This window comes from Veillonella magna DSM 19857, from assembly GCF_000428745.1.
Taxonomy (GTDB): domain Bacteria; phylum Bacillota; class Negativicutes; order Veillonellales; family Veillonellaceae; genus Veillonella_A; species Veillonella_A magna.
In genome coordinates this window covers 1-56,757 of sequence record NZ_AUAN01000011.1, presented here as the reverse complement: position 1 = coordinate 56,757, position 56,757 = coordinate 1, and the positions used below count along the sequence as shown (strand labels likewise).

General features: G+C 44.6%; 48 protein-coding genes and 2 pseudogenes. 5 read left to right on the top strand and 45 right to left on the bottom strand.

The genetic code is table 11. From position 1 onward, the window contains the following. Positions 1-11: 11 nt before the first annotated feature. Positions 12-314 (top strand): annotated as a pseudogene (locus tag G344_RS0105270) (helix-turn-helix domain-containing protein); the annotation flags it as partial. 305 nt (positions 315-619) lie between these two features. Here G344_RS0105270 and G344_RS0105265 read toward each other — a convergent pair. After that, positions 620-1,582 (bottom strand): NAD(P)/FAD-dependent oxidoreductase, encoded by a 963-nt coding sequence (locus G344_RS0105265; protein WP_028255293.1) that lies wholly within the window; start codon positions 1,580-1,582, stop codon positions 620-622. 59 nt (positions 1,583-1,641) lie between these two features. After that, positions 1,642-2,397 (bottom strand): NADPH-dependent oxidoreductase, encoded by a 756-nt coding sequence (locus tag G344_RS0105260; RefSeq protein ID WP_028255292.1) that lies wholly within the window; start codon positions 2,395-2,397, stop codon positions 1,642-1,644. Positions 2,398-2,659: 262 nt separating this feature from the next. On the opposite strand from G344_RS0105260, the gene G344_RS0105255 reads away from it, so the two are divergent. Continuing rightward, positions 2,660-3,400, top strand: a complete 741-nt coding sequence (locus tag G344_RS0105255) for an SIMPL domain-containing protein (RefSeq protein WP_028255291.1) — start codon at positions 2,660-2,662, stop codon at positions 3,398-3,400. 133 nt (positions 3,401-3,533) lie between these two features. On the opposite strand, the gene G344_RS0105250 is transcribed toward G344_RS0105255, so the two are convergent. The 3 genes from G344_RS0105250 to G344_RS0105240 form a co-directional block, all read right to left on the bottom strand. Then, entirely contained in the window at positions 3,534-4,283 is a 750-nt protein-coding gene (locus G344_RS0105250; RefSeq protein WP_028255290.1) for a class I SAM-dependent methyltransferase, read from the bottom strand. A 227-nt stretch (positions 4,284-4,510) separates the two neighbouring features. Further along, entirely contained in the window at positions 4,511-5,005 is a 495-nt protein-coding gene (lnu(C), locus tag G344_RS0105245; RefSeq protein ID WP_002837187.1) for a lincosamide nucleotidyltransferase Lnu(C), read from the bottom strand. 23 nt (positions 5,006-5,028) lie between these two features. After that, the gene (locus tag G344_RS0105240; RefSeq protein ID WP_002837184.1) at positions 5,029-6,066 is read right to left on the bottom strand and encodes an IS1595-like element ISSag10 family transposase; all 1,038 of its coding nucleotides are present in this window, start codon (positions 6,064-6,066) and stop codon (positions 5,029-5,031) included. A gap of 230 nt (positions 6,067-6,296) precedes the next feature. Between G344_RS0105240 and sstT the strand changes: the two genes are divergently transcribed. Beyond that, entirely contained in the window at positions 6,297-7,547 is a 1,251-nt protein-coding gene (gene sstT, locus G344_RS0105235; RefSeq protein ID WP_028255289.1) for a serine/threonine transporter SstT, read from the top strand. 147 nt (positions 7,548-7,694) lie between these two features. Here the strand turns inward: sstT and G344_RS0105230 are convergent, their stop codons facing one another. Both G344_RS0105230 and G344_RS0105225 read right to left on the bottom strand, forming a co-directional pair. Continuing rightward, positions 7,695-8,879, bottom strand: coding sequence for a cation diffusion facilitator family transporter (locus G344_RS0105230; protein ID WP_028255288.1), 1,185 nt, complete (start codon positions 8,877-8,879; stop codon positions 7,695-7,697). A 243-nt stretch (positions 8,880-9,122) separates the two neighbouring features. Further along, complete coding sequence (locus tag G344_RS0105225) at positions 9,123-10,640, bottom strand: dihydrolipoyl dehydrogenase family protein (RefSeq protein WP_028255287.1); 1,518 nt, start codon at positions 10,638-10,640, stop codon at positions 9,123-9,125. 297 nt (positions 10,641-10,937) lie between these two features. On the opposite strand from G344_RS0105225, the gene G344_RS11465 reads away from it, so the two are divergent. After that, a complete protein-coding gene (locus G344_RS11465) occupies positions 10,938-12,104 on the top strand; it encodes a CdaR family transcriptional regulator (RefSeq protein WP_028255286.1) in 1,167 nt (388 codons plus the stop codon). Positions 12,105-12,203: 99 nt separating this feature from the next. Here G344_RS11465 and hutH read toward each other — a convergent pair whose 3' ends face one another. The 6 genes from hutH to G344_RS0105190 form a co-directional block, all read right to left on the bottom strand. Continuing rightward, positions 12,204-13,757: a histidine ammonia-lyase gene (gene hutH, locus G344_RS0105215; RefSeq protein WP_205088132.1), complete on the bottom strand. Its 1,554-nt coding sequence runs from the start codon at positions 13,755-13,757 to the stop codon at positions 12,204-12,206. An 18-nt stretch (positions 13,758-13,775) separates the two neighbouring features. Then, complete coding sequence (locus G344_RS0105210; RefSeq protein WP_028255284.1) at positions 13,776-15,080, bottom strand: Na+/H+ antiporter family protein; 1,305 nt, start codon at positions 15,078-15,080, stop codon at positions 13,776-13,778. Positions 15,081-15,364: 284 nt separating this feature from the next. After that, on the bottom strand, positions 15,365-18,397 hold the full coding sequence (locus G344_RS0105205) for an AAA family ATPase (RefSeq protein ID WP_028255283.1): 3,033 nt from the start codon (positions 18,395-18,397) through the stop codon (positions 15,365-15,367). 299 nt (positions 18,398-18,696) lie between these two features. Beyond that, the gene (gene hutI, locus G344_RS0105200; protein ID WP_028255282.1) at positions 18,697-19,941 is read right to left on the bottom strand and encodes an imidazolonepropionase; all 1,245 of its coding nucleotides are present in this window, start codon (positions 19,939-19,941) and stop codon (positions 18,697-18,699) included. Between the two features lie 84 nt (positions 19,942-20,025). Further along, positions 20,026-22,074: a urocanate hydratase gene (locus G344_RS0105195; RefSeq protein ID WP_028255281.1), complete on the bottom strand. Its 2,049-nt coding sequence runs from the start codon at positions 22,072-22,074 to the stop codon at positions 20,026-20,028. Between the two features lie 457 nt (positions 22,075-22,531). Then, positions 22,532-24,823, bottom strand: coding sequence for a bifunctional dihydroorotate dehydrogenase B NAD binding subunit/NADPH-dependent glutamate synthase (locus tag G344_RS0105190; RefSeq protein ID WP_028255280.1), 2,292 nt, complete (start codon positions 24,821-24,823; stop codon positions 22,532-22,534). A 320-nt stretch (positions 24,824-25,143) separates the two neighbouring features. On the opposite strand from G344_RS0105190, the gene G344_RS0105185 reads away from it, so the two are divergent. Continuing rightward, complete coding sequence (locus G344_RS0105185; RefSeq protein ID WP_038155006.1) at positions 25,144-26,298, top strand: iron-containing alcohol dehydrogenase; 1,155 nt, start codon at positions 25,144-25,146, stop codon at positions 26,296-26,298. A 146-nt stretch (positions 26,299-26,444) separates the two neighbouring features. Here G344_RS0105185 and G344_RS0105180 read toward each other — a convergent pair whose 3' ends face one another. From G344_RS0105180 to G344_RS11455, 32 genes and pseudogenes are all read right to left on the bottom strand, one after another. After that, on the bottom strand, positions 26,445-27,650 hold the full coding sequence (locus G344_RS0105180) for an NAD(P)-dependent malic enzyme (RefSeq protein WP_028255278.1): 1,206 nt from the start codon (positions 27,648-27,650) through the stop codon (positions 26,445-26,447). A gap of 19 nt (positions 27,651-27,669) precedes the next feature. Continuing rightward, positions 27,670-28,452 carry an adenosylmethionine decarboxylase gene (gene speD, locus G344_RS0105175; RefSeq protein WP_028255277.1) on the bottom strand — a complete coding sequence of 261 codons (783 nt, stop codon included), beginning with the start codon at positions 28,450-28,452 and terminating at the stop codon, positions 27,670-27,672. Between the two features lie 209 nt (positions 28,453-28,661). Beyond that, complete coding sequence (locus tag G344_RS0105170; RefSeq protein ID WP_028255276.1) at positions 28,662-29,156, bottom strand: YfcE family phosphodiesterase; 495 nt, start codon at positions 29,154-29,156, stop codon at positions 28,662-28,664. Positions 29,157-29,160: 4 nt separating this feature from the next. After that, complete coding sequence (locus tag G344_RS12130; protein WP_244869497.1) at positions 29,161-29,778, bottom strand: XTP/dITP diphosphatase; 618 nt, start codon at positions 29,776-29,778, stop codon at positions 29,161-29,163. A 30-nt stretch (positions 29,779-29,808) separates the two neighbouring features. Further along, positions 29,809-30,498 (bottom strand): annotated as a pseudogene (rph, locus tag G344_RS12125) (ribonuclease PH); the annotation flags it as partial. A gap of 49 nt (positions 30,499-30,547) precedes the next feature. Next, positions 30,548-31,894: a histone deacetylase family protein gene (locus G344_RS0105160; RefSeq protein ID WP_083963072.1), complete on the bottom strand. Its 1,347-nt coding sequence runs from the start codon at positions 31,892-31,894 to the stop codon at positions 30,548-30,550. A gap of 43 nt (positions 31,895-31,937) precedes the next feature. After that, positions 31,938-33,611, bottom strand: coding sequence for a hydantoinase/oxoprolinase family protein (locus G344_RS0105155; RefSeq protein ID WP_028255273.1), 1,674 nt, complete (start codon positions 33,609-33,611; stop codon positions 31,938-31,940). 59 nt (positions 33,612-33,670) lie between these two features. Next, positions 33,671-34,321, bottom strand: a complete 651-nt coding sequence (locus G344_RS0105150; protein WP_028255272.1) for a coenzyme F420-0:L-glutamate ligase — start codon at positions 34,319-34,321, stop codon at positions 33,671-33,673. Positions 34,322-34,334: 13 nt separating this feature from the next. After that, a complete protein-coding gene (locus G344_RS0105145) occupies positions 34,335-34,874 on the bottom strand; it encodes a hypothetical protein (protein WP_028255271.1) in 540 nt (179 codons plus the stop codon). A 12-nt stretch (positions 34,875-34,886) separates the two neighbouring features. Then, a complete protein-coding gene (murI, locus tag G344_RS0105140; protein WP_051245771.1) occupies positions 34,887-35,705 on the bottom strand; it encodes a glutamate racemase in 819 nt (272 codons plus the stop codon). Next, positions 35,683-36,123 (bottom strand): acyl-CoA thioesterase, encoded by a 441-nt coding sequence (locus G344_RS0105135; RefSeq protein ID WP_028255269.1) that lies wholly within the window; start codon positions 36,121-36,123, stop codon positions 35,683-35,685. Before G344_RS0105135 ends, murI begins: the two co-directional genes overlap by 23 nt. 162 nt (positions 36,124-36,285) lie before the next feature. Further along, entirely contained in the window at positions 36,286-36,633 is a 348-nt protein-coding gene (locus tag G344_RS0105130) for a YkvA family protein (protein ID WP_028255268.1), read from the bottom strand. A 38-nt stretch (positions 36,634-36,671) separates the two neighbouring features. Then, complete coding sequence (locus G344_RS11460; protein WP_051245768.1) at positions 36,672-37,490, bottom strand: hypothetical protein; 819 nt, start codon at positions 37,488-37,490, stop codon at positions 36,672-36,674. Positions 37,491-37,598: 108 nt separating this feature from the next. Continuing rightward, complete coding sequence (locus G344_RS0105120) at positions 37,599-38,366, bottom strand: SDR family NAD(P)-dependent oxidoreductase (RefSeq protein WP_028255267.1); 768 nt, start codon at positions 38,364-38,366, stop codon at positions 37,599-37,601. Between the two features lie 14 nt (positions 38,367-38,380). Then, complete coding sequence (locus G344_RS0105115) at positions 38,381-39,163, bottom strand: TSUP family transporter (RefSeq protein ID WP_051245766.1); 783 nt, start codon at positions 39,161-39,163, stop codon at positions 38,381-38,383. A 94-nt stretch (positions 39,164-39,257) separates the two neighbouring features. Next, a complete protein-coding gene (locus G344_RS0105110) occupies positions 39,258-39,554 on the bottom strand; it encodes a YerC/YecD family TrpR-related protein (RefSeq protein ID WP_028255265.1) in 297 nt (98 codons plus the stop codon). Between the two features lie 155 nt (positions 39,555-39,709). Beyond that, positions 39,710-40,579 carry a UTP--glucose-1-phosphate uridylyltransferase GalU gene (gene galU / locus G344_RS0105105; protein ID WP_028255264.1) on the bottom strand — a complete coding sequence of 290 codons (870 nt, stop codon included), beginning with the start codon at positions 40,577-40,579 and terminating at the stop codon, positions 39,710-39,712. A 102-nt stretch (positions 40,580-40,681) separates the two neighbouring features. After that, on the bottom strand, positions 40,682-42,232 hold the full coding sequence (locus G344_RS0105100) for an LptA/OstA family protein (protein ID WP_051245764.1): 1,551 nt from the start codon (positions 42,230-42,232) through the stop codon (positions 40,682-40,684). A gap of 18 nt (positions 42,233-42,250) precedes the next feature. Then, the gene (locus G344_RS0105095) at positions 42,251-43,435 is read right to left on the bottom strand and encodes a hypothetical protein (RefSeq protein WP_028255262.1); all 1,185 of its coding nucleotides are present in this window, start codon (positions 43,433-43,435) and stop codon (positions 42,251-42,253) included. Between the two features lie 77 nt (positions 43,436-43,512). Beyond that, positions 43,513-43,956 carry a hypothetical protein gene (locus G344_RS0105090; RefSeq protein ID WP_028255261.1) on the bottom strand — a complete coding sequence of 148 codons (444 nt, stop codon included), beginning with the start codon at positions 43,954-43,956 and terminating at the stop codon, positions 43,513-43,515. Positions 43,957-44,069: 113 nt separating this feature from the next. Then, entirely contained in the window at positions 44,070-45,080 is a 1,011-nt protein-coding gene (hypE, locus tag G344_RS0105085) for a hydrogenase expression/formation protein HypE (protein ID WP_028255260.1), read from the bottom strand. Positions 45,081-45,082: 2 nt separating this feature from the next. Beyond that, positions 45,083-46,201 (bottom strand): hydrogenase formation protein HypD, encoded by a 1,119-nt coding sequence (gene hypD / locus G344_RS0105080; RefSeq protein WP_028255259.1) that lies wholly within the window; start codon positions 46,199-46,201, stop codon positions 45,083-45,085. Next, positions 46,161-46,412 carry a HypC/HybG/HupF family hydrogenase formation chaperone gene (locus tag G344_RS0105075; protein ID WP_028255258.1) on the bottom strand — a complete coding sequence of 84 codons (252 nt, stop codon included), beginning with the start codon at positions 46,410-46,412 and terminating at the stop codon, positions 46,161-46,163. Before G344_RS0105075 ends, hypD begins: the two co-directional genes overlap by 41 nt. A gap of 4 nt (positions 46,413-46,416) precedes the next feature. Further along, positions 46,417-48,930 (bottom strand): carbamoyltransferase HypF, encoded by a 2,514-nt coding sequence (locus G344_RS0105070; protein ID WP_028255257.1) that lies wholly within the window; start codon positions 48,928-48,930, stop codon positions 46,417-46,419. Positions 48,931-48,986: 56 nt separating this feature from the next. Further along, positions 48,987-50,384: a thioether cross-link-forming SCIFF peptide maturase gene (gene scfB / locus G344_RS0105065; RefSeq protein WP_028255256.1), complete on the bottom strand. Its 1,398-nt coding sequence runs from the start codon at positions 50,382-50,384 to the stop codon at positions 48,987-48,989. Positions 50,385-50,555: 171 nt separating this feature from the next. Beyond that, a complete protein-coding gene (gene scfA / locus G344_RS11705; RefSeq protein WP_205088158.1) occupies positions 50,556-50,699 on the bottom strand; it encodes a six-cysteine ranthipeptide SCIFF in 144 nt (47 codons plus the stop codon). A gap of 151 nt (positions 50,700-50,850) precedes the next feature. Then, on the bottom strand, positions 50,851-51,849 hold the full coding sequence (locus tag G344_RS0105055; RefSeq protein WP_038155002.1) for a metal ABC transporter solute-binding protein, Zn/Mn family: 999 nt from the start codon (positions 51,847-51,849) through the stop codon (positions 50,851-50,853). 215 nt (positions 51,850-52,064) lie between these two features. Further along, entirely contained in the window at positions 52,065-52,508 is a 444-nt protein-coding gene (locus G344_RS0105050; protein ID WP_028255254.1) for a HutP family protein, read from the bottom strand. Between the two features lie 117 nt (positions 52,509-52,625). After that, positions 52,626-53,600: an ABC transporter substrate-binding protein gene (locus G344_RS0105045; RefSeq protein WP_028255253.1), complete on the bottom strand. Its 975-nt coding sequence runs from the start codon at positions 53,598-53,600 to the stop codon at positions 52,626-52,628. Continuing rightward, a complete protein-coding gene (locus G344_RS10735) occupies positions 53,597-54,334 on the bottom strand; it encodes an ABC transporter ATP-binding protein (RefSeq protein WP_051245762.1) in 738 nt (245 codons plus the stop codon). Before G344_RS10735 ends, G344_RS0105045 begins: the two co-directional genes overlap by 4 nt. Continuing rightward, on the bottom strand, positions 54,321-55,088 hold the full coding sequence (locus G344_RS0105035) for an ABC transporter permease (RefSeq protein ID WP_028255252.1): 768 nt from the start codon (positions 55,086-55,088) through the stop codon (positions 54,321-54,323). Before G344_RS0105035 ends, G344_RS10735 begins: the two co-directional genes overlap by 14 nt. Next, positions 55,018-56,055, bottom strand: coding sequence for a hypothetical protein (locus G344_RS11455; protein WP_051245760.1), 1,038 nt, complete (start codon positions 56,053-56,055; stop codon positions 55,018-55,020). Before G344_RS11455 ends, G344_RS0105035 begins: the two co-directional genes overlap by 71 nt. Between the last annotated feature and the right edge of the window lie 702 nt (positions 56,056-56,757).

Genomic DNA, 56,757 nt, shown 5'->3' with positions numbered 1-56,757 from the left:
GAGGTATCACTATGGACTACACTAATCATAACACATCATTGCGTACAAACAAACACCTTTCGTATGAAGAACGTTTCTACATTGAAAAGCAGCTGCAGGCTAATGTCCCGAAATCAGCCATTGCCAAAGCACTTGGTCGTTCTAGAACAACGATTCATACTGAAATCAAACGTGGCACCGTAGTACAAATCAAGCAAGGTACATCAGTACTCATGTACTTGGCCGATCGTGGTCAGGGCAGTTATGAAGCATCTAGAAAAGGTTCTTTCAATACCTTGAAGGCCGGTGCTATTGAAGCATTCTTGGCTACCGTATACCACGAGAGGCATTCCTTGACGAAATTAGAAAGCTAACGGATGTAACGAGTGTTCAATTTCATATTGCAATTTAGAATTTTATTTCTAATTTTATTAACTTATACCTTCCACCATCTCTAAAGCTCTCTGTCATGTAAAGTTCCATGTACGTAAAATTACTACTTGAAAAAATAAACTATCAACTCCTTTTCTCCCTGCTATTTTATTAAGATACTTATAAAACAGCGGCCCCCTCTGATATCTTTTACAGATTCAGAGTAGAGCCGCTCTTTTTATAAGCTTACTAACTATCAAACCCTACTTTACGTATTTAAGTATGCTTCCTCTACGTAACGAACCGCACTGAGCGCTGCAATCTGTCCTTCGCCTACCGCCTTCGCTACCTGTAGTGGCTGTCCAGTCATGTCACCTACCGCATACAGTCCCACAATATTTGTTTCCATGCCACGGCCTACCGACACTGCTCCATTAGACATACCCAAGCCCTCTACTAATTTATCAGGAGGATCTGCTTCGCGGAGAATAAATACTCCATCAACAGATAAACGCCCCTTCTTTGTTTCAATAGCTTCTACTTTTTTCTCGCCTATAATAGCATGCCATGGATCGCCAAGATGAAGTGTACAATTTGCCGGAATAATGATTTCCTGCAAAGCTCGTCCTGTCGCTACATCAAATGTATACTTCTTTGTATCTACTCCAGTACCTCCATTTTGATTCTCTAATTTTTTACGAACTAGTACAGCCACTTCACCTACAGGGTATATATGTATAGTACTAGCTAGTTCTGATAGATATTGCACACTACTCCATTCAGCTTTTGAACTTATATGAATAGCAATTTCTTTGTCTTTAAAAAAATTACCATCACAAACGGCGCAATAACTGACACCGCGCCCCAACAGCCGGCTCTCTCCAGCAATCGGTCTACTCACCGGCACGCCCGTAGCTAAAATGACAGACTTTGCTTGATACACTTCGTCAGCGGCCATCAGGACAAAAGGACGACCTGGAAATACACTTTGAATGCGCTTCTTTACAATCACCGGCTCAAGATTACACACCTGCGCTTGTAAATTATCCATAAATACTTCACCGCTCACCGTTGGCAAACCCGGATAATTATCTATGCGCGGGGCACGCCGTAATTTATCACTAAAATTTGCTCCTTCAAAAACGACGACGGACTGCCCCCTTACTCTGGCTGTCAGTGCGGCCGACAATCCTGCCGGACCTCCTCCTACAATTGCTACATCATAAATCATATAATTCTTTTACTCTTGTATACCTTCTAACTATTACAAACTACATTTACAAAATTACACTATTTCTGTGGCAAATGAAATTTGAAACCTTGTGCTTCTGCTTGCTCGATAAGATGTTGACGGCTTAATTGCGGATTCTGTAATTTCTTTGCAATTTGTAATGTAAAGGAATCCATCCGACGATTAGCATCACGCAAATCATAATACTCAGTCATCTCTTCATCGTAATCTTCCATCAATTCTAAATAATTATCAAACACGTGATATGTGTCGTCAAACACATTGGCTTCTCGTGCCATACGCGGTTTAAGCTGAGGCTTTTGATCCGGTACACCCAAACCAAGACCTACTACGGGGAAAGTAAACTCCGGCAAATCTAACAGTTCAATCATCTTTGGCACATCATTAAGAATACTGCCTAAATACACGGTACCAAAGCCGGCCAACTCAGCAGCACCTACCATATTTTGAGCCGCTAAACAAGCATCGGTCCACCCCTGGAAAAAGCGATCACTATCACATTCCGCATCATTGAATACGCCTTGTTCACGAGCAATACATGAATTTCGATATACGTCAATAATAAAAATGAATAATTCAGGCATACGCGCTACATATGGCTGTGTACAAACTTCTGCAATTTTAGCCTTAAGCTCCGGATTCACAATGCGAATAATGCTAAAGCTTTGCATTCCTTGGCTACTAGCGGTTCGCTTCGCCACATCTAACAATATACTTAATTGCTGCGGAGGAATCGGGCTCGACTTAAATTCACGTATACTTTTATGATTTAATAAAATGTCAATAGGATTCATAGAATGACCTCCCAAATCTGTTATATAGACAATTTTTAAATTATATAGACAATCTTTAATCTAAGAGTATTGTAACACAGACCTAAATAAATGCAAAAGTTATCCTACAAGTGTACATTTTCTTATATATTCTGATTCATACAGGCATTTTTAATTAATTTGTTTCCTCTGCAAGGAAAAATTATTCATGTGTCCTTCACAGAATGATGATATGCTATTATTATAATATGTAATGTACTATCAGTTGTGAGGAGGAATTGTAATGACAATCACAAAAAAATTAGCAGCCAAAGCACTTCTTGTTGCCACATTAGCTACAACAACTTTTGGCGGTGCTTCGTTAGCCGCCGCTCCAGCCGGACAGGACGTACCTGAAATCCAAGTGAGCGGTACAGCAACCCGCTCGCTGGCTCCTAGCTATGCAATGCTCACATTGGGAATTACTTCGCAAGACGCTTCGGTGAATACGGCCAAAAATGCCAACGACCGTGTCATGAGTGACTTGATTTCTCGCCTAACTGCCATGGGTATTACTAAAAATAACATTCAAACTTCCAACATTTCTATTAATCCCAATTACGACTATAACGCCAACAATACCCGTAACCGCAATACTATTACCGGCTATACTGTATCCAACACGGTAAATGTAAAAATTACGGACATCAACAAAGTAGGCAAAGTGATTGATGCCGCTGTAGCTAGCGGTGCTACCAATGTCAACTCTCTCAATTTTGAAAATGATGTAACCCAAGCATTAAACGATCAGCTTACTACGGAAGCCATCAAGAATGCGCACCATCAAGCCGAAATTATTGCTGCCGCTCTTGGACGTTCTGTAGGTGGAGTAAAAAACGTATCTATCAGTGGCACACAAAGCTATGAAATGGACAACCTTCCGCGCATGTATAAACTAGCTGCCTCGATGAGTACCGCAACTCCTGTTGAAGGCGGATCTACGACCGTAACCAAAAATGCATCAATTACGTTCTATCTTCAGTAACACTATAAATTAAATTTCAAAAGGCCCTTCCGAACTGAATCCCTTTCGTTAGACACATTTGGGGTTCAGTACATCGGGGCCTTTTTTATTATAAAAAAGATGGCTCCCATCGCAGGAACCATCTTAAATACCTCTATACTTCTTCCGGTACAACACCTACATGGACTGCCACAATACCGCCGGTCAGTTCATAATAGGTGGCTTCTTTATATCCGGCTTTTTCAAACATAGTCAACACCTGCGACTGGTGAGGATATCTCCGCAACGATTCCGGCAACCACGCATACGATGAATTATCCTTACTCAATTTACCCAATACAGGCAGAATATGTTCAAAATATAGATAATACAGTTGCTTGAATCCAAACGCAGTTGGCTTTGCCAATTCCAACGTGACAACACGCCCGCCCGGCTTAACCACACGTTTCATTTCCTTTAGTGCCTGCATAACATCCGGTACATTACGCAAAGCAAACGCGCTCATAGCACAATCGAAGGAATCTTTATGGTAAGGCAAACTCATCGCATCACCTTCTACCAAATTTACACGATCCAAAAGCCCTGCTTTTGCTAAACGCTGCTCGCCATGTTGTAACATTTCCGGACTAAAATCCAGTGCTTCCACTGATAGCGTCGGCTCTTGACGCAACGCTTCCTTGGTCAACATGCCCGTTCCGCAAGCCACATCAAGCAAGCGGTTTCCCGGCTGTAGCCCCAACTGCTTCACCGCAAAACGGCGCCAGTATGCATCTTGATGAAAACTTAAAATTGTATTCATTATATCGTAATGTTTCGCAACATTTGAAAAAACACCCTGCACAAAAGCTTCCTTATCCGAATAAGAAGTAAACTTACGTGCCGATAGTTCTCGTTCCACCTTCATAGTAAACCTGCTTTCCAATCAACCTAACCATGTTCACAAAGAACAGGCTTGTTTCCTCACGACAAGCTGTCCCTCGTTCTGTTCCCTATATTATAATTCATGACTATTATTTCTGCTAGTATTCATACAAAAAAATTTTTATATTTGGCTATGTCACAACAAACAGTTGATAAATAGCCATTTTTATAGGGGAGTATCAGAACTCCCCTACAAACTGTTATTTGCAGTTATCTATACTCATTTGGAATTTCGATATGAAATGTCTCACACAGTAACTTCACATCATGTGCATCATTTTCATCAAACTCGTATCCCAGATGGAACATTACTTGACTATATGGTTCAATACAGGAAACCTCTATTTCCTCAATTCTTCCTTTACCCGAAAAAGTTTCTACCGGAAAACAATCCCCATCATAAAGAATTTCACCTTCGTCCGTATATTCAAAACAATGCAAATCAATAATTCTGTTTTTCAAATCTTCCCATACAGTATGGTTCAATGTTGTATATTCCATCTTAATCTCATAAAAGCCATTAGCTTTCATTATTTCTATAAAGTTCTGATAATCGTTCTTTTCTACAAAAATGTCAATATCATTATGGGCTCTTGACTGATATCCAAGAAGAGCATCTACACCCCAGCCACCATCAAGAAAGACTTTAATCTCCGCATCTATTGCAAATTGAAGAATCTGTTTTACATCTGTTATATTGACCATCTTATCATCTCCACAAATTCTAATTAGGCGACCAGAGGAACTGCTGGTCTGTTTGATAAATCTCTGCATTTAGCAGTTTTCAATGTTGCCAAAACAAAAGTTAAGAAGATGTTCCTTTTCTCCATGTCGCTTTCTTTGGCGTAATTTACAAGGTTATTCCACACAAGATAGTTGTTCAGATACTTGGTAGAAACACCGTTAAAGCCACGCATAAACCTCTTTAGCTGGCTATGGTAGCTATTGATATGTTGGATATTATAAATGCCTTTCTTGGCTTTGCCAGTCTTTAACTGCACAAGGTCAATACCATTGGCATTTGTAAATCTCACATAGGAGTTCATCTTGTCCGTAACAAGAGTGGAATTGGTCTTAATCCTACCATCATAAATATGATGTAAATCTCTTGTAGAAACTCTACCAGTATTCGTAATCTTGGAGATAGACAAGCCATTCCTATTAACCGCACAAGGAACACATACCTTTTCTTGGGACAAGCCTCTGATATGTGTAGAATGACCACGCTTATGAGCCTTGCGTGGCATAGCAAATGTCTTACTCTTGCTATGATTGCCCTTGTACGAGATGGCGAAAAAAGTTTCGTCAGCCTCAATAATGCCGTCAAGGGTAACATCGTCTGCCATATTCTGAAGTGCATCCAAAATCTTGTGTCTCCAAAGGAATGCGGTGTTTCTGTGAATCCCACAAGCAACAGCAGTCTTACGAATGGATAAGCCATTCATCATACAATCAATGTACTGCTCCCACACGGACAAGTCTTTTCTTGTACCAGACACAATGGAGTTCGTAGCAATCACGAAGGACTTGCCACAATCCTTACATACATATCGCTGTGTGCCATCTTTACGATGACCATTGCGAACCACATGGATACAGCCACAAAGAGGGCATACACGACCATTTGCAAAGCGTTCCTTTGCTACGAAATCTTCAATATTCAAAGACTTTACAAAGGCAGGACTTAAAAGCATTGTTTTAAGGCTTTCCTGCTCTGCGACAGTCAACTTACCGATAATATCTAATGCGTCTTTGATAGTAGGCATATCCAATTACCTCCTTCGGTGGTACTGTTTCTTACTATTATTATACGCTATTTCTCGTCAAAAATCAACCATTTGTTGTGACAGAGCCTTATATTTTAAAAATTCAATTTTTTCAAATTCCCCCTTGCCAATATTTCTTATCCGTTTTATAATGACATATGTCCTCACAGAGTAGAACTTGATAATGTATTGTATTCATGTAGTATGTGTAGAACAGAGGAGTGATTAGTATGAAAGCATTTTTACAAAAGCTCAATCGCATGAGCTTGATTAAGCAAATTATCATCGGCTTAATCATAGGTATCGCAGCCGCATTATTTGCACCTGAGGTGGCTGTTGAGTTATCGCTGTTAGGTGTTATCTTTGTAGGTGCTTTAAAAGGGATTGCACCTGTATTAGTCTTTTTCTTGGTTGTCGCTGCTGTAAGTAAACATCGCGCCGGACAAAAAACGGGGATGCGACATATTTTATTCATGTATGTATTAGGCACATTCTTATCTGCCGCTGTAGCCGTAATCGCAAGCTTTACCTTCCCCACCGTATTACATTTAGCAGAAGCAGCAGGCGATGCAAAACCTCCGGAAGGGATTGCCGAAGTATTGATAACCGTATTGAAGAACGTAGTCGATAATCCGGTTCATGCCTTAATGACAGGTAATTACATCGGGATTCTCGGTTGGGCCGTGCTCTTTGGTCTAGCTTTACGCGGTGTTGCCGATGATACTAAAGAAATGGTATCCCATATTTCCGAAGCTGTTACTAAAGTAGTTCAATGGGTAATTCGTTTAGCTCCTTTTGGTATTATGGGGCTCGTGGCCGAATCTATTGCTACCAATGGTATTGAAGCCTTAATCGGTTATGCTAAACTGTTGGGTGTACTCTTAGGTAGTATGTTCTTTGTAGCTTTAATCGTAAATCCTATTATTGTATTCACGTATTTAAAACGCAATCCATATCCGCTGGTATTCAAATGTCTGCGTGAATCCGGTATTACCGCCTTCTTCACTCGCAGCTCTGCTGCTAATATTCCTGTAAATATGGACCTTGCCAAACGTCTCGGTGTTAACCCTGATACGTATTCTATTTCTATTCCGTTGGGTGCCACGATTAATATGGGCGGCGCGGCTATTACTATTACGATCATGACGTTAGCTGCTGTAAATACGTTACATATCCAAGTGGATATTGCCACCGCAATTTTATTAAGCGTTATTGCCACTATCGGTGCTTGCGGAGCATCCGGTGTCGCCGGAGGATCCTTGCTACTAATCCCGCTCGCTTGCAGCTTATTCGGCATTAATAATGATATTGCCATGCAAGTAGTTGGCGTTGGTTTCATTATCGGTGTATTGCAAGACTCTACCGAAACAGCACTTAACTCCTCCACCGATATTCTCTTCACGGCCGCTGCCGACTTTTCTCGCAACGGATATCCGGAAGATATCAATGCTGTAAAAATGAATGTATCCCGTAATGCATAAGAGTATATCAACATATACGCTCTCATTACAAAACTATCTACTTAAGATTTAATACACAACAAAAAAATTCACATATTACATACGAAAAGACCTTGTAACGATAATTACACATCGTTACAAGGTCTTCTTTTTTAGACATCTCAGTTATTACTCATGAATTCGCTCTTCGCCAATATAACTATGTTCAGCATTAATCGTTACATGATAGTACGGATTCATTGCTTCTAATATTCTCTTAATGGATTGACTTATTTCATCCTTACGTTGCTTTTCCGTATACGGCACAACCATATCAAATAACACATTCAGATGATCATCCGATTCAATAGCACGTAAGTCATGAATACTGATACGATCATCATACGCCTTCACCACACTGCGAATTTGTTCATAAATAGCCATAGTTTGTTCATCACGTAACAGAGGATCCATATGAATAGTTAATTTTAAATGTAATTCTTCCAATGCCTTTCGTTCTATATGATCAATCATATTATGGCTCTTAATGATATCTTGATTAGCATCCACTTCTACATGAATACTGGCAAATTCATGCCCCGGACCATAATCATGAATCATCAAATCATGAACGCCTAATACTCCATCAAAGCTTTGTACAAAATCAGCAATTTCACGAACTCGTTCCGGTGTCGGTTCATTACCGAGCAAACGACTTGTAGATTCTTTAAATACATGATAGCCGGCACGACCAATCATCAATGCTACGATAGCTCCCAGATATCCATCAATAGGATATTCTAGAAAACTGCCTGCCAGCAAACCGATCGTAATTCCCGCTGTAGCCCATACATCGGATAAGCATTCCAATGCATTAGCCCGTAAGATTGGGGAATCAATTCTGTTTCCCATATACTTAAGAAAAGAAGCCAACCATATTTTTAATCCCATAGCTACAAGCATAACAATAATGGCTACTGCCGATACATCAACAATTTCCGGATGCATGATACGATTGACGGCTTCAATCATCAACTGAATGGCTAATACAAACAGAATGATAGAAAATCCGATAGAGAATAAATACTCCATCCTGCCATGCCCGTACGGATGCTCTTGATCCGGCTTTTTCGCAGCCAAGCGAAAGCTTAAAAACGATATAGCCGAACCACCGGCATCCGCCACATTATGAATACCATCGCTGATCATAGCAATAGATCCAATGAGCCAGCCAACAATCAACTCACCTAGGCACACTAATAAATTAACAATCACCCCGGTGATACTGGCTACATTACCATACTGAGTGCGAACACTTGGCACCTTTATCATATCGTGATTCTTTATAAACTGCTCAATCAAAAATTCTCTCATAGATACCTCTCCCTATTTGTTGTTCATTGTTCTCAATAGATTATCATTATTTTATTGATTAGTTTATTGTACTCTTTTTATCGACAAACTGCAAGTAGTGAGAATAAAAAAATATACGCTTACTATCAGCTCCTTCGCTAACCGTAAGCGTATATATCAATTTACATAAGCAATACCGCTTCAAGGTATCTGTCACGAACAACGTACCCGGTATTCATCCTAAATTATCTATTAGATAACGACTTACCAGCGATGTTCGTAGTATACCTGTGTCCACATAATGATTTCCGATAATGTCGGGTGTGGTGTCATAGTTTCTCCTACAGTAATAACCGAATGCGGATCCATTTTACGTACCAACCCTTTAGCGCGCAACTTCTTCGTTAACGCAGAACCTATTTCTTCATTAATTGCCTGTAATGGCGTATCACCACTATTCAACAAATTAACAAACGGTTGGAACAAAATAGATGCCTGTGGCCCGATAACATGAACCCCGAGAATATGATTGGTCGCTTTATCCACCACGATTTTTACAAAGCCATCATGGTCATCACCCGGATCAAATCCCATGGCAAACCCTTTTGCCGAGGCGGAATAGAAATTCTTCCCCGTACCTACATCATAACCTTTTTCTATTGCCTCTGCTTCCGTCAATCCTACATGGCCCACCTGGGGGTACGTAAAAGTAACGGCCGGAACAAGATCGTAACGAGCCCATCTAAAATCCTCCGGAGACGATGCATGATATAAATTATGGGCCAAAATATCAGCTTCATAATTTGCCTTATGACGGAACGGTGCTTCCCCATTGACGTCACCTAACGCATATACTCCGTCAACGGAGGTTTCCAAAAATTCATTGGTCATAATCCAACCGCCACGCTTTGTCTTAATTGACGTATTTTCTAAGTGAAGTTCTTCTGTTGCCGGAACAATACCGGAAGCCATCAGAATTTCCTCACCCCGTATTTCCTGAAGCTCTCCGGTGGCTCGATCACGAATAACAACTACTTTTTCACCGTTTTCCACGCGCACTTCTTCAGGTTCCTGATTCAGGATAACACGTATCCCCAATTTAGTAATGTCTTTATAAATTTGTGCCGAAATCTCTTCATCTTCTTTGGGTAACAATCGACGATTATGCTGAATCAATGTTACCTCTGTTCCTGCCGCAGCAAATACATGGGCAAACTCGGTTCCGATAGGACCGCCCCCCATAACGATAAGTCGTTTAAAAGGTGCCTTCGGATATTTTTCACCGAATAAACTTTCACTGCTCATATAACCGGCCTCTTCCAAACCGGGAATAGTGTTGATTTTAGTGTGTCCTCCCACACCCAAAACAATAATCGGTGCCGTCAATTCATCAGTGACCGTACCATCCTTCATCGTTACCATAATTACTTTATCACGTACGAAGGACGCCGCGCCGCGATACACATCTACATTTTCAAAACCATCATAATAAGATTCAACGCCTTTGCTCTCGTCAATTTTATGCCATACACGTTTACTCATTATATCCCAATCAATGGTAGCCGGAGTTACCTTTACACCAATTTTAGGCAATTCCTCTATCTCACGAACCGCATCGGCTACGGTAACCATTACCTTTGTAGGAATGCATCCGCGAGTAAGACATGTACCACCGAATTTTCCTTTTTCTATAATGGCTACTTTTTTACCTTTAGCAATAGCCGCGTCAGCTACAATAGTAGCACCGCCGGTACCTACTACGATAATATCATAGGTCTTCATAGTTACATCCTTTCTTGAAACTATAATAGTCTGCGTTTGTAATACACCCTTTTTCTCGCATATATTATACCATATCGAAAATGATAAATATAGTAAATATGCTATTGCTGATTGTGCAACTCCCCCATCATACATAGTCCTATGTATCAATTATGCATTACTCTGCCTACTTAGATTCCTTTTTTCTTGAGGTCTATACGAGCATAGGTTATAATGGCTATATGTATATATAGTATACGTACCAAATAAACGCATACTCCATTACATAAGTCTTTCTACAGCAAAGGAGGGTCACCTATGAAGGTTTCCCCACATTTAGCACAAAACATCGTCGAAAGTATGAAGTCTATTATTAAACAAGATATCAACTTCATCGATTCCGATGGCACTATAATAGCCAGTACAGATCCGGACCGTATCGGTACTTTCCATGAAGCCGGTCGTACCGTATACCAATTAAAACGTGTCTTGGTCATCTCCGAAAGCGATAGTTACGAAGGTACCCGTCCCGGAATTAACCTTCCCGTCCATATAAATGGCGAAGTCATTGCCGTAATTGGCATTACAGGAACGCCAGAGCAAGTAATTACCTTTGGCAATATTATTCGTAAAATGACAGAAATTCTGATTTTGGAAGAAGAATTCAGAAATGTCAAACAACGCGAAGTCGATCGCAATCGTATGCTACTGGAGGATTTAATTTTCTATCCGCAAAACTTTGCCGAACGTTGGGACGAGGCAACTCTTTCCTTTTGGCGGTCCGATGACGATTACAAACGCATCGTACTCATTCATTCTGACACATCGCAATTCAACTTTCTCAAAGATGTCCGTCGTCTCCTAGAACAGTATACGGAACAACTCCCTCCATTAGTAAAAAGTAGTATTCTTTGGACTGAGCACGAACAAATGATGGTTCTTCTCTATAAAGAAAAAACTACCTCTCAGCTCCTGCCTTGTTTGCAACAAATCGAAGAACTAAAGTTTAACTATCCCTCTATGGTTGTTGCCATCGGAAGTCGCGTTCACCGTGATTTCCGTACCTCTTATCGCGATGCTCAACTAGTACAAGATACCTACACAGCACGACCGGAAGTTTCATGCATCGTTAACTATGATGACTTAACGATAGAACTTTTATTTAATCCGGAAAATACATATCGCCAACAACAACTACAAGAAAAGGTACTCGGACAATTAACCGATAAAGAGTTAGAAGAGTTCTACCACATCTTACAACTCTTTGAAGCTCATAACGGATCTATTTCCAGTATTGCCGATGAACTCTTTATTCACAAAAATACATTGCAATACCAAATTCAAAAGCTCCGTCGCATTACCGGTTATGACTTGCGAAACTACCATGATTTTATGGTTCTGCGCTTAGCGTTTACGTTATATCATCATACAACACAACATGTATCCGAAACTAAAGCTAGTGATTCAGATACCGATGAGCAATAATCTATATTCGGTGCTTTGTTTTCCTGTTAAAGAACTATAAAATAAAAAGGCTGTAACGCCTTGAGGTTATCCCTCATGACGTTACAGCCTTTTTTATTTCTATACATCCATTGTCACAGCGTTTTCTACTGCTTCAAGCAAAGTACCGTCTTCCAAAATGCCCGTAATCTTTTCTAATTCCTTAAACATTTCAATATCCTTATCGTAATCGATAAATGCATTGCTCTTGCGAATGGCATCATAAGCGGCTTTAGTACCTTTACCTAACGTTGCCTGTTCCTCCCGCAAATCAATAGCCTGACAGGCAGCTAATAATTCTGTAGCGACTACGCGCCGTACATTTTCCACAATTTCACCAGCTTTTCTAGCTGCATGAGCCCCCATACTAACCAAATCTTCTTGGTTTTCACAAGATGGAATAGAATCTACCGACGCCGGATGCGCCAGTACTTTGTTTTCACTTACTAAAGCTGCTGCCGCATACTGCGTAATCATAAACCCGGAGTTTAATCCGGAATGCTTAACCAAGAATGACGGGAATCCGCTGAGAGAGTTATTAAGCAAGCGTTCCAAACGGCGTTCCGATACATTAGCAATTTCCGCTAATCCTATTCCTAAGAAATCAAACGGTAACGCCATCGGTTCTCCGTGGAAATTGCCACCGGAAATTACATCACCATCCGGCAATACTATTGGATTATCCGTGACAGAATTAATTTCAATATCAACCTTTTCTTTAACAAAGGCTAATGCATCCTTAGAAGCTCCGTGAATTTGCGGTACACAGCGCAATGAATACGGATCCTGCACGCGCAATTCACCTTGCTTTGTTACATATGTACTCCCCTTTAATAAAGTTCGTAAGTTACGTGCCGTATCCAGCTGACCTTTATGAGGACGGATACTATGAATACGTTCATCAAATGCATCGATGATACCTCTCATAGCTTCCAGCGACAAGGCTGCTGCCACATCACTTAACTTGAGAAGGCAAATACCTTCCCACAACGCCAACGCGCCTACCGCCGTCAATACCGGTGTACCATTAATTAATGCCAAGCCTTCTTTCGCTTGTAAAGCAATAACAGGTATACCTGCTCTCTCCATAGCTTCTTTTCCCGGCAATAACTGTCCTTCATATTCTGCATCGCCTAACCCCAACATAGGCAATACCATATGAGACAGCGGAGCTAAATCACCAGAAGCCCCCAGTGAACCCTTTTCCGGAATATACGGATGAACACCTTTATTAATCATGGCAATTAACGTTTCCAGTGTTTCTAAGCGAATACCGGAATAACCTTTGACAAGTGCGTTTGCTCTGATAAGCATCATGGCACGCGTTAATTCACGACTGAAAGGTTTCCCGAATCCACAAGAATGTGTGCGAATTAAGTTTTCTTGCAACTGTGAGCAATCTTCCTTTGAAATATGTACGCGACATAACGATCCAAAGCCTGTGGTAATTCCATATACTACAGCTTCGCTATTTACGATAGAATCCACTATAGCACGGGAATCTACAATCTGCTGTACTGCTTCTTCACTAATACGAACCGTTGCATCGTAACGTGCCACCGCTACTAACTCTTCCAACGTCAAGTCATGTCCGGTTAATACAACCTCTTTAATCGCTTTCACACTGTAAGTCATAATTGCCTCCTATCTGTCCTAGCCTAGTAAAAGGGCACCGATAACGCCACCAATAAAGAGCGGGATATCGTAGAATATAAATGTCGGAACACAAGTGTCCCAAATATGATTATGCTGTCCATCCGCATTAAGACCGGATGTTGGTCCCAATGTGGAGTCCGATGCCGGCGAACCAGCATCGCCAAGAGCTGCGGCAATACCGATTAAGAGAATAATAGACGGTACGGAGAAGCCAATTTCAATCCCCATCGGAATATAGATGGAAGCAATAACCGGAATTGTACCAAAAGAAGTACCGATCCCCATGGTAATCAACAAGCCTACTGCCAACATCAAGCAAGCTCCGGCAAACTTAGAATCAATAACGGAAGTAGTAGCTGCTACTAAACTCTGAACCGACTGTGTTTCACGAAGTACATTAGCATAGCCGGCTGCAATGAGCATAACAAAAGCTATAAAGCCCATCATGCGAACCCCACCGTCAACAGTCGTATCCATTTCTTTCCAACGAATGCAACCGGTAAGGAGCATAACTGCCAAGCCACAAATAGCGCCAATAGGAAGCGATTCAAAATAAAGCTGTGCTACAAAAGCAACGGCAGCACCCAATAATGCCATCCAGCATTCCTTTGTCATCTGTGTATCTTCCGGATTTTCATCGGCACCGATTACCGGCAAGTCCTCATAGTCACGCTTACGACTATACGCAATCGTCGCTAACACAAGGCCAACTAACATGGAGGCACCGCCAATCCACATAACCGCTGAAATATCGCTGATGCCTACATCAACACCGTTCGCTACCATCTGATCTTTAATAATTGTCATAAATAATAGCCCAAAACCAACCGGCAACGATACATATGGTGCTTTCAAACCAAAGGTCAACGCACAAGCTACGGCTCTCCGGTCGAGCTTCATCTTATTCATCAAAATCAGCAGTGGCGGAATAAGTATCGGAATAAATGCAATATGTACCGGAATTAAGTTCTGCGAGAAGCAAGCAATAAAGGCGATCAAGAATACAAATGCTGTTTTCTTTCCGCCGATTACCTTCGTAATCTTACGCGATACAACGCCGGCCAGTCCCGACCGTCCGATAGCAACCGCTAAAATACCTAACAAAATGTAGCTGAGAGCTGTTTCTGAGTTACCACCCATACCATTGATCAAGGATCCTATGGTATCCGACAACGACATTCCGCCGCTAAGTCCGGCCACAATACCGGCGACCACAATAGCTAAGAGGACGTTCATCTTCAGCAAACACAGCACTGACATAACAATGACCGAAATCACTATAGGATTCGCCAAAATTTCCATACACGCTCAACTCCTTTACACTAAACCACTAAACCTAGTACCTTATGCGGATATATAGAATACTGTATATCCTTTATATTATGTAAATAGTATAGCTTGCAGTAGCCTTAAAAGTGTCAAAATTCTACTTGATTTTCAAGCTTGATTTTTTTGACTCTTCGTCACGAAAAAATAAAAAGAAGGTCTCACTGTCGATAATTCATCGATGGTAGACCTTCTTTGGACGTTTTTTATTTGACTAAAGAGGTAAATAAATAAACATAAAAACCAATCTCTCGATTTTGTTATTCATTAACCATAGATTCTATCGTTTTACGTTCATGTGTATCACGGTAGACATCTAAATATCGCAATGCCCGCCCTCCGTACATAGAGGCACTGCCACGATAGTGGCGACTGATTTCCGTAGACGGATACTCCTTCTTAATGAGCGCAATAGCCATATTCACATAACCTATTTCCTGCGGATTATTCATCATGGCCAATTTAGCCATAGCATCATCTAAAAATTGGATGGCTTTCTTTTCGTCCCCTTCCTTCATAGCCAGCAAAGCCATATACGACTCTACGATAGGACGGCGCCAATAAAAATCATAACGATTAAAGAAATTATAAGCCTGTTCAAAATATTCCTTAGCCTTATCGTATCGCCCCAAGCTATAGGCGGCAATACCTGCATTACAGGAGAACACCACCCAAGAGCTGTACGCTTGTTGATTTTTACAAATCTCCAACGCCTTATCATAATATTCAATAGCTTCTTCAAACTGTCCCGAGCCACGCCTTATCTCACCGATATAATTATAGGCAGCTGCAATGTTAAGTGCATAGCGTCGTGCCACAGTCTGTGTCACCATGAATGTAGCAATAGATTCATTTAAAAGTCGTTCTGCTTCGGCAAAATCGCCTTGCATAATCATATTCAATCCTTTTAGGCGCAACAAAATCCCAACTTCTTTATGGTAATTACATTCCACCGCCAAATCCAACGCAATCTCCAAATAGTTTTTCATTTCCTCGGCATTGCCAATCTGAATATCATAATAAATCATCTGCTTATAACCCATAAGCGCATAATCGCGATTATTCATTTCTAAGGACTGTTCAATAAGATCAAGAATATAGCGAACGCCCTTTTCATATTTTCCTTCACGAATAAAGTAACGTCCGATAAGGTGTAAATATACCAATTCTAAGTTGCGTACCTCCGGTGTCGCACCGTACGTCTGCCGAATCCGTTCCATCATTGCCTCAACACTTTCTAGATATTGCAACGTATCTGCTTCCGTAAAGTAGCTGGCACCACCTGTCTGCATCGGTTCAGCTGTTCCCAGCACAGGGAATAGTTCATGACTGAAGTTCAAATAATACATTAAACTCTTCAATTTATAGCGACCCATCATGACAAGATCACCGGCTTGTTCAAAATGATATTCTAAGTGTTGATAAATATATATATCCTGTTTAGAATGAGTCAAACGCTTTTCCCATAACCCGGATAAATAACCATGTAAAATTTTCCATTTTTCCGGCGATAACTGCTTTTGAACAAATTCTTTCAGCTTCTGCTGCGTTACTTCATAGATAACCTCTGTCTGCTGTGGAATCGGCGAAATTAAATTTTTGCCCTCCAGCACCTCCAAACGATCTAACAACTGGAGATTATCCATCTGCATGTATTCGGATATCATAGCTAACGGTGCACCACCGTAGAAAAGCGAAATAAAATCTAAAATCTTTTGCTGCTCTTCTGTCAATGATAAACAGGTCGCTTTAAAAATCGTCTGCATATTATTCGTCAAACTATCAAAGCGTCCCGTAGACTCCAGTGCGTGCAAACATTCCATCAATAAAAATAGATTTCCTTCCGTTTCAAGCTGCAATCGCTGTATAAGATTGTCATCTACCTCCATAGATAAATGTCTGGATTCTACCAAGCGCCGAATATCCTTTTTAGTAAGCGGATTCAATACGGTAATATGCAGCCGCTTATACATAGCCACGGAAGTAACAAAATGCTGAAAATCCTTTTCTCGCGAATCCCTACCGGTCAACAGGAAAATAAGACGGTCTGACTGTTTTCGCAAAATTAAACTATTTAACAACGATAAACTGAGTGGATCCATCCATTGTATATCTTCAAATACAATGACTAACTTCTTCTCGGCCGACGCAATATCAAGTACTGACGAAAGTGTATGGAACAGAGAATCGAATTTTAAAATATCTTTAATTTCCATAAGGCCTAAATCGCGGTCAATACTCATATCCATTTGTGGGAATAAAGTATAAATACGATTCAATTCGAAATCAGGCACCTCCGTACCTCGTGAGCGCAATAAATCTACCAAGCCTTCCATAATTCCCGTCCAAGGATGTAATAAGAAGTTACGTTCCATCTGATAACAATTAGTTTGTATAACTGCCACTTCATCAGTCAACACGCTGAGCGCAGCATCCTTCAAACTGGTTTTGCCACTACCGGCATCCCCCATAATCATCAAAGCCTCACCGGTACGTCCACGCAAAAATGACCACATGTGCGTGCTCAGTTCTTCAAACTCAGTTTCACGACCGATTGGCACCGAAACACCCTTGCTAAATCCGGGCTGTGTATCATCTTTTTGTAACGCCTGCCTGATAATGCTATCAATTTCTTCCGGCACCGAAGCGTGCAACTCACGTGTAAAAATATCTTTCATGGATTCGTATAATTCCATGGACTGTTGCATCTTACCTTGTTCACAATAGGCGCGCAATAAAATAGCGTATACACCTTCATCGTAAGGATTATAGTTGAGTAATATCTGTCCGTAACGTTCGATGACGGTAAAATCTTTCTTTTCCGCCGCTTCTTCGATTTTAGCACGCACTGTGTCCATATACAGACCCTTGAGTCGGTTACGTTCCGCCAGATACCAGTCCTCGTATTCCACCGAATCCTTAATGAAAAAGCCCTGCAAAAAATCTCCCTTATACAGATCAAGATTTTCTTCCGGATTCTCCTCAAAACGCTTAACATCAATATCAAACTCTACATCAGGATTCACTTTGATAATGGCCTTGCGCGGTGAAATAAAAGTTTCCGAGCCTAACATTTTTTTTGCTTCATAAATTGCATTACGTAAATTTTTACGTGCTACGGTATCGGGCTTGTCTGCCCATAATATACCGCTTAATTCATCGCGCATAACCGTACCGCGCACTAAAATGTAATATACCAATGCATTTACTTTGTTATACGAGAAGAATACTTCTTCTCCATCCTTGATAATAACCGGCGTACCTAAGAAGCGCGCTTCTAATTTACATGCCATACCTATCCCTCACTATACACAAAGCAATACTTTCCTTATATCGCTTACACCAATCGTCAAATTATACCGTCAAAAGAAAGCGTCAAATAATTTCGTCAAATAATCTTTCTCTTGATTCCCTATGCCCCTCATATACGCCTATTATAACAACAAATACGATGATATTACATAATTTAATGTCATTTTTCATAAAAATCACTATAACAATTTATCATAATTCTCTCTACTATGCTAAAGTTATGCAACAAAAAAAGCGTTCTTCCCTTATATATAAGAGAAGAACGCCTCATTACCATGGCTTATGCGCGATGAACAATGTCACCGTTTTTAATTACCGTTTCCACTATATTCACGCCCGTGTGGTACGGTAAGAATTTATAAGAGGGGTATTGCAGAATCACCAAATCTGCCTGTTTGCCCACTTCAACAGAACCGATTCTATCCGCTCTGTCTACGGCAGCCGCACCATTAAGCGTCAATGCCGTAATTGCTTCTTCCGCTGTCATGCCCATATAAATAACAGCCAAAGCAATCATCAGTGGTACGGAGTTTGTAAAGCCGCTACCCGGATTAAAGTCAGTCGCTAATGCCACCGCACAACCGGAATCAATCATCTTACGCGCAGCCGCATAAGGTTCTTTTAAGCAAAATGCTGTCGTCGGCAACAGCGTAGCCACTACCCCATTATCAGCCAACGCTTTAATTCCTGCCTCCGATGCATGCAACAAATGATCTGCCGATGTACATTTCAGCTCACCGGCCAATTCAGAGCCACCAAAAGTAACAATTTCATCAGCATGAATTTTTAACTTAAAGCCCTGCTCTCTTGCAGCTGTTAACAATTTGCGACTTTCTTCAATGGAAAATACACCTTTTTCGCAGAATACATCGCAAAATTCGGCTAACTTTTCCTTTGCTACCGTTGGCATGACATCGCGTAGTAAGAAATCGATAAACTCATCATTTCTATCTTTGTAACTTGGAGGTACAGCATGAGCCCCTAAAAATGTCCGCACAATACTCACCGGCTGTAGCTCTTCCAAGCGTTTCATTACACGCAACTGCTTGAGTTCCGTATCATAATCCATGCCATAGCCACTCTTGCCTTCTACGGTGGTAATGCCGAAGGCTAACATCTTCTTTAAGAAATCCAAACTGTGAGTAATTAATTCATCTTCCGACGCTTCTCGAGTTGCTTTCATGGTATTAGCAATGCCACCACCGCGTTCCATGATGTCCATATAGCTCATACCTTCCATGCGCCATAGAAATTCATCGGCCCGATAACTGCCGAACACGAAATGGGTATGTGAATCCACAAATCCCGGTAAAACGGTCTTTCCCTTAGCATCAACCTGTCGCTCCGTAGGAATTTCTTTCTCCCATGCCGGATTATCACCAATAGCAACAATTGTACCATCTTCTATTAAAATCGATTGATTTTCATAGATAGCAACATCTTTCATATCCGCCCCCCGAACGGCTGAATGTCCTTTAGGGGTAACGATTTGCGATGCGTTTTTTATCAATAATCGTTGTGTCATACATCCTCGCTTTATCCATTAGATATAACTGTACGAAAGATAGTCGGGAGATACCATCCGCAACTATCTTCCGTCAATTTCAAATCAATCCTTTACTACTTTTGCCGTAGGATACACTTTGGCTACGGCCGCTTTAACTTTTGCATCATCTGCTACATAAGGAATAGTAATATGACCAATGCCTTCCCGCGTTTTATTAAAAGCAACAGCGGTTTCCATAGCATGTTCATTACGTGCCCACGAACGACGAGCTACACCACCGATAACATCCCACGACAAGGCAGAACGAATAATTTCATCAACGCGATGGCTGCCATCTAGGACGAGGCCAAAACCACCATTAATAGCTTTACCTATACCGGTACCGCCTCCGTTATGCAAAGCTACCAAACTCATACCACGAGCCGCATTGCCGGCATAGGTTTGAATAGCCATATCCGCCATAACATTAGATCCATCCTTAATATTGGATGTTTCGCGGAACGGCGAATCCGTCCCTGATACATCATGATGGTCACGACCCAGCATAACCGGTCCTATTTCACCTTTGCGCACCAATTCGTTAAACTTCAATGCAATGCGTACACGACCTACTTCATCCTGATACAGAATACGTGCCTGTGTACCAACGACCATTTTATTTTTTTCCGCATCACGAATCCAATTATAATTATCGCGATCCTGATAACGGCGATCGACATCAATACATTCCATAGCCGCCATATCTGTCTTATGAAGATCTTCCGGCTTACCGCTAAGGCATACCCAGCGGAACGGTCCATAGCCATAATCAAATAACTGCGGCCCCATAATATCTTCTACATAGCTTGGCCAAATGAATCCATCCTTTTCATCGATCCCATTCTTAGAGATTTCCTTAACTCCGGCATCATATACAGCTTTCATAAAGGAGTTACCATAGTCAAAGAAGTAAATACCTTTTTCCGTTAATCGTTTCAATGCACGGAAATGAGCCTGTAAGGTTTTATCTACGAGTTCTCTGAACTTCACCGGATCATCGGCCAGCATCTGCGTGCGTTCTGCAAAGGTAATTCCCCGTGGACAGTAGCCACCATCATACACATTATGGCAAGAAGTCTGGTCGGATATTAAATCTACATGAATATCATTGTCCGCGATGTATTCCAATAAATCTACAATATTGCCGTGATATGCATAGGCTTTGCCTTCACCGGCTTTCATAGAAGCCTGTGCCATAGCAATCACTTCCGGTAACGATTCGGATACACCTGAAATCCAACCTTGGTCCAAACGCGTTTGGATTCGTGACGAATCAACTTCAGCGATAATAGCCACACAGTTAGCAATTTCTGCAGCCTTACCCTGAGCTCCGCTCATACCACCAAGACCGGAGGTAACGAACAGCTTACCCGTTAAATCGCCGTCTACCGGAATGCCTAACTTCATGCGGCCGGCATTTAAAATCGTATTGAATGTACCGTGAACAATGCCCTGCGGTCCGATATACATCCAACCGCCGGCTGTCATTTGTCCATAATTGGCTACACCCATTTCTTCTGCAATTTCCCAGTCTCTCAGGTTGTCAAACATCCCTATCATCATACCATTGGTAATGATAACCCGTGGTGCTTCCGGTTTGGAACGGAACAAGCCCACCGGATGACCGGAGGCTACTACCAAGGTCTGATCCTGTGTTACCTCTTCTAAGTACCGTTTAATTAATAGATACTGCATCCAATCGTGACAAACACTTCCTGTTTCACCATAGGTAACCAATTCATACGGGTACAGCGCTACCGCAAAATCGAGGTTATTATCAATCATAACCTGAAATGCTTTGCCTTCTACGCATTTGCCTTTGTATTCATCAATCGGCTTGCCGTGAAGATTTCCTTCCGGGCGGAAGCGATATCCGTAAATTCGTCCGCGAGTTGTTAATTCTTCCAAAAACTCCGGAATCAGTTCCTCATGATACTCTTCCGGAATATAGCGCAACGCATTTTTCAATGCAATTTCCGTTTGTTCTTGTGTCAAACGGAACCCTCTATCCGGTGCCCGACGGATACCCTCTTTGAACGGTTTCGGTTGCGGTAATCCATTAGGAAATTCAAGTTTAATCGTCATAGCCTCTGCAATTGCTGCATTATTCATTTGGAGCACCGCTCTTTATTACATAAACCATCTATTCCGCGCCATTAGGCATTTCTTATGATTATGGTATCCTCTTTTCATCTGAAAAACGTCTAATACCTTTCAGCTTTACTTGATTTTTAATTTTAAAGCTATTTTTCATCTTATTTCCCATTTCCTAGCAATGACTTATCTCTGACAATCGATGCTCCTTGTCATAACAGTACGAAGTAGCAGTTGCTCGTAAAGGCTATTCGCCATGCCCTATCTTCTATAGTCGATTCGCCTTGTTATTACAGTATGAAGGAGCAGTTGCTCGTAGAGGCTATTCGCCATGCCCTATCTTCTATAGTCGATTCGCCTTGTTATTACATTATGAAGGAGCGGTTGCTCGTAGAGGCTATTCGCAAGACCTAGCCTCCTAGAGCAACCGCTCCTTCATATGTTCTTAACAAAAGAATTGTCAACTATACCACAACTATACCGTTCTCTGTAAATATTCATCCATGGCTGCCGCTGCTTGTTTACCGGCACCCATAGCTAAAATAACTGTAGCCGCACCTGTTACTGCATCACCACCGGCAAAAATTCCTTCCCGCGTAGTTGCTCCGGTCGTTTCATCTACAATAAGACCGCCCCATTTATGTGTATCTAACCCTTTTGTAGTTGAGCGAATTAATGGATTAGGCGATGTTCCCAACGACATAATAACCGTATCGCAAGGAATGATAAATTCCGATCCCGGAATTTCCACCGGACGCCGACGACCCGATGCATCGGCTTCACCCAGCTGCATCTTAATACATTTCACACCGGTAACCCAGCCCTTATCATCATGCAAGATTTCCACAGGATTTGTTAAAAGATTAAATTCAACGCCTTCTTCTTTTGCATGATGGACTTCTTCCGCTCTCGCCGGAATTTCATCCTCGCTGCGCCGATACACAATCTTTGACTCGGACCCGAGACGCAATGCCGTACGGGCTGCATCCATCGCCACATTGCCGGCACCGACGGTAACACATACCTTACCGATAGCAATCGGTGTATCATACGTATCATCATACGCCTGCATCAAATTCGCCCGCGTTAGAAATTCATTCGCCGATAAAACGCCGTTAGACTGCTCGCCGGGAATGTGCATAAACTTTGGCAGCCCTGCACCGGAGCCGATAAAGACTGCTTTAAAGCCTTCTTTTTCCATCAAGTGATCAATGGTCACCGTACGACCTACAATAACGTCCGTTTCAAATTTCACACCTAAATTTTTAATATTTTCTACTTCCTTATTTACAATGCGGTCCTTCGGCAGGCGGAACTCCGGAATACCATAAGCCAATACACCGCCTAATTTATGCAAGGATTCGAAAACGGTTACATCATACCCTTTTTTCGCTAAATCTCCTGCGCAGGTAAGACCGGCCGGGCCGGAACCGATAACGGCTACTTTAATTCCCTTAGATGCTTCTTTTTCACCAAAGACCACCCCATTTTGTAGATTTGTATCCGCCACAAAACGTTCAAGCTTCCCGATTGCTACCGGCTCAAATTTAATTCCCATTACACAGGCACCTTCGCACTGCTCTTCTTGCGGACACACGCGCCCACAAATGGCCGGCAACGCACTTTGCTTAGAAATAATACGACCGGCTTCTTTTATATTGCCCTCCTTCAAGGCACTTATAAACCCCGGTATATTAATATGTACCGGACAGGCCTGAACACAACGAGGAATTTTACAATTTAGACAACGATTGGCCTCTAAAATGGCTTCTCGTTCATTATATCCATAGCATACTTCTTCAAAATTGCCGGCGCGGACCGCGGGATCCTGCTCTCGCACCGGTACGCGTTTACTTTTGTCACCGGGTACCAATGACTCTACAGGAACATCGGCCTCACAAGTACAATTCGGATTCGGATGGAGGGCATCCATTTCACGTACCAGCTTACGGCCTTCTTCCGTCTTATACATACTTTGTCGCTGCATAGCATTATCAAAGTCAACTAAATATCCATCAAACTCCGGTCCGTCTACACAGGTAAATTTCACTTCATTGCCAATAGTAACGCGACAAGCCCCGCACATCCCTGTACCATCAACCATGATAGAGTTAAGAGATACCACGATAGGTATGCCCAGCTCTTTAGCTGCCAAGGTGGCAAACTTCATCATAATCATCGGACCAATCGCTACGATGTGATTGTACTCTTTGCCATCTGCAATAAGCTGTTTCATACATTGAACAACATTACCATGAAAGCCATAGCTCCCATCATCAGTTGCCAAATATAAATTCTCTGCCACCGACCGCATTTCATCTTCATAAATAATGATATCCTTTGTCCGTGCGCCGATAATTACATCGGCTCCTATGCCGCGCGACTTCAAATATTTAACCTGCGGGTATACCGGTGCCGTGCCTACACCGCCGCACAAGAAAAGAATTTTTTTCTTTCCCAATTCTTCATCATTCAATTCGGTTAAGTCTGTAGGATTCCCTAACGGTCCTACAAAGTCGGTAACAAAATCGCCTGCTTCCAATTTTGCTAACTTCTGTGTGGAATCACCTAAGGTCTGAAATACAATACTTACCGTTCCCTTACGACGATCATAATCAGTAATCGTCAGCGGTACACGTTCACCGTATTCACCGTGTTTGACAATAACAAATTGTCCCGGTAAAGCCGACTCTGCCAATCTTGGTGCCAAAATATCGAATTGATACATATTGGTATGAAGCTGTCGTTTCGTTATAATTTTAAACAAGAGAACTCACTCCTTTGTACAGCCCGATAGGGTCCCTAATATGTTCGCTGCATCCCTAACCTCTACCTCTGACACAACAAACGTCATCCGTTATTAATCAAACTCATTGTACAACACATTTAAGAATAATTAAAATGATATTTGCTCATAATTCTTCTTGATAATTGAAAGCGTTTGATTTATAATGATGTCATAAGATAATAACTATCTCATACAGTCATAAGCGTGTGATTCCGGCTGTACCGGCTTTGATAGCGATACGACTAGACACGCCTTGGGGTAGATTTTTGTTCTACTTACAGTTAGGAGGTTTCATTATTATGGCTTACTCTACTTTTAGTATCCCTAAACAGGTAATCCATGGCAACAATGCATTGGAGTTTTTATCCACCTTAGAAGGGAAACGTGCCAGTATTGTTACGGGCGGTCATTCCATGAAGCGTTTTGGTTTTCTTGATGAAGCGAAAACCCAATTGGAAAAGGCCGGTATGGAAGTACAAATTATCGACGGTGTCGAACCGGATCCTTCTATAACTACCTGTAAAGCCGGCGGTGCTAAGATGGCCGAATTCCAACCGGATTGGATTATCGCCTTAGGTGGCGGTTCTCCTATGGATGCCGCTAAGGTAATGTGGGTATACTACGAGCATCCGGGATATGATTTCATGGAGCTTGTTCGCTTTAATTTCCCACCGCTTCGGACGAAGGCTAAACTGATTTGCATTCCTTCTACTAGCGGTACTGCTTCGGAAATCACGGCCTTCAGTGTAATCACCGATACGGACAATCACATCAAATATCCGTTGGTCAGCCCGCAAATTGTACCGGATGTAGCCATTTTGGACGATCGTATTCCGGCAAAGATGCCTCCGCTTATTACAGCACAGACCGGTATGGATGTTATGACACATGCTATCGAAGCTTACGTATCAACCGCAGCCGATGATTATACCGACCCGTTAGCTCTTCACGCCATTCAATTAGTTTTCGAATATTTGGAAACAGCTGTGAAAGAACCGACCAACATGGTAGCTCGTCAGAAAATGCACGATGCCTCCACTATGGCAGGCATGGCATTTAGTAACTGCTCACTCGGTATTGTTCACAGCATGGCTCATAAAATCGGCGGCGAGTTCCATCTTACTCACGGAGAAGCCAATGCATTAATGCTTCCTTATATCATTCAATTCAATAAGAAAGCCACCAGCAAATATGCTCGCTTGGAAGGTATCCTCGGTATCGACAACCTAGAGCATGCCATTTGGAACCTCAATGCTCGCATTGGTTTAACGAAAACAATTCAGGAAGGTACGAATACCGTCATTAAAGAAAACGATTTTCTTGCAGTCCTCGATCGCATGAGTGAACGCGCCGAAGCAGATGCTTGCACCTTGACGAATCCGCGCAAACCATCGGTAGAAGATATTAAGAACATTTATAAAGCTGCTTACTACGGCAAAGATGTAAACTTCTAAGTCCGTAGTTGATATAGCCGTTCCCATGCGCCTGTACACCGCATGGTGATACAAGCCTATAAGCATACAAAAAGGCCACCGTGTAATCATTGATTGCACGGTGGCCTTTCACTATTTTATATTTTATGGTTTATATTTTATAGCAATTAATTACCATAGTTGCCATCTTCGGCAGGGAGTGCTTTACGAGCTACCCCTGTTTTGATAGCCATTTCGGCAACAGCCTTTGCTACTGCCAACGGAACGCGTTCGTCAAATGCATTGGCTACTACATAGTCTTCACGAAGATCTTCATCAGCCACCAAATCTGCTAATGCGTCAGCAGCGGCCAATTTCATTTCATCGTTAATCTTGGACGCATGTACATCAATAGCACCACGGAACAAGCCCGGAAATACGTTTACATTGTTAATCTGGTTCGGAGCATCGCTGCGACCGGTACCGGCAACACGCACACCACAAGCCTTAGCAACATCATACATAGCTTCCGGTACGGGATTAGCCATAGCAAATACGATAGCATCCTTAGCCAGACTCTTAAGAATATCTTCGGTGAATACACCGGCTGCCGATACACCTAACAATACGTCAGCGCCTTTAGCCACTTCCGCAAGCGTACCTGTTTTTTCTTCCTGACCTAACAATTTAATCATTTCTGCCTGCAGGGAGTCGAGGCGTTTGTAGTTTTTATTAAGTACACCAGAGCTTACCATTAAGGTAATATCACGGGCACCAGCTAAGTAAAGAAGACGTGCAATATTAGCACCGGCTGCCCCGGCACCGTTAACTACGATTTTAACCTTGGCCAAATCCTTCTTTACAAAACGAAGTGCCGCTTTAACACCTGCCAAGCAAGCGATGGCAGTACCATGCTGATCATCATGGAATACAGGAATTTCCAATTCTTCCTTTAAGCGGTTTTCAATTTCATAGCATTTCGGGGACGAAATATCTTCCAAATTGATACCGGCATAGTTTTTCTGTACCAATTTAACGGTATGAATGAATTCTTCCGGATCTTTGGTGTCGATAACGAGAGGAACGCAGTCAACATTACCAAATCGTTTGAATAACAGCGCTTTCCCTTCCATAACCGGCATAGCCGCTGCCGCACCGATATCGCCAAGACCGAGTACGCGGGTACCGTCGGAAATTACGGCAACCATATTGCTGCGGCATGTCAAATCAAAGGATAATTCTTCATTTTCTTTAATGCGCAAGCACGGTTCTGCAACCCCCGGAGTGTAGGCAACGGATAAATCATGAGAATCCTTTAGCGGATACTTCGTTCCCGTGGTTAAAAAGCCACCCAATTCCAATTTCTTTTGTACTGCTTCTTCTCGTACGTCCATGTTTGATTCCTCCTATCGCTTATTGCTTTAAGGTCGGTAAATTCCTCCCATAAAAAATCTCTGTCATCTCTTGCTTCAACAATTGCTTAATATGTTTGCGTTCCCGTGCGGATAAATCGTCTTCGGTAATGCCGAACAAGTAGTTATTCAGGTCGTACTCTTTAAGCATCATCTTCGTATGGAAGATATTTTCCTGATATACGTTAACATCAATCATATTATAAAGGTTCTTTGTTTTAGCATTAATATAATTCTGAATGGAATTGATGCGGTGATCGATGTAAATTTTCTTACCTGCTACATCTCGCGTAAAACCGCGTACGCGGTAATCGAGACTGATAATATCAGAATCAAAGCTGTCAATTAAATAATTAAGCGCATTCAACGGGGAAATCTGACCGCATGTAGATACGTCGATATCGGCACGGAATGTACTGATACCTCGATACGGATGACTTTCCGGGTAGGTATGAACCGTCAAATGACTTTTATCCAAATGACATACAACATCTTCCTTATGTACTTCTTCTTCGGAAATCAGAATCGTAACACTCGCCCCTTGCGGATCGTAATCCTGCTTGGCCACATTTAAGATATTGGCACCGATGATATGAGATACTTCGGTTAAGATATCCGTCAAGCGCTGGGCATTATACACTTCGTCAATATACTCGATATATTGGCGCTTTTCTTCTTCTGTTCGCGTGTAACAAATGTCATAAATATTAAAGCTTAAAGTTTTTGTCAAATTGTTAAATCCATAGAGCTTCATTTTCTTTATAGGCTTAACGGATGTTTCCATGATGTAATGTACACCTTCCTTATCAATACCAAACTCATTATAGCGAAATTCTTCGATATATTCAAGAGTTTCGATTTATAAAATTATATATACTCATAAAACGACAGGCAGTCATTATAAATCCCTATCTCTGTAAAACAACATGCTATCCTATATTAACTATCTTCTTTGCCTGACAGCATGGTCTTATATCTATTTGACCTACCTACTCATAAATCGCGCAAATAATAAAACTTTACTTTAAAATGCCCGTCTACATATTCAGCAACGGCAAATGTTCCGCCCGATCCATCACGCGGTAACGACGGACTACCGGGATTTATAAATAAACAATCCCCCGCATCAAATGAACCGTGATGATGACTGTGACCGGCTATGGCTAGAGTCGCTCCCATGCCGCGCGCTAACGTAATCATTTCTTGTACCCTGTTATACGGTCTGATTCTGTCACCATGCGTCATATAAATATAGGTATCCTCAAAAGGAATCAATTGTTCTCGCGGCTCCAACGGCTGTACTCTATCATTATTGCCACGTACTGCAACGACGGGAACGCGGGTTCGTTCCATCATATACCGTGCATCATCACCGTAGTCACCGGCGTGCAACCACAATCGTAATCCCATAGAACGCGTATGAGCTAACACTTCGTCAATTCGATTTAAATATCCGTGGGTATCGCTGATAATACCGATACGATGCACCACCTCACTCATGTGTCGCATCCTCCGCACGTAGCTTATCCACCAATAGTCGCAGAGCCAATGCCCGATGACTTCGTTTATTCTTTTCTTCCAAAGAAATATCCGCCATCGTCGTACCTAACTCCGGAACATAGAAATACGGATCATAACCAAAGCCGCCTTCGCCGTTAGCTTCCTTTTGGATTAATCCTTCACAGGCACCTTTTGCCGTCATATAACGACCGTCAGGATATACCAAGGCTAACGCACAAATATACTTAGCCTTACTTTTTTCAAAAGGCACATCGGCCAACTCCCGGAGCAGCTTTTCATTGTTTTCCTCATCGGTTGCATTTTCTCCGGCATAGCGCGCCGAGTACACGCCGGGCGCTCCATGTAAAGGTTCCACGGCCAAACCCGAATCATCTGCCAAACAAGGAAGACGACAAAATTCCATATAATAGCGCGCTTTTAATAAGGCATTTTCCATAAAGGTCTTACCCGTCTCTTCCGGTTCATTGACTTGGCATAACTCACCGATACTAACCGCCTCTAAGCCCAGTTCGGACAGTGCAGCTTTAAACTCGCGAATTTTTCCTTGATTATGCGTAGCCAAGACTACTTTATTACATACGGCACCGATTTTGTCAGCCGTTATTCCCAAGGCCTCTTTCTGTGCTTTAAACAGCACCTCTGTTGCCTGTTCAGCCATGTCCATCAATGTATCTAATTCGCTTCGTGTAAATGTGCCGTGCTCGCCCGTCCCCTGTACTTCGATTAGGTTGCCGCGACCGGTGCGCACGACATTCATATCTACAACGGCTTCACTGTCTTCCGCGTAACACAAATCCGTAATCGGTCCTTGCTCTCCGATTCCCACGGATACAGCGGCACAAAAATCTTCTACCGGGAACTTACCGACGCCACCGTAAATGCTATCTACTGCATCAACCAGGGCTACAAACGCACCGGTAATAGCCGCCGTACGCGTACCACCGTCAGCCTGCAATACATCGCAATCCAAGGTAATGGTACGTTCGCCGATTGCCTCCATATCCACGACAGCCCGCAAAGCCCGTCCGATTAAGCGCTGTATTTCAACGGTTCGCCCCGTCTGCCGCCCTTTCGTCGCTTCTCGATTGGTACGAGTAGCCGTTGCCCTTGGTAATAAGGAATACTCCGCAGTAATCCATCCTTTACCTTCCCCCTTCAAAAAGCGAGGGACTTTATTTTCTACCGATGCCGTGCAGAGTACCTTGGTATTACCAAACTCTACCAAGACAGACCCTTCCGCATGCATCGTATAATGTCTCGTTATTTTTACAGGACGCATGTCCGCCTGTGCTCTACCGTCAACGCGCATGTATGTCACTCCTACTATCTTTTCTTATTTCATTCTTATTATACCACAGCTAGATATCTTCCTGTATATCCTTCATCGGGTCTACCACTACATAGCGTGTCGCCTTGCCCTCTTTTTTAGCACGCAACGCTTCATCATAAGCGTCTCTTCGACATATCTCATCTGCTTGCCAAGGAATAAACATCGCATATACGCGCTGACTCCCGAAAGGACCGCTTTGACTGGATGAATATATACTGTGCCACCCTAGGCGCTGCGGATATAGGCGTATCTTCTCTTCCCGATGCTCCGTAATACCCGTTTCATCATAATAGAGATGTCGGGTTTCATGCCAATAATCGCCCATACCTACAAGATAATCCGCCTGCATCTGTCGACGCTGCTGCCATTGGCGTTGCCACTGCTTAATCAAGTCATCAATATATGCCGTTACATCTGCTTTTTGACGATACCGCTGCGCATCGAAAGCCGGTTCCACCACACCGCTGTAATCGAGACCGGCCATAGCTAAAATGATACCGGTATTTACGTAGGGCAACGCTTCCTGTACAGAGTAGCCACCTTCCAGTACGGCAATATCCGCTTGCAATGTATCCGCTAATTTGGCATAGCCTTTCGCTGTTATTTGCATATTGGCCAACGGGTCGCTAAAGTGGTTATCCTGTCCGGCTGAGTTAATCACTAATTCCGGTTCAAAATCTTCCAATATAGGCATGACCAATTCTTCCAATACCTTTTGCAGACCTTCGTCTCCCGTTCCCGGCGGTAGCGGAATATTGACTGTACTGCCGATGGCCTGCGGACCACCGTACTCGCTCATGAATCCTGTTCCCGGGTACAGTGTACGACCATCTTGGTGAAAGGAAATATACAATGTGTCCGGATCGTGATAGAACACATCCTGCGAACCGTCACCATGATGTACATCTGTATCGACGACGGCAATTTTTCGAATACTATAATGACGACGAATATGCGCCAACATAACAGCTTCAATATTGATCGTACAAAATCCGCGTATCCCATGGACCATAGTCATCGCATGATGCCCCGGCGGACGAACCAATGCAAACGCCCTCTTTACCTCACCGCTCATCACTGCTTCGGCTGCGGCAATAGCGCCACCTGCCGATACGCGATGTGCTTCGGTAACCCACGCAGCCAACGATGGGGCACCGACATGCACACGTTCAATGGATCGCCACGAAGCAACCAAAGGATTGTATTCGCGAATAGCCGGATGATCGAGCAGGCCTTCCTCTAATAATTGATCCCTTGTATATAATAATCGCTCCGGTCGTTCCGGATGCGTGGTAGAAATTTTCCAATCAAAGGCGGGAAAAAATACCAATCCCAATGGCACGTTCTCATTCCCGCCGGTTTCTCTTGCCATCATCAATGGATGTCTCTCATTGTCCACTTGATTGCATTGCATATCTTCAGTCTTCGGCTTGTACATGAACCGTCACCCCCGCCTGTAACTGCAAACATACTGTAATACTATAAAATACATCCTGCCAACCTTTCACCACAGGTACTTCTTCTTCATAGGTAATCTCATACGATGTATCTGCGATTCCCAACGTGTTAGCATAAGCCAGTAAATGTTCCACGGCCCGCTGCCGAACCTCTTCTAAATTACGACAACTAGTACGACTTTGTATTCCTAGTTCGGGAATTACCATCGTGTGTGTCTCCGTAGCCACTCGTACGGTAATATCCACAATTTCCTTAGCTACCGCCGCACCTACTGCATTGGCTACCGCTGCCGCTGACGGTATTTGAACCGGAATACCGAGTCCCTCTTCAAGAGCCTTTGCCAAAGAAGGGGCCGTACCGCCGACGGCAATCCCCACTGTCGGCGTAAATGTTTTTGCTTCTACAATATCCTTGACGACATAAATAGGTCGCTTATTTTGTTCGTCCACGGCGGCTATAATTCCGTCTCTTATTGTTTGCACCGCCTGTTTTACAATACGACGTGCGATTGCTTCCGGCGATACGCTATCCGCTTGATGCGACGCATTCCATTCGGCCGCTAACTCGCCTATGGCTGTCTTAGCTGCGGTTACGTCACCGTAACTTGCATAGCCCAACACTATGAGCGCATCCCCCAAAGTAGGAACACTGCCGCCTAACGCCACCGAAGGCCCCAATCGCAACGGGCCCACCGTCAACAAACCGTCTTGGCTAATACGTACCGCCGATTCACCGCCGATACCTACGGAACGCACCATAAAAGAGCGTACCGCACTGGGGTATTCGCGAATGGCCACGCCACCATGTGCCATTAGCGGTCGGCTGTTTTCCCACAAGGAAATATCCGTAGTCGTCCCGCCGATATCAAGAGCAACGGCTTGTTCCTGCGGTATTGTTTCCAACGCTTCCATGCCGAGCACACTGGCTGCCGGCCCGGTAAAAACAGTTTCAACCGGACGCTCTTTCAATTGCATCACCGGTAATGCACCACCATCGGCTTTTAAAATATATAGCGGTGCCGTAATGTCCCTGTCCTTAAGTGCCTGTTGGATACTATCAATAAATTGACCGAACACACCATATACGGCACTATTGAAATACGCACTTACCGTGCGACGCGGAAAATTAAGGCGGCCACTGAGCGATGACGCCTGCGTCACCTGTTCGTAGCCGGCTTCACGTAATACCTTAGCACCGTTCTCTTCACTCTGCGGATTCCTTACCGCAAACTTTGCAGATATAGCAGCCCGTCGAGTACCACACGGATTTTCTATCTTCGGTATCGTCGGTGCCGTCATCACACCGCGGTGATCTGTATAGCCGCTCCAAATAATCGGTGTTACGGGAAACGCATGCAACATATTACGCCCCGGACCGGGAATAATATATAAGTCTGTCGCTTCTTCCTTATGTTCCACCACCGCATTGGTAATGACCGTCGTCGATAAGGTAACGCGTTCTATATGTTCTGTCTTACGTCCCACCATCACTGCATCTAACGCCGCCAGTACTCCGTCCATAAAACGCGGTTTGGTTGTGCGACGTTTAGCGGATGCCACAATCCGTGTGCCTTCCAAAATAACGGCATCTGTAAAGGTACCGCCCACATCTATACCGATTCGTTGTCCTTTCATTGGCGCCTCCTCGTTTCATATACTCTCTTCTTACGCAAAAAGAGGCCATAGGGCCTCTTTTATTTCGCTTGTACGGCAGCAAAGTTTTTAATGACAACAATCGGTGTCATCTGACTATCGTTACCAAACGGATTATCAATCAAAATACGAGCTATCTTCTTCGGATCCATCCCGCGACTATGTCCAAGGACCGCCGAACGTTTTAAATCATTTACGTCGGCTACCACGGCACCATAGCATCCCGTGCGCCGTACAATGCGTTCGGCAACCTGATTCGGTTCCTTTGGTCCGTATACGATATGTTTATCGAACGGAGGCATTGTGCCCGTTACATCATCGGTAAGAGAGGCTTGACGTGCCAACTGATAAAACACACCGTTTTTTCGGAACAGCTTAGCAATAGCACCTATGAAAAAGGCACCCATCACCTTCCACTTACCTTCTAGTTCCATAGCGGCCTGCATGCCATACACGGAGCTCATCGATCCTTCTGCCGGTACAAAACGACATAAGAAACGTGCCTGCCATGTAGGTTTTAATTCTTCCGGTCGCGTAAAGTGCCCCTGCGTAATGGCCACTACCGATTCAGCTACACACACAATATCTTCCGGTCCGATAATATCCTTCGCATAATGAGCAATTGCTTCTACAATATCGTCCTTATCTGTCAGTATACGAGTATGTATCGGTACTAATTCCAAATTTGCCATAATCTTTCCTCCTCTACTGACGCATAGCCTGTGCCAACTCTTCTGCAGTCAACACAATTCGTTGCTTACTAATATGCCAATCACTGCGTCCCACTACCTGGTATACGATGTCAATGCTCATATCCGGGAAGCCTACTACATCCTTGCGAATGTTACCGGTCTTACCTTCCAAGATGACGCGCAAACGAATAGTACCACCTTTACGAGGTTCAATAATAACAGATTCCCAATAACCATCATGACGTTCGCGATTGGCATCCGTCGTCCAAGACACGATAGACACATTGTCAAACTGTTCCTGAGGAAGCAGATGACGCGGATACACATCCATAATCGTCCCGTTCTGCTTTCCGCGATTAACAAAAGGAATATCGCACACTAAGGTAACCGTTTTAAAGGTCAAGTCCTCTACCTGAAACGGTGTACGGCGTTTGGTAATAAGAACAATTCGTTCGTTGCCTTGGCGCCACGCATAAAAGCGAAACGCTAAGTAGAGAGCCGCAATAATTACGACGATAGTTACGACTACATTGATTAAGGTGTAGAAAAACATAGCAACACTTCCTTATAATTTAATACTGCGAATCGTAAAATCCTTCGGAGGAATCAAGCAAGATGCCATCTTCGATGCCAACTCTACATCCTTCGTAAAACATAAATCCATTTTGCCTGTTGTATGCTTAGGGTTTAACAACTGCTGTTCCGTTAGCACACGTTTTACTTCCGTTGCCGTTTCATAGGACGGATCCACGTACACTACATCATTACCGGTAATGCGCTCCAGCAATCGTTTAATAAACGGGAAATGAGTACAGCCTAGTACAATCGTATCCGCACCGGCCTCCAAAATAGGTTGAATATACTCTTCAGCCTTCGCCCGCGCTATGTCGTCCGTCAAATGCCCCTCTTCAATAATATGCGCTAAATCAGGGCAGGATTGTTCCCATACCGACACATTCGGATTAAACTTCAGCGCTGATTCCTTGTGCTTATGACTATCAATAGTCGCCTTGGTAGCCATAATAGCAATGGACTTGCGAGGGCTGATATCAATTGCCGTATGTACGCCCTTGCAAACACCTACAATCGGATACGACAATTGGCGACGCAATTCATCCAACGCGACAACTGTAAACGTATTACAAGCCACCACGGCTAGCTTAACCGGTACCTGTTCCAGAAAACGACCAATCCGAACGGCAATATCGGTGATTTCTTCATTAGGTTTATTGCCCACCGGATTATTGGCGTTATCTCCTACATATACAAAATCTTCATGGGGAAATACGGTACGCATAACAGTCATCACCGTAAGTCCGCCTACACCGGAGTCAAACACGCCGATAGGCAAACGGCTTCTCTCAATCTGTTTCTCCTTGTTCATGGGCCTCCTCCTTCTTCGCTGCCTTAGCTACCATGGCCTTGTAGAACACGTCCGGCAACCGTATGATTTTGCCTGTTTCCTTATCGGTAAATACGTTCTGCGTTTCCCCCGTAGCGATAAGTGCGCCGTCTGCTTCACGTACCAGTCGATAAGTAAACACACATTGTGCCCGCGTTAGCTTTGCTACCGTCACTTCCACCGTAATTATATCATCAAAGCGGGCCGGTTCCTTATATTCACAGCTGACTTTTGTAATAGGAAATACGATTCCCTCATTCATCATGTCCCAGAGACTAATGCCGCAACTGCGGAAGAATTCAACACGCCCCATTTCAAACCAACGCAAATGGTTCGTATGATGAGCTACCTCCATCATATCCGTCTCATAAAACCGAACTTGTAACGATGTGGTAAACATACTGCCTGCCTTTCTTCATCTTCTCTAAAACACAAATAATTCAACGTTCATTTTACTGCACTCTATATAGACTGTCAATAAAGCAGTCCATATCTCGGCATACCGACAAAAGAAATGCTGAAGCAACTCCAGAGAATTACTTCAGCATATGTACCGTCTATATTACAGCGTATCCTCGCCGAACGGCATATATTTTTTAGCCTGTTCGTGATGCGATGCTTTGATATAACGACTGGCCGCCTTAAATGCCAAAGCGATAACCGCCGCATCATCAACCCAACCCAAACCGGGAATTCGATCGGGAATCCCGTCAACGGGTAAAATCAAATAGCCCAATGCGCCGGCAATAATAGCTTTTACATATTTCGGGGTATCCTGATCCTTAAAGCAGAAAAACAATACCATCGCCTTGCGAAGGAACACTACATTTTTCCCCATCTTACCCACAAAATCTAAAAACTTGGCCGACGAAAAAAACTTTACATACTTAACCAGTTTTAACGGATTCATTTGCGTCAACTCCTATTCCGCGTCCACTCACTGCTTATTCAGTCTTCCTTTTTAAGGCCCACTTTACCGGCTGCATCAAACACTACGGACTTGGCCGCCGTTATGGAGGACACGGTAGCGCTGTTTACAAAATAAGCGGCGGATTCGGAAATAGATAAAAGCAACGCACCGATACCGCGCAATGCATGCTTTGTATTGCCAAAAGCGGTGGCCGAGTCACCAAGCTGAGATATCAGCGCAGCCAAACCGGAACGTCCGCCGAACAAGCCTGCTACAGCACCGATAGTACTGCCTACCATATCCGTCAAGGAATTCACATTTAACCCTAAGAATTCATCACTTTTCACACCGGCTTCGCCGAGCATATCCCGCTGTTCGTCACCTAACGGCGTATCCTTCATCGGATTCGACATCAACGATTCCACAGTCGTTTTAATATGATCAAAAATCTGTGCCAATCTATCTTGGTATTCAGAAAAATCAGCCGGCATCGGCATACCGTCGCCAATCCACTTTTCCGCCACCTTGCCAATCGCATAGGACATACATACCGCTACAGGAATTTTTACCTTCGGATTTTTCAACAGCGACGTTAACAGCGCTGTTACTACGCTCCCGCCTAAGGCACCTAAAAACCCTACAATAGCGCCGGAGGTCAGAGAATGACCATAGGCCTGTGCAATACGCGTTACCATGTACGTATCATTAGCAATTAATGCGGTTGTACTGAACTTAGGTGCCATAGCTAATACGCCGGCTCTGGCGGCTGCCCAACGGCAAATGCTTTCTACTTCTTTATTTCTTTCTTCTGCCGTCATGGCCGTTTCTTCCATCATCATGCCTTTCATTTCTTCCATCTGCATCTTCTCCTCCGACACTTGTACCTATCTTCACATTGTTGTTGCAGTGTGTATATATATCTATTGTAGTACGCCTACTGCAATTTGTCTACATTATCAAGTCGATTACCAACTCGTCAATCCACCATCAATGGTCCACGCCGCACCGGTAACAAACGACGCCTTTTCGCTAAGCAGGAAAGCAATCACCTCACCGATTTCATGAGGCTTAGCAATACGCCCCAGCGGATAGTGCATGGCCATCTCTTCCATCGCCTCCTCAAAAGGCTGTTCACTGTGTGCCAACTGCTTTGCCACCAATGATGTTTCCACATCACCGGGGCATACACAATTGACGCGCACACTATGCGGTGCCATTTCCAAGGCCAACGACTTCGTAAAACTTACAATGGCCCCCTTCGAAGCACCGTATACCGAACAAGCAACATTCCCCTGCAAGCCGGCATCACTGGATATAGTAACAATACTGCCGTGATTGCGCCGTAAATACGGGGCTGCCGCTTGGCATAAAAACACCGTCCCCTTTACATTGGTACCAATCATTTCATCAAAAGCCTGTTCCGTTACATTGTCCAATAATTCTTCTTCATAAAATCCGGCAGCCGTTACCAACGCACTTACCGTACCGAACAAGCGAACGGTTTCTTCCACGATGCGCCGACAGTTCATGACCTTACTTACATCGCCTTGCACGAATCGTACGCGCGATGATAAACGACGAAGCTTAACCACCGCTTCTTGGCCGTCGCGCTCATTGCGTCCGTTAATCGCTACGCTCCAGCCTTCCTTGAGCAGTAGCTGCGCCGTTGCAAAGCCGATGCCCGATGTGCCGCCGCTGATTAAAGCAACTTGGTTATCACTCATACTTGGCATGCGTATCCTTCCCATCATCCTACAAAATAATCATACATCAACTTAGCCAGCATCGATACCGTCATGACGATAAACACCAGGCGCACAAAACCGGTTCCCTTCCGAATCGCCATTCGGGACCCTATAGTAGCACCTATGATTTGTCCAACCGCCGCCGACAAACCATATACATAATTGACATGATCCATGGCGATAAAAATAAGGAGAGACCCTAGATTACTGGCAAAGTTTAACACCTTTGCATTCCCCGATGCCAATAAAAAATCAAAACCGGCAAAAATGAATCCGAAAATCAAAAACGTACCTGTACCGGGACCAATGAAACCATCATAAAAACCAATGCTTAGTGCCATCATTACCAATAACACAAACCGTCGTCCCGTTGCCTTCGTATACGTACTTACCTCGCCCCAGTCCTTTTTGAATAAGACAAAAAGGAGTACCGCAATAAGCAGAAAAATAATAATCGGTTTAAGGTATAGCGGTGGAATACTAATAACCAGTATTGTACCGGCTATGGATCCGACAAAGGTAAACGGTAGCAACCGCTTTACTAACCCTATATCTGCTTTCTTTTGTCGAATAAAATTAATCATAGCCGAAAAGGCTCCAAACACACTGGCTAACTTATTACTGCCCAAGGCCACGCCGGGTGGCAAATTCGTAAGCAGCATCGCCGGTACCGAAATCAATCCGCCTCCACCGACAATAGAATCTACAAATCCAGCAATAGCACCGGCTAAAAATAATAGCAACGGCACTACCAATACCGAATCCAAGACCATCCATTCAAACATGTACTCTCTCCTCTACACGTATAAACTATCTCGCCTCGCTATTCATACTACAGTGTAAGTACTCTCTAATAGCTAACCCCACACCGGTTATAATCTATTGATCCTTCATTCTGGCCAAGACGGTCTTATATCCATCGGCGCCATAAACAAGGCATCGCTTTACACGACTAATGGTAGCCGTACTGGCCCCGGTAGTTTCCACAATCGTGTCATAGCTTTCGCCATCCTCTAACATGCGTGCTACCTGCAAACGTTGTGATAACGCTTTCAATTCGTTAACGGTGCAAATATCTTCAAAAAATTCATAGCACTCTTCCAGACTTTTCAAAGTCAGTACAGCTCGAAACAGCTGATCATTCATCGGATTACGCAATTTTTCATTTACGCTCATAACTGCCTCCCATGTAACACTACATACAGTTTCTTCCATTATATTACACAGCGTATAAAAACAAAAGACTTTCACACAAAAAAGTGTAAAAGCCTTTCATTAAAGCCATCAACACAGAGCATGTAGTATCACATGCCATCTACATGTTACAGCCGTTATATTTCATCTATATTCAATGCTTTTAAATACTCTTTGAAGCCATCGGCTACGATAGGATTACGCAATGCATATTCCACGGTAGCTTTAAGATATCCCAAACGGTCGCCGATGTCATAGCGAACACCATCATACGCCAATGCATATACCGGTGTTTCTAAGCTGGCCAATGCATCGGTTAACTGTATCTCATTCCCTGCCCCTTGCGGTGTTTTTTCCAATAAATCGAAAATTTCCGGCGGCAAAATGTAACGTCCCAATACAGCTAAATTAGACGGGGCCATATTACGGCTCGGTTTTTCTACCAATCCTTCCACACGATACAAATTTTCCTCTATAGGTGTCCCGGATACAATACCGTAGGAGCTTACCTTTTCTTCCGGTACAAATTGAGCACCTAAAATCGTACCGCCATGCATATTATAGCAATCAATCAACTGCTTTAAGCAAGGATATTCCGGATTGTATACTACGTCATCACCGAGCAAAACCGCAAACGGTTCATCACCGATAAATGCCTTGGCACACAGCACTGCATCACCTAGCCCGCGCGGTGCCTTTTGGCGAATAAAATGAACCCGTACGTCCGCTAATTCACGAACCATGTCCAGCTGTTTTTTCTTGCCCTGCTGCTGCAACAGCTGTTCCAATTCTACACTGGTGTCAAAATGATCTTCAATAGCCCGTTTATTGCGACCGGTAATAATAAGAATTTCTTCGATTCCCGAATCCAATGCTTCCTGTACAATATATTGAATTGTCGGCGTGTCGACAATCGGTAACATTTCTTTCGGCTGTGCCTTGGTAGCCGGTAAAAAACGTGTACCAAATCCGGCTGCCGGGATAACCGCTTTACGAATTCGTTTCATACGTGTCTCCCCAAACCTTTCCTGCAAAATTATTATTTACTCATCAACGTATAGTAATCGAATATACGGTAGTCTTCAATCTTGCCCTATAACCGCGTGGATCTAGAAGTCTTTAGCTACCACCATATATTTCCATTCCTTCTGCTTCGACTGATATGTAAGCCAGCCTTCAAAGGAATGCATATCGCGATACCATGTGTAGTCTACATACCGCAATTCACCGGACTGTACATCGCGCTGCGTCGAAACCGTAAAGGAATCAAGTCGCGACAAGCGTACGGTAAAACCCAAAACGGCATTTCGATGTACATCAATCGTATCAAACGGATACGGCGAATCTTTAAATTGCGGCATATTGTATTGTTTGTAACCGCCGAAGAATGTAAGCCAATCCGTTACGCGTTGACTGGCCGATACACCCCAATACGGTGCATTACGAGTGTAGTCATTATAACCATAATGGTCTTTCTGATACCCTCCATAAACACGTACATCCATATCCTTCCAAGGATGCCATGTATCATGACTCACTTCTGCATACAATTTGCGGTGAGTACCCTTGATATAATCTTCTTTCCAGTAGCCGATGCTGGCACCACCGCGGATAGTAAACGGCGTATCGCCGATATGGTACACATGGGTATCCACGGACAATTCCGGTCTCTTTTCTACCCATACCTGCTGTGCATTCAAGGTAGCCGACTCTCGACTATAGGCCAATTGAGCCGTCCCCCAAGGCAGGAAGTGACGATAACCGATACTCGGCTTAAAGCCTCCCTTGGTATACCATTCGTAGCGGAAAAAGGCTTCGTCCGTCGCCCCAATAGGATATTCAATATTACCTTTAAAACCAAATCCATCGGTACTGTCGTACATAGGACGGGGAATCAACGAAAAGATATTCACCTTACTCTTGCGGTCACCGCGCAGTGACACCACATAGCGCGACCGACTGAGAACCTCACCGTTTTTGATAAACAGACGGGCATTGTGAATGATAGCCTTATCGCCGGGATACACTTCAATAAGAGAGCCTTCCATTCGATAATCAGGTACGCCCTTATAGGCCATAGCATGCTTAGTCGTTACCCAACCGTTTTTAATAATTGCCATGTCACCGTCAAAGGTAACATGCTCGCCTTTGATAAAATACGGCGCCGTAAAGCCCATCACATTAGGAGCACTACCTGCATTTGTTCCGGTATTGAAGGATAAATTTTCACCGGTCAAATCCTTAGTAGCCCCTTTATCTTCTAAATAGTGAAAGGGTCCGTCCGTCGTATAATCCTGCGTCTTTACATTGCCTACAATGCGATCGCTGTGAATCTCGCGATTGCCTTGCACCATGTCAACCTTGCCCACGGCAATCACATTGCCGCTTGTATCCCCATAGTACATGCTATCCGCATCTACCTTAATCGGCTGTTCCGATGTGCTCAGTACCGTCTCGGTCGGATTACCCCGCCGCACTACGCGAATCAGCGCACCATCCGCACCCTCCTGTGCTGCCAGCGCTTCCGGGCGTACTTCACCGGTTATCTCCGTCGCATCTTCATACACCAGGCCGTTACTGTCAGCTGCCTGCACGGCAGGAACCAAGGCTCCCGTTATCAGCCCGGCTAACATCGCATACCGCCACTTTTTACCTATCATTTGTGTCTCTTCTCTCCTTTAGCTGCGCTTAACTACTACGATAGGCTTAGACGGTGCTGTCGCCGACTGGCTATCTTCGGTGACATGCGTAGTCTCTGCCTTTACTTCCTCCGCATCGGATGACGAAGCAGCCGTATCCTCCGCTGCGGTATCCACCGGTTCTGCTTCTTCTACCTCACCGACTACCGTACCGTTATCGTCCGGCACATACACCGTACCACCCGTTTCCGTTGTGGTTTCTTCTACCGGTGCCGTCACCGGCGTAATGGACAACGTATCGTTCGCATGATTAAGTCCGTCACCGCCGATAACAATTCCCTGTACGGTCACCATATCTTCCGGCTGTACATAGATAGCGGCTCCATCGGAAAGCTCTATGTTTTTCCCTTTGACAAAGAAACCGCCCACCAGACCTACCGGTCCCAAGAGAACCGCTCCGGCCACCGATGCACCGGCCGCTTTAAGCTCTTGTTCGGTCTTTTTCTTTGCATCTTCACCTTGTAACGCGGCAAAGGTTGTACCGTCAATGGTAGGGATTGTATCGAAACGAAGATCTAATTTACCGTTGCGACCAAAGGAGGAGGCCCGTTTCAATTCTGAAATATGACCGGTTCCCACCGTACCGGCCGGCACGATAAGAACATCGCCGTCCATAACATCTTCTGCCACAGTAAAGGTGAACGCATCGCCCAATTCATTGGTTTTAGTGCTAATCGGGTCATTTAATGTCACCTTAAACACATGATCGGCCGCTACGGTACCGATTTGCGGTGTCAGCTTAACATCTTTACCGTCAATGGCCTTCTTTAGCGCCGTAATTCGGCTCTGCACCGAACCGGTACCAACCTGTCCCGTTACACTGCGTTCCAACCGATTGAGTCGTTCCAAGAGGGAACCCTGCGTTACAGCTCCTTGATAGCTCCATTCTAATACATCCACTTCCTGTGTAATGGACACACCGCTGTCCGACCCGGCTACCGAACGGTACAACTCATCCACCTTGCTGTTAAGCGTACCCGAACGCGTAGCACCATACACGGTCTGGTCCAACTGGTTTACACGATCCACCAATGCACCAATCTGAACGTCTCCGTATACAGTTGTTTCCAAACTATTTGTCTTTTCTAATACGGTATCCGGGGCCGCCCATACGCTACCTGTCATCAGCGCGGCCGTTACCAATGTCAAAAGCTGTTTTTTCATAGAGCCCTCCTACTGGATATGTGACTTCCCAATCATAATAAAAGCATAGACCGGTACCGATCTATGCTTTTACGCCGTTAAATACGCAAATCAATGATAGCCGATACACCTACGCCTTGAATACGGGAAGCGTTGGTCGGATTTTTACTATCAATCGGCACCAAACCTTTAATACGTGCTACACTGTTAAAGCTGGCCTCAATTTGAGCAACCGCCTGTACGCGTTCTACCTCGGATGCCGGTCCCGTAACCTGCGCAGCCCCAATATAGCCTTTATTGCCTACACTGACGATAGGAACCACCTTTGTCGTGTACGTTGTACTTAAGTTATTTTGTTTTAATACGGAGTTCAAAAAGCTGTTAATCTGCTCGCCGTATTTATCTACGAGGAACCCTACACCGGCTACCTTAACAATACCGCCCAAATCACCGAGACTAAACGCCTGTGTTGTCATAAATAAGCCGGTAGAGGCTACGGACATAGTAACTGCCATAATAGCAGCTGCAATTTTCTTTTTCATACGTCACCCTCCTCATTAATTATTATTATACATTTTACCAAAATTTCAAATAAAAATCTACGAATAGACACCGTGAAGATATACGGATAGCTGCCACAAAGGTCTATGCGTCGCTAGCAAATACGCGGCACCTGATCTTCACCGAGCATATCTAAGAGACGAACACCACCCAAGGCCGTTTCAAGTCCTACCTTACCAGCATTCTTCGCCATAGTTTCACCGATGCACACCGCCTCACGACCGTACGGATGCTGATGCAATCGCTGTAAAATTTCTTCGGTTGCCTCTTTTTTTACAAAGAGAATCGCCTTGCCTTCATTAGCCAAATACAACGGATCATAGCCTAACATATGACAAACCGCCGCCACATCTTCGTGTACGGGAACGGCCGCTTCACGCACGCGAATCCCCACCTGCGCCTGTGTAGCAATTTCTTGTAGCACCGTTGCCACCCCACCTCGCGTGGGATCACGCATCAGTGCCACCGCATCGCCGAATTCTAAAAGCACCGGTGTCAACATACCGTTAAGCGGTGCGCAATCGGTAACAATACTATCAGGCAAAGTAAACCCGTACCGCGTCCCCATAACAGCCACTGCATGATCACCTAAGGAACCAGTGAGGATTACGTCCATATCCGCCGTTACACGATCCGGTCCGATGACAATGCCTTCGGGGATATACCCTACGCCGGCCGTATTAATATAAATTCCGTCTACGGCCCCTTTTTCCACGACCTTCGTATCACCGGTGACAATCTGTACGCCTGCTTCTTTGGCCATGGCCGCCATCGTCGTAACGACGGACTCCAATACATCGCTGTCCAGACCTTCTTCTAAAATAAATCCACAACTCAAATACTGTGGTACGGCCCCGTTCATCGTCAAATCGTTAACCGTACCGCATACGGCCAATTTGCCGATATTGCCGCCGGGGAAGAACTGAGGCGTCACTACATACGAATCGGTAGTAAACGCCATCCGTCCCGCTTTTACCGTAAATTGTGCGCCATCATGCAATGGTGCCAGCAGCGAGTTGGTAAAATGGGGCAGAATATAACGCTCCATCAATTCATGGCTAAATCGTCCGCCATTACCATGTACTAATCGAATTACTTCACCCATATTCAATCCTCCCACAACTGGCCGCCGCTGGTCCGTCTATACTTATACCATGCCGCACAGCTGCCTTCTACCGACACCATGCAAGCCCCGACCGGATGATCGGCGGTACATTCCTTGCCAAACAGCGCACATTCATCGGGGCGAATCAAACCTTGCAATACCTTATCGCATTGGCAACCTTTCGGCGGCGTGGCTTCTCCCATGTCACCCAGCAGTAACATGCGTTCTGCATCAAATCGCGCATACTCTCCGGCCAAGCGCAAGCCCGACTTTGGAATGACACCCATACCGCGCCATACATCGTCAGCCGGTTCATACAACTCCTTCATTAATTGTATCGCCACCGGATTACCCGTTTTAGCTACTACCGACTTATACTGATTACCCACGTAATAAGTGCCGGACTTACGTTGCCACAGAATATCGCGTACAGCCGCTAAAATTTCCAAGCCATCAAAGCCGGCGATACAAGACGGAATGCCATACTCTTCTGCCAAGAAACGGTACGGCTCTTCGCCGATGATAACGCTGACATGACCGGGCAACAAAAATCCATCAAGCTGCCGTTCCTTACGATCCAACAACGCCCGCAACGCCGGCGGCACCAGCTTATGCGACACCAGGAAGAATACATTGTCCAGGCCCGCTTGCGCCACCATTTTAACCGTGGCTGCAATAACCGCTACCGTCGTTTCAAAACCAATCGCCAAAAATACAATTTTCTTATCCGGATGCTGACGACCTAAGGCAACGATTTCCATCGGACTATATATGATATGAATCTGCGCACCTTCACTTTTAGCTTCCCATAAATTGCCGTCCGTGCCGGGCACCTTGAGCATGTCGCCGAAGGTAGCGATAATAACATCTTCCCGCGCCGCATAGGCCAATGCCTTATCCATATACGACTGATCGGTAACGCACACAGGACACCCCGGTCCGCTGATAAGTTCGATACCCTCCGGTAACATCTGACGGATACCTTCGCGGAAAATAGCTACCGTATGCGTACCGCACACCTCCATAATCCGCACCGTTTCCCCCGGAGTGTAAAGGGATTTTATATCCTCCAATAACGCCTTAGCGGCTTGTAGTTTGTTCTCTAAAGTAAGCTTCTTCACGTTCTTCCAACTCCCGGAAAGCGTCCATAGTCGCCTTCGCTTCCTCTTCGTCTACAATCTGAACCGCACAACCTGCATGAACCAATACCCAATCGCCGACTTTGGCTTCCGGCACCAACATGAGATTCACATCACGGGTAACACCGGTAAGGGCAATGGTCCCGACAAATTCATTAACCTGTACTAACTGTGCAGGCACCGCTAAACACATATGATCACTCCTTTTCCGTCAACTGCTTCATAGCCAGCCACCATTGACCGACAGCAAGTCCCCCGTCGTTTACGGGAATTTTTTTAGGTAATACGACTCGATAGGTCGGCTCCATACGCGCCATTTCCGCTAATAGCCGCCTGTTCTGAAATACACCGCCGCCGAGAACAATCGTCTGTATCCCGTATCGGCTACACAAATCTTCGGCTACTTCCGTAATCCCATAGGCTAGGGTGCGATGGAAGGAAGCCGCCAATGTACTCCGTGCCACACCCTTGATGCGTCCTTCGATAATCTGACGCACCAATGGATAAAAATCCAACACCGAGCCGTCATAATAAAAATCGTATAAATTGCCTCGTTTGCTATACGCCAGCTGTTCCAGTGCCATAGCAATCTGGCTGTCATAGCTATGACGATAGCCCAGGCCCAATAAAGACCCTACGGCATCAAACAAGCGCCCTGCACTGGTCGTCCACAACTGCGGCATTTTGCTCTTAAATAATTGGTCTACCAGTTCCCAACCATAGGGGAGATCTTCGCGCCAAGCTTCGTACGGGCCGGACAATGTTTCGCCGCAGGTGCGCCGTAAATACCACAACGCTTGCCGCCACGGCTCTTCCACCGCACGTTCGCCGCCGGGCAAGGGCGTCCTTGCCAAATGCACCAGGCGTTCATAACGACTGCCTTCACAAAGCATAAACTCGCCGCCCCAAATATCGCCGTCATCACCATAGCCGGTACCGTCAAAAGCAACACCTAACACCGGGCCTTCCAATTGATGTTCGGCCATAACAGCAGCAATATGTGCATGATGATGTTGTACCTCAAGATAAGGAATGCCCTTGTCCGACGCATACGCTCTGCCGTAGCGCGATGAATAATACTGTGGGTTTTTATCGGCTACTACCGCATCCGGTGTTAACGTAAACAGCTGTTCATAACGAGCAATCGCACGCTCCATGGCCTCGTTTGTCGCTTCATTGGCAAGATCTCCAATATGCGGTCCCGGCAATACTTCGCGCCCTTTATTAATAGCAAAGACATGCTTCAAGTCACCGCCCATAGCCAATATAGTGGGCATCCTGTATGGCTGCGCATCACACTTGATAGCACTGCTCGTCCGCTTCTCCGGCATCATACTCTCTGCTGCATTATTCTCTGTGCCATTATGCTTCACAGTTTCTTTTTCTGACGAAGGGGCTTGTCCGCCTACTGCCATCGTAAGAGATAACGGCACATAACCGCGACTGCGTCGGAATAATAACGGTTCATCATTCACTACGGCAACGACCGAATCGTCCACGGGCGAAACAATGCGCCGATTGTGAACCAAGAACCAATCGGCTACGCCGGTTAATGTTCTCAGCGCCGCCTCATCCTCATAAATAACCGTATCACCGCTGTAGTTTCCGCTGGTCATTACCCACAGGGCATCCTTCGGCACCAGTAAATGATGCACCGGTGCATAGGGCAACATAACACCGATATAATGATTCCCCGGCGCCACTGCTTCCCAAGCTATCCCGCCGGGACCTATCGCATCCATAATGGTTTCTTCACCGGCTCGCATTCGTTCCGGTCGACGACGACAGGCTGCCTTGGAAGCATGCAGCGTTTCCAACAATACAATCGGGCGCTCCGGACCGGTCAATACCGCTTCTTCCGCCTCGCTGATGCAAGCCACTGTCTTTGCCGTAGCCAACGATCCTGCCATAACCGCCAGCGGTTTATCGGGCCGTCGTTTTCTCTGGCGCAGCCTATCTATTGCCTTCGCATTGCGTGCATCGCACACCAAATGATAACCGCCGATTCCCTTAACGGCCACAATATCACCGTTGGCAATATGATTACGCACTACAGCAAACACATCTTCTTCCGCATTATCAAGACCACATTCCACAGCGTTGCCCTGTGCATCGAGCAATGAATACCGCGGTCCGCATACACCGCACGCCGTAGGTTCCGCATGGTAGCGCCGTCCATGTAAATCATCGTACTCCGCCTGACAGGGAGAGCACATAGTAAACGGAGCCATTGTGGTAAACTGCCTATCATACGGAGCTTTCTCAATGATCGTATACCGCGGCCCGCAGTGAGTACAATTAATAAAACTGTAACCGTAACGTCTATCCTCCGGATCGGTAAGCTCCTTTAGGCATGCCTCGCACGGAGCCGTATCGGCACCGATAAACGTACTCATTGTATCATCGGCCGGTGAAGGTAAAATGAGAAATGCCGTTTCGTTCGCCACGGGATGTACGGTAATCACCGTATCATCAATGCGTGCCGTCGGAGCCTTGCGTGCCTGCACTGACTCTACAAAGCCACGGAGCAATGTTTCATCCCCTTGTACCTCTACGTACACGCCGGCAGCATCGTTATACACAAAACCTGTAAGACCCAGTTCATGGGCTATAACGGAAACAAGGGGGCGAAAACCGACCCCCTGTACCACGCCCGTAAACCGTATGCCCCATCGAGCCTGTCCCGTTGTTTCTACCGGTTTACGTTCCATATATTCTCCTTATTATCAGCAAAACCTTACTTCTGTCGACTCACTTAGTAACGTATTTACGCCTGAACCGCCGTATCCTGATTCATTTCATCAAGCTCGGCCTGAATCATAATGGCACACTCAATGCGTTTTTTCTGCAATTTACAGCCTAATTCATAGGGCTCCTTAATGCTGCCGCCAAAGGTTTCATTATTCGCATGACACCCACCGGAGCAGAAGAACTTCGCCCAACATTTTGCACAGGTCGGTTTCGTAAATACATGGGTATTTCTAAATTCTCGAGGAATATCAAAATTCTTCAAGCCTTCAAACACGTTCCCCAATACATAGCCGTCACGGCCGACAAACTGATGACACGGATAAATATCACCGTTCGGCACAATCGCCATATATTCATGACCGGCACCGCAACCGCGCAAGCGCTTTGCCATGCATGGTCCGCGATACAAATCCATGCGGAAATGGAAGAAATTAAACTTTTCGCCCCAGCCGTCTTTTTGACGCTGCAAATACAAATCGGCTAATTTTTCATATTCCTTTTCCAAAATCGGTAAATCTTCATCGCGAAGCACATATTCCCCTTCTTTGCCCACTACCGGTTCCATGGATAAGTGTTCAAAGCCCAAGTCGGACATGGCAATAACATCCTTGGTGAAGTCCAAATTGTTATGCGTATACGTACCGCGTACATAATATTCGCGACCGTCACGCTGTTTTACGGCATTTACCAAATTCTTGGCCACCGTCTTGTATGTATCTGTACCGCCGGCACTGGGGCGCATGCGGTTATGAACTTCTTCACGACCGTCGATAGACAGTACCAAACTAATGTTGTGTTCGTTTACATAATCAATTTTATCCTGCGTCAACAATACACCGTTCGTAGTCAACGTCAATTTAAAAATTTTATTGTGCGCCGCCTGAATGGATTCCACATATTCAACCGTCTGTTTAACTACATCCCAATTCAACAGCGGTTCACCACCGAAGAAATCGATTTCGCAATGTTGCCGCGTACCACTCATGGCGATCAAAAAATCAACGGCCCGCTTTGCTACATCAAAACTCATCAATTCACGTTTTACTCCGCCGTAATCGCCTTGACTGGCAAAGCAATATTTACAAGCCAAGTTGCAGTCGTGAGCAATGTTAAGACACAATGCCTTGACAATAGGCTTTTCTTCCACTACCAGTTTAAACTCTTCGGACATCGGCGCATACAGCATTTCTTCTTTGATGAGTTCATCAATTTCATCCATCAACTCATCAAGCTCCGACGCGTTTTCCGTAGCATCCAACGCTTCGTGCACAGCTTCGCGATTGGACCCATCGTAAATATCGAGTACACGGTCCGTCAATTCGTCGATGACGTGAATAATACCGCTATTAACATCAAGACAGAAATACTTATCCTTCATCTTGAATTTATGAATCATCGGTTGTAGTTCTAGCATATGTAACAATAGACCTCCATCAAACTTATAAACATCTATACTTATTCTATCACATTTAGTCCTCCGGGACACATATCTGATATAAGTTTATCATGAAAATATTCGTTCATTCTAATGAAAAAAGGCTATAACACAATGCATCGCATCATGTTATAGCCTTTCGCCGTTATCTTATTTCTGTTTGCAAACCTGGTTGCCTACAGTGCAGCTTGTTTTGCAAGCGGACTGGCAGGAAGTCTGGCATTCGCCACAACCACCGGTTTTAGCCGTTTTCTGTAAAGATTCTGTATTGATAGTGCGGATATGTTTCATGATAAAGTCCTCCTTCATACACTACTACCTTTTTCTACATTTTAGCATACCAAAGTAAACTTAGGCAAGCGTCTTTCGTGGCAAACCATGCACGCTGCTCTACAATTTTCAAGACACGAATGCCGAAGAAAGTTGTAGACCTGTCCCCGACACCTTACGGCATAGCCTTCTTCAAGGTAGCCAAATTTTCTTCCATTACCGACAGGTACGTTGCACCCTTGTCCATCTGTTCCTTCGTCAAGCCTTCTACCGGATTGAGCATGTACACCGTAACGCCGGCCTCCTTGGCAATCGCTTCTGCCAATTTGGGATTTACCAATTCTTCACTGAAAATTGCCTTCACTCCATTAGCCTTAACAAAAGCTACGATGCGTGCCATTTTTTCGGGAGTTGGCTCCGCATCCGGTGAGATACCCATGATTCCCAGCTGGTGCAGTCCGTAGCGATGCGCAAGGTAACCAAAGGCCTCATGCGTAACAACAAGATTTTTTTGCTGTACCCCTTGTGCCCAGTCCTGATACTGCGCATCCAGCTTAGCCAGTTTTTCTTTATAGGCTTCGCCATTCTTTTTATAGTACTCCGCATTTGCCGGATCAGCCTCGCTGAAAGCCTTTACCACCGCATCGGTTTCTAACATGACATTTGTTGGGTCCAGCCATACATGCGGATCGTTGCCACCGTGATCATGCTCATGCTCATGCCCATCCGTGCTCTTTTCGACTGCCGGGGACGCGCTCTCCTTCGCCCTCTCTTCTTCGAAAGATTCATCCGGCATCGGCAATACGCGGGTCGCCTTTGAAAACTCAATCGCTTTGGCATCGCGCAATACATCCTTTGTCACTATCTTTTCCGTAGGCTCTAAACCTGCTCCGTTATACAAGAATAGCTTGGCCTTACCGATGGCCATCAAATCACTGGACGACGGCTCCCAATCATGAGGCTCACTGCCCGGCGGTACTAACAAGGTAAGCGCTATTTTATCGCCACCCACTTGCTTTGCCACATCATATACGGGATACACCGATGCCACTACGGGGAGCTTTCCTTCATTCGTCGGCGCTGAACTCCCGCAGCCACCAATGACTATTCCCATGGCCACACTCATTACACCTATCGCTACGCGTCGCCACCACGAAGTATTACACGTCTTCATATGTTCCCTCCTACTTTTTACAGACATACAACACGATATGTATTATACACGATTTCCCCAAAACGTGTTTGAACACATGAACACCCGTCGACATATAATCTGCCTAATTGTCGACGGGTGTTCCTACTCTCTTTCGCAGTAAAGTCCAATCTATCTGTCGGTTCTACGATACCATCCAATCTACCGGACCGACAGTGGCAATACCTCTACGTTGTTTAACCTTCGTGTTTGCTTTCTTCCTCATGCGCCGGTAACGACCGATGGGCTATGGCAACGGCAATTTCATTAAGATGCAAAATACCTACGCCGGCGTAGATGGCTACGCTTAGATGCTCACGATAGCGAGCTACCCCAATCTTACCGCCCACATTAAGACCGATGGCTTTTCGCTTTAATTGTTCCAAAGCTTCTTGTGTAGCACCGATTACAGCGCCTTCCCCAATGTGATTGTCTGCAACAACGCGCTGCCTCTGAGCCGCCACTACGGCGTGCTCAATAATTTTAGGGATGGACGGTACAAATTGTCCGCCAAAATCAACGGCTACCGATCGAATGCCCTGCTCATGCAATTGTTTTCGCAATTCTTGCTCTGCCTCACGCGATTCGGTAATGGCTAGGCGAAGCGCCGCCCGACCGATTGCAATACTGTTATACTCCATATATCTCCCGCCTTTATCGTTCTGTCAATTGTTCTATCGTTTCTCACTCTACTCATTGCTATATAGAATTATTGTACACTGCCCACGCAAGACGATGCAAGTTGCATTTGAAAACAGCTACTGTACAGCCACAAACATAGATTTTACATCTACTTTTTTATTGGCATCCAATAGGCCGGCTTGTACTAAAAAGTCTTGCGCTTTTTCCAAATCTTTAATATCTTCTTCCGTTACCTGAGGATTAAAATCATACCATGGTGCCATGGTAGCTACCTCTTTTTCGGTAAGCCCCGTTTCTTTCGCCGCTAGCGCATAAGCCTGTGTCGGATCCTTTTTGTATGCATCCACTACGCCATAATGAGTCGCCAAAAATCGTTTTACTAACTCCGGATGCTTGTCGAGAAAATCACCGCGCACGGCAATAACAATTGTCGCATTAAGCAGTCCTTGGGCATCGCGCACCACATGGGCACCGCTTTGCAATGCTTTCAGCGCCATCGGTCCTGCCAACAAAGCTGCATCGGCACTGCCGTTTTCCATAGCAGCCGCGGCTTGCGGAATACCGCCGGACACAAAGTTGACATCGCTAGCCTGCATTCCCTGTTCGGCTAATGCCATCAACAGCAACTGATGCAAGTTAGTCCCCTTCGGTCCCATTACGGTTTTCCCTTTCAAATCGGCCACCGATGTAATAGACGGATCCTTCGCAACAATGACAAATGCCTTCGGCGCACGGCTATACATGCTAACAATGCGCAAATCCACACCATTTGCCTTCGCCAATATAGCCGAAGTACCGCCCAACGCATTAGCAATGTCAATATCGCCGGCTGCCATCGCTTCTGTCTGTTTCGGTCCTTCCGTAATCGTTGAGTAGCCCACCTTCACCGCATCCTCGGCAAAGGCCTTTTCAAACAAACCTTCCTGCTTTTCCACAATGGATGGAATATTCAACGGCGCTTTCACATAGGTAAGGTGCACCTCTGCCGGCTTAGCCGTCTGTGTTCCCGCCGTATCACTACCGCAACCGGAAATAATAAGAGCTCCGGTTACACATACTAACGCCATCAGTTTTCGTATTCCCTGTTTCATAACAAGCCTCCTATATGCTGCAATATATCTCTCTTTAACGGTTCCGTACACGATGTATCACGCCGTTTACCCCAAGACAATGGATTTTGTATTTGCTTGTGCTTACCATCGGGTCGCAAGCAGATGATGCTGTCCCCTAACAATAGGGCCTCATCCACATCATGCGTAACAAACAATACCGTCTTCTCCATCTGTGTTTGCCAACGATGCAACTCCTCCTGTAACTCGCGCCTGGTAAAATAGTCCAATGCGCTGAAAGGCTCATCCATGAGAAGCATCGGCGTATCTGCACACAATGCTCTACCGATGGCCACTCGCTGTGCCATGCCACCGGATAGCTCTGCCGGTAACCGCTCCGCTGCCGATGATAACCCCAGCTCCTGCAATAGTCGTTCTATCGTATTCGCTCGAACCGGATGATCGCCATACTGTGCGAACGATATGTTCTCACGTACCGTCAGCCATGGCAATAAACGCGGTTCCTGAAAAACCATCGCCATCGTTGTCTCTTCCCAACCTTCGGGCCACTCGATATCTCCCATCGAAGGTACCTCTAGCCGAGCCAATAATCGGAGCAATGTCGTCTTACCACATCCGCTCTTGCCAACAACTGTCGTAATCGTCCCCAAAGGCATAGCCGCCGTCAACGGTGCCAATGCCGGCTGCAAGCATCCGGCATAGGTTTTACCCAATCCTTGTATGCTAATCACCGGCCTTTGTTCATGCCACTCCATCCTTGTCACCTCCCAGGTAACGATACAACAATCGTCTTCCCAACTGTCGACACCCATAGTCCATGACACTACCGCACACACCGATGACCACTACACCGACAATTACACTGGCCGACTTTGCCATTGCCTGCGCATCCAGTACTAAATAACCAACACCCGATGCAGCTGCAATCATCTCTGCACCGATTAGTGAACGCCAACTATAACCAAGGCCTATACGCAATCCCGTGTACATGTATGGCACTGCATAGGGTAACCGAATGCGCCGAACACACTGCCATGAGGACAAACCGTATTGTCGTCCCATCTCAAGAAGCTTGGCATCCGTACAACGTACACCGGTTAACGCATTCAAAAAAATGGGATAGAACGTAGCCAAAAATACAACGGCGGTTTTAGAGGCTTCCCCGATACCCAGCCATAAAATAAGGAGCGGTAGCAATGCCAACGGCGGTACATGCCGAAAAAATTCGATAGTCCCACCCAATACACGATAGGCCGGTTCCCATAAGCCGATAACAATCGCCAAGGGAACGGCTGTAGCGGCAGCAAGTAAAAAACCGACGGCTACTCGTCCCAAACTAACACCGATATGTATTAGCAACGTACCATCGCGAAGCAGCTGCCATCCACTGTCAATAACATCCATCGGTGAAGGCAACACATAGGATGACCATCGACCACTATCCACCGCTATTTGCCAAAGAACAAGAATGCCTAGGGGCAATAACCACCGTACCCAAGCTTGTTTCATAGCGGAGTCCTCCTTTCTGCCTACTGTTGCACATCTGCATTAAGTATACCACATCATTGAGAATTGTTCTCTTAATATTTAACGTATCGGTGGCTGCAACTATCATGTCCTGCCATGATTTGTTGTTCATCGCTTGCGTTTCATTGCTACAATATTTTTGTTGCTCAACTACTTCAGTGTGTAGCGTTTGTGTTTCATCGCTACATTTTTCTTGGGGCTCTACAAGGATAGCTTCGCTACCTTTCTTTGTACTTTCTTTAGAGATGTTTAGTCTAGTTTCGTTTAGTTTAAGTATGCGTTCGGGTAGGCGTTCGGCTGGGCGTTCGGCTGGGCGTTCGGGTAGGCGTTCGGGTAGACGTTCGGGTAAAAGTTCGCCTAAGCCATCTTTTTTATCTCCGGTTTTCGGAATACTCTGCCCCTCATTTTGCGAAATATTTTGATCTTTGTTTTGCAAATCACATTGATCTTTGTCTTGCAAAATACATTGATCAGCATTACCTGCGTCCGCAACATCAACTTCTTCACTAATAACTTTTTCACTAACAGTACCTTTAGCATCTTCTTCAGCCAAATTAACTACGCCCGCAATATCAATTTCTTCGCTAACAATTTCTTCGCCATCACTTATGTCCGTAGCAATCGCAGCACTGTTGCCTGATAAAAAGGTGGTAACAATTCCTTCCTCTTCCATGGAAATCATTTCATAGACTGTCGCTTTCTTACCCGGACGTACACTGTATCGAATGCGCCCCGCTTTCTGTAACGCAAGCCTTGCTCGTTTCACTGAGGATTCGCTCAATCGCGTACTTGTCATCAGCATCGACATGGGAACGGAAAATTGTTTTTTCCAAGAACATGTATTGTTATAATGCATCAACACATACCAGAGCACTTGCGCCGATGTCGACACCTCCGGATGCAATGTGATCCAAACATTAAATGCGTTCATTTCTTCGATGTAATTCATGAGTTGTACCTCCCTAAAATCTACCGGGGAAAATTACCCCTTCACTTATAACAGGCAAAAACGACCCCTTTTTTAAACATAATTTCCATACTTTTTTATCATACTATTATTTTAATTTTGCATTAAAACTAATAAATCCAGCATATATCTGCGTTGAACGCTTCTTTCATCAAGAAATAAAAATTATAAAAACTCTATGCGTACTGCTCCAATCGATGGATATGTACAAATAAAAGCAATTTCTACTTTCGAACATTTAATTCATACTATCAAATATGTAATTACTACTATCCAACGTGTAATCAATGACACAAAAGCTAAAAAGTCCCACATATAGATTGATCGGTCACATCTGGAAAATAAATATATAAATATAAAAGTATCCTACGATAGCTCTTTGAAGCCCGGTCTTACGAAGGGCATTCTGCATAGCTATCGTAGGATACTTTTTCTTCCAGCGAGAAAAAGAAAGGAGACTATCAGCATAAGAAACGCTCTTCGATAGACCGAGCTTTCGCTGCTGATAGTCTCCTTCTTTTATATATTCATTCGCTAGACCTGACCTCTGAGATATATGGACATCGCTTCTAAAAACTAACACTGAGAGTACTCACTAGCACTGAGAGTACTCACTAGCACTGAGAGTACATACTAGCACTGAGCGTAGAATAATGAACAGCTGAGAAGTTAGACAGGAAATCC

Coding starts and splice junctions, on each gene's coding strand:
- scfB (WP_028255256.1), bottom strand. CDS start 50,384: ATGCTAGAACTACAACCGATGATTCATAAATTCAAGATGAAGGATAAG.
- G344_RS0105095 (WP_028255262.1), bottom strand. CDS start 43,435: ATGAAAAAACAGCTTTTGACATTGGTAACGGCCGCGCTGATGACAGGT.
- G344_RS0105250 (WP_028255290.1), bottom strand. CDS start 4,283: ATGAAGGTGGAACGAGAACTATCGGCACGTAAGTTTACTTCTTATTCG.
- G344_RS0105050 (WP_028255254.1), bottom strand. CDS start 52,508: ATGGAGTATAACAGTATTGCAATCGGTCGGGCGGCGCTTCGCCTAGCC.
- G344_RS0105070 (WP_028255257.1), bottom strand. CDS start 48,930: ATGGAACGTAAACCGGTAGAAACAACGGGACAGGCTCGATGGGGCATA.
- G344_RS11455 (WP_051245760.1), bottom strand. CDS start 56,055: ATGAATTACATCGAAGAAATGAACGCATTTAATGTTTGGATCACATTG.
- G344_RS0105155 (WP_028255273.1), bottom strand. CDS start 33,611: ATGAAAGGACAACGAATCGGTATAGATGTGGGCGGTACCTTTACAGAT.
- G344_RS10735 (WP_051245762.1), bottom strand. CDS start 54,334: ATGGAGTGGCATGAACAAAGGCCGGTGATTAGCATACAAGGATTGGGT.
- G344_RS0105225 (WP_028255287.1), bottom strand. CDS start 10,640: ATGAAGACCTATGATATTATCGTAGTAGGTACCGGCGGTGCTACTATT.
- hutH (WP_205088132.1), bottom strand. CDS start 13,757: ATGACTTACAGTGTGAAAGCGATTAAAGAGGTTGTATTAACCGGACAT.
- G344_RS0105045 (WP_028255253.1), bottom strand. CDS start 53,600: ATGAAACAGGGAATACGAAAACTGATGGCGTTAGTATGTGTAACCGGA.
- G344_RS11465 (WP_028255286.1), top strand. CDS start 10,938: ATGAAGGTTTCCCCACATTTAGCACAAAACATCGTCGAAAGTATGAAG.
- G344_RS11460 (WP_051245768.1), bottom strand. CDS start 37,490: ATGGAAGAAATGAAAGGCATGATGATGGAAGAAACGGCCATGACGGCA.
- G344_RS0105035 (WP_028255252.1), bottom strand. CDS start 55,088: ATGAAACAAGCTTGGGTACGGTGGTTATTGCCCCTAGGCATTCTTGTT.
- G344_RS0105255 (WP_028255291.1), top strand. CDS start 2,660: ATGACAATCACAAAAAAATTAGCAGCCAAAGCACTTCTTGTTGCCACA.
- G344_RS0105055 (WP_038155002.1), bottom strand. CDS start 51,849: ATGAAGACGTGTAATACTTCGTGGTGGCGACGCGTAGCGATAGGTGTA.
- G344_RS0105210 (WP_028255284.1), bottom strand. CDS start 15,080: ATGGAAATTTTGGCGAATCCTATAGTGATTTCGGTCATTGTTATGTCA.
- galU (WP_028255264.1), bottom strand. CDS start 40,579: ATGAAACGAATTCGTAAAGCGGTTATCCCGGCAGCCGGATTTGGTACA.
- G344_RS0105195 (WP_028255281.1), bottom strand. CDS start 22,074: ATGAATAATGCAGCAATTGCAGAGGCTATGACGATTAAACTTGAATTT.
- G344_RS0105100 (WP_051245764.1), bottom strand. CDS start 42,232: ATGATAGGTAAAAAGTGGCGGTATGCGATGTTAGCCGGGCTGATAACG.
- G344_RS0105075 (WP_028255258.1), bottom strand. CDS start 46,412: ATGTGTTTAGCGGTGCCTGCACAGTTAGTACAGGTTAATGAATTTGTC.
- G344_RS0105090 (WP_028255261.1), bottom strand. CDS start 43,956: ATGAAAAAGAAAATTGCAGCTGCTATTATGGCAGTTACTATGTCCGTA.
- G344_RS0105180 (WP_028255278.1), bottom strand. CDS start 27,650: ATGGACGTACGAGAAGAAGCAGTACAAAAGAAATTGGAATTGGGTGGC.
- G344_RS0105115 (WP_051245766.1), bottom strand. CDS start 39,163: ATGTTTGAATGGATGGTCTTGGATTCGGTATTGGTAGTGCCGTTGCTA.
- G344_RS0105130 (WP_028255268.1), bottom strand. CDS start 36,633: ATGAATCCGTTAAAACTGGTTAAGTATGTAAAGTTTTTTTCGTCGGCC.
- hypE (WP_028255260.1), bottom strand. CDS start 45,080: ATGGGTGAAGTAATTCGATTAGTACATGGTAATGGCGGACGATTTAGC.
- G344_RS0105205 (WP_028255283.1), bottom strand. CDS start 18,397: ATGGCATGTAAATTAGAAGCGCGCTTCTTAGGTACGCCGGTTATTATC.
- sstT (WP_028255289.1), top strand. CDS start 6,297: ATGAAAGCATTTTTACAAAAGCTCAATCGCATGAGCTTGATTAAGCAA.
- G344_RS0105240 (WP_002837184.1), bottom strand. CDS start 6,066: ATGCCTACTATCAAAGACGCATTAGATATTATCGGTAAGTTGACTGTC.
- speD (WP_028255277.1), bottom strand. CDS start 28,452: ATGGAAACATCCGTTAAGCCTATAAAGAAAATGAAGCTCTATGGATTT.
- G344_RS0105135 (WP_028255269.1), bottom strand. CDS start 36,123: ATGTTTACCACATCGTTACAAGTTCGGTTTTATGAGACGGATATGATG.
- G344_RS0105265 (WP_028255293.1), bottom strand. CDS start 1,582: ATGATTTATGATGTAGCAATTGTAGGAGGAGGTCCGGCAGGATTGTCG.
- G344_RS0105160 (WP_083963072.1), bottom strand. CDS start 31,894: ATGATGGCAAGAGAAACCGGCGGGAATGAGAACGTGCCATTGGGATTG.
- G344_RS0105120 (WP_028255267.1), bottom strand. CDS start 38,366: ATGCCAAGTATGAGTGATAACCAAGTTGCTTTAATCAGCGGCGGCACA.
- murI (WP_051245771.1), bottom strand. CDS start 35,705: ATGAACAAGGAGAAACAGATTGAGAGAAGCCGTTTGCCTATCGGCGTG.
- G344_RS0105260 (WP_028255292.1), bottom strand. CDS start 2,397: ATGAATCCTATTGACATTTTATTAAATCATAAAAGTATACGTGAATTT.
- G344_RS0105230 (WP_028255288.1), bottom strand. CDS start 8,879: ATGAGAGAATTTTTGATTGAGCAGTTTATAAAGAATCACGATATGATA.
- G344_RS0105185 (WP_038155006.1), top strand. CDS start 25,144: ATGGCTTACTCTACTTTTAGTATCCCTAAACAGGTAATCCATGGCAAC.
- G344_RS0105150 (WP_028255272.1), bottom strand. CDS start 34,321: ATGGCAAATTTGGAATTAGTACCGATACATACTCGTATACTGACAGAT.
- G344_RS0105110 (WP_028255265.1), bottom strand. CDS start 39,554: ATGAGCGTAAATGAAAAATTGCGTAATCCGATGAATGATCAGCTGTTT.
- hutI (WP_028255282.1), bottom strand. CDS start 19,941: ATGACACAACGATTATTGATAAAAAACGCATCGCAAATCGTTACCCCT.
- G344_RS0105145 (WP_028255271.1), bottom strand. CDS start 34,874: ATGTTTTTCTACACCTTAATCAATGTAGTCGTAACTATCGTCGTAATT.